We start from the raw sequence: 54,887 nt of genomic DNA on the forward strand, positions 1-54,887 counted from the left end.
GACGGCCATATCGTGCTGTCGCGTAAGCTGGCAGAACGAGGGCATTACCCAGCCATCGACGTACAGGCCAGCATCAGCCGGATCCTGAGCAACGTAACCGGGCGCGAACATCAGCAAGCCAATAACCGTTTGCGCCGGCTGATGGCGGCTCACAAGCAGGTGGAAATGCTATTGCGCTTGGGCGAATATCAACCGGGCAACGACCCGGTCACAGACTGCGCAGTGGCCTTGCATGAACCTATCAATGCATTCTTGCGCCAAGATCTAAGGGAACCCGTGCCGCTGGAAGACACCCTGTACGCCCTGATGCAACTCACCGAGCAGCTACCGGAGTAAGGCCATGGACGATGATGCGCTGCAGGAAGATCCGGACCGCGTTGCCTTGGAGAACGTCATTCACGTGCTGACCCCGCTGCGTCAACACCGCCAGGCCCGTGCCGAGCGCGCCCAGCGCCAGGCACAGCAAAACCTTGAAGCCGGCCAGGAGCAACTAACGCAGGCCAAAGACGTGCTGACTGACGAAACCGCACGTAAAGGCGTGCAGCGCCAGGCCATGGCTACAGAGCACTTGAACCAGGCCATGACCCTCAAGGACATGGACCGTTGGCAACACAAGGAACGTAAGCTGCTCGACCACCTGTCACGGTTGCGCCAAGGCATCGAACAACAGCGACGCGCCGTAGTTGCACAGCAGCAGGCCGTGCTCGATGCACAACGCAGTGCCAAAGCTGCCCAGCGTGCCACTGAAAAACTGGCGTGCCTGGCGGAGGCCATCGCTGATGAAAGCTGAACAACGCCCGCCTTCACCGCCTCGCCCTGTGGCCAGCCCGGCGCCTGCACCCGAACCTGCCAAGCCAGGCTTGGCCACGGCACCGCGCCGCAGCGAAAGCGAACGCCTGCGAGGCAATGGGCTTAGCCGAGAGGCAGAGGCTGTACCCAGCGGTGACAGCCATTTTTTCTCACAGTTGATCCTGCCTGCGGACGCCCGCAGCGGTGATGAAGGCATGGGTGGTAACCGGAGTATCGCCTGGGCCGCCCCCGCAGAAGAAACGTCAGGGGAATGGATAGGCACACTGGCCCAACACCTGAGCAAGGCCCCACCGGAGGGGCTGGAGATCACGGTGCTGATGCCGAACCTCGGTAACGTTAACGTACGGGCTACCCCACAGCCAGGGCAATGGCGCATCGAGCTGGGCTTTGCCCGCCGGGACGTGGCGCGGCGCCTGCGCCCACGCGAACGGCAATGTGAGGCGGCGTTTGCCGACGCGTTGGGCAAACCTGTGGAACTGGCAATGTACGACGAGGCTACCCTGTGACGCCCTTGAAGCTACGCTCGGTGAATACCCATGTGGCTCGCGCGACCCAAGCACTGGGCGCAGGTGCCCGCTTACCGTTTCGAATAAGCGACTGGGCCGGGGCGCTCAGGCTGCACCCGTTGGCAAACGTACCTTCCACACGTGGGCTGTGGTTGAATAGCGCAATAGGCCCAGTGTGGCTAAGCGACGCCGACGCCGTGCTGAGCTTGTTGAGCGAACACCCGGTGGTGGTTCAAGGGCCGGCCCAACCTTGGTATTGGCAGTTTGTGAGCCAGCACCTGGCCCCTTCTATCGCCCGAAGCCTGTCGCCACTGGAGCCCTTGACCACTGACGTACCCAAAGGGCCTTTGGTGCATTGCCGGGTGGAGGTACAGGCAGGCGAACAACAGGTGCATGCCTATTTGAGCATGCCCCCGCAAAGCCTGCTGCAATGGCTTCAGGTACCCGGTTGGCAACGCTTGCAACGCCCTCTCGACGAGGGATTTGAAGTGACTTTTTCCGTGCCACTGGGCTACACCGAACTCAGCGCCCAGCAGTTGGCCTCGCTGCGCCCCGGCGATGTACTGCTGCCCCAGCAGTGCCTATTCGACACGCAGGGCCGTGGCAGCCTGGAGATAGCAGGCCAGCAATGGGCCGGTGAAGCTGCTGCCCAGGGTAGCCAGCTCCTTTTTATTCTGAGCCATGAGGAATCCCTTGCATCATGAATGCCTACGACGAAGACGCTGCTGTTGAACAAGAGGGGTATGACGCACCGTCCTATGCCGAAGACATCACAGATGAAGGCACGCAGCACGAAGAAGGTTATGACGAAGGCAGCTACGACGAAGAAGGCTACGATGAAGGCCTGTCACCCCGGTATGCCGACGAGCCGGCAGCGACTGCCAACCCAGACGTATTAGACGACCTGCCGTTGGCGCTGACCCTGCGCTGCGGCCAACTGACCCTGACCTTGGGGCAGTTGCGCGAACTGGCCAGCGGTAGCGTGCTGGAGATAAACGGCGTAGCGCCCGGCCAAGCGACCCTGTGTTACGGCGAGCGCATTGTGGCCGAGGGTGAACTGGTGGACGTGGACGGCCGCCTTGGCTTGCAGATTACCCGGATGGCGTCGCAACCATGATCATGGACGGGGTGAACCCGGTACTGCTGGCACTGTTTCTGGGTGCGCTGTCGCTGATTCCGTTTTTGCTGATCGTGTGTACGGCGTTCCTGAAAATTTCCATGACCTTGCTGATCACACGCAATGCTATCGGTGTGCAGCAGGTGCCGCCTAATATGGCCATCTACGGTATTGCCTTGGCAGCGACGCTGTTCGTAATGGCGCCTGTGGCCCATGACATCAGCGAGCGGGTCAAGGCACGCCCGCTGGACATGTCTTCCACTGAAAAGCTGCAAGCCAGCGCAGCAGGTGTAATCGGGCCACTGCAAGGCTTCATGACGCGCAACACCGACCCTGACGTGTCGGCCCATCTGCTGGACAATACCCAACGCATGTGGCCCAAGGCATTGGCCGACCAGGCCAGCAAAGACGACCTGCTGCTGGCCATTCCGGCGTTCGTACTGTCAGAGTTGCAAGCCGGTTTCCAGATCGGCTTCCTCATTTACATCCCCTTCATCGTGATCGACTTGATCGTGTCCAATCTGCTGCTGGCCCTGGGGATGCAGATGGTGTCACCTATGACCATTTCACTGCCGCTCAAGCTGCTGCTGTTCGTGCTGGTCAACGGCTGGACGCGCCTGCTCGACAGCCTGTTCTATTCCTATATGTGAGGCGGTATGGAAGCGTTGGCGCTGTTCAAGCAGGGCATGGTGCTGGTGGTAATACTCACCGCTCCGCCCTTGTTGGTTGCGGTATTGGTGGGGGTCGCCACGTCATTGATACAGGCCTTGATGCAGATCCAGGACCAGACCCTGCCCTTCGGTATCAAGCTGGCCGCAGTGGGTCTTACTCTGGCCATGACGGGGCGTTGGGTAGGCGTTGAATTGATCCAGTTCATCAACATGGCCTTTGACCTGATCGCCCGTACCGGCGGAGCTCATTAGGTGGCAGTGTCCTCAGTGCCGCTGCCGCTGGATGCCCAGTACCTGTTTGACCTGATGCTGGGTACCGGGCTCTCCATGGCGCGGCTGCTGCCGTGCATGATGCTGGTACCGGCCTTTTGCTTCAAATACCTGAAAGGCCCATTGCGCTACGCGGTGGTGATCGTAGTGGCGATGATTCCAGCACCCGCGATCGGCCAGGCCCTAAGCAGTCAGGAAAACCTGATTGCCATCGCCGGGCTGCTGCTCAAGGAAGGCGTGCTGGGAATACTTTTAGGCATGCTGCTGTACGCGCCCTTCTGGATGTTCGCATCGGTGGGGGCGCTGCTGGACAGCCAGCGCGGTGCACTGAGCGGTGGGCAGCTGAACCCTGCACTCGGGCCGGACGCTACGCCGCTGGGTGAGCTGTTCCAGGAAACCCTGATCATGCTGGTGATTCTGTCGGGGGGGCTGACCTTGATTCTCCAGGTGATCTGGGACAGCTACCTGGTGTGGCCTCCCACGGCCTGGCTGCCCGCCATGACCATCGAGGGCCTGGACCTGTTCCTGGAACAGCTGAACCAGACCTTGCAGCACATGATGCTGTACGCCGCACCTTTCATAGGCCTGTTGCTGCTGATTGAAGCGTCGCTAGCGATCATTGGCCTGTACGCCCAGCAACTGAACGTTTCGATCCTGGCCATGCCGGCCAAGAGCATGGCAGGGCTGGCGTTTCTTATCGTTTACTTGCCCACGTTGCTAGCGTTGGGCAATGAGCGCATTACGCGGCTGGTGGATGTCAAAGCCCTCCTGCTTCACCTTGTACAGGTGCCCTGAGCCATGGCTGAAAAAACAGAAAAAGCCACGCCCAAGCAGCTACGCGATGCGCGTGAGAAAGGCCAGGTTGCCCAGAGCCAGGACCTGAGCAAACTGCTGGTGTTGCTGGTGGTGAGTGAAATCACCTTGGGGCTGGCTGATGACAGCGTAAGTCGCCTTCAGGGCCTGCTGTCGGTAGCACTGGCGGCGACCGGCCAGCCTTTTGCGAGTGTGGTAGGCCAAGTGGCCATGGACGGTGCAACATTGCTGGGCGGGTTCATTCTGTGCAGCGTGGGCGTGGCGGTACTGATGCGCCTGGTGGGCAGTTGGGTGCAGATCGGGTTCCTGTTCGCGCCCAAGGCGCTGAAGTTCGACCTGAAGAAGATAGACCCGTTTTCCCATGCCAAGCAGATGTTCTCGGGCCAGAACGTCACCAACCTGCTGTTGAGCATACTCAAAGCCTCATTGATTTCCATCACGCTGTATACCGTGGTAAAGCCGGAACTCAACGTGCTGGTCCTGCTGGCCAACTCCGACCTCACCACGTACTGGCATGCCCTGCTGGAGCTGTTCCGCCATGTGTTGCGTACCACCTTGGGCCTGTTGCTGGTGCTGGCAGGGCTGGATGTGGCCTTGCAAAAGTACTTCCATGCCAAGAAGCTGCGCATGAGTCATGAAGACATCAAGAACGAGTACAAGCAGTCCGAAGGCGACCCTCATGTCAAAGGCCATCGCAAGCAACTGGCCCACGAGCTGCTGAACCAGGCTCCCGGCTCTGCGCCCCCGCCAAAGCCTGTGGAAGAGGCCGACATGGTGGTGGTCAACCCTACCCACTACGCCGTTGCCTTGTTCTACCGGCCCGGTGAAACGCCGCTGCCGCGCATTCACTGCAAAGGCGAAGACAATGACGCCTTGGACCTGATTGCACGGGCCAAGGCGGCAAAGGTGCCGGTGGTACAGAGTATCTGGCTGGCGCGTACGCTCTACAAAGTCGCCGAAGGGCGGTACATTCCCCGGCCTACCTTGCAGGCAGTGGCGCAGATCTATCAGGTCATCCGGCAGCTGGACGAAGTGACCGACGAGGTTATTCAAATCGAAAACTGAGCCTGTGCAGCCCCTTCAACTCTCAAGCTAGACCTGCCACCCCCAATGAACTTGGCAGCCTGCGGCTGCAAATCACGGGATTTGGAAACCGGTCAGGATAGCCCGAGAATTGGAGCCAATACCTTATCCACACAGGCTTACCAAAGGCGTCAAAAGCCAAGGCAAAGCTTAGGGAACCCTACGGGCATCGATCGCCACTCAAGAGCATTGCTTCCGCCCCCGGATAAATGCATTGAAAATCCATAGCTCTGCTCAAATCCCTGTTACCACGCCCGCCGCCCAGGCCGCCCCCTCTGCGCCTGCCCACGCGGTGGCCAATGCGCCAACCCCCGCCCACACCTCCGCGCCCGTGATGCCAAACAAGCTGTTGCTGGGCGACCGCCCGATACGAGTAGGCAGCATCGATCCGCCACCGGGCGACGACGGTGTCTGGATAAAACGTACACTCGCCATAGCGCTGGAACCTACCGGCGATTCGGCCCGAATCGACACGCCGCCCGAGTACAAAGGCATCACCTGCAAAGGCGACCAATGGCACGGATACCCCGCCAACCGCCTGCCCGATAAGCCAGACGCGCCGTTGAACCCTTCGTATATGCGTGTGTTGGTGAGTGCCAGTGGCCACTTGAAATTCATCGCGGAACGCCAAGCCGAAAAGGGGTTCAACGAGCATAAGCAGGAGGCCCTCGTCTCTTTGATTCACGCGCCGACGTTAACGAACCTGCCGAATAAAGCGCTGGCCACTATCGTTGGATACGCTGCACCCAACACACTTAAAGACGTCAAACCGGACGAATCGGCAGAATCGGACAGATCGGCCTATGTGCCACGTCCGTTGATTACCCTGCGGGGGGTCAACAAACGGTTCCAACAGGCCGCCGTGGGAACGATGTCAACGAAGCAAAATTTCAACCTAGGCGCCGGGCATATACTGAGTGGACTAGCGGGCGTCAGCCAAAAACACATCGAAGCGCTGTCGGCCCGTGATCCTATACAACAGCGGCTCGTGTACTTTAACTTCGTCAAATTGATGGGGTATGGGCTATCTCACGCCGATATCGTGGATGCGTCGGGCCTCGATGAAGCCGCGCTAAAAGCGCTTCTCGAACATGGTGAAAGGCTCAGAGACTTAGGCTTCGCAGGCGCTGACACCGTAACGCTGGCCGCCAAGCCTGAACGCTTGGCGTTTTTTGCCCGCCATGCTGAGGTGCTGAAACCTCTAAAACTCACAGTTCGAGTGCTCGATCGAATCGCTGGCGCGCCCAACTCGCCTCAAGCGGCCGAGGCGATGAAAAAAGGTGAGGATGCCTTGGCGGCCTCTGGCTTCGGGAATTCAATGGCCAAACACATCCTGAACCGACCCACGGATTTTGGACGGGGCCCAAAGACCCAACCGATAAAAGACCTGATCAAGGACGTTCTGCAAAACCTGTCGGTATCGGATCCCGCCCATCGAGACGCTGCCATCGATATCATAGTGCCGGCGCTTTATGGCCGCACGATCGATCTTGAACCCTCGCATATTGCAGACTCCATTGGTTTTAATCCAGCAGTGCGCAATTTGGTCAAAGACTACGCTGAGCAATTGGCAGGGATGCGTTCAACTCCGAAATCACATACGCCCCGGTTCAGCTGGCAGGAACTGTGACCTCGTTGAATGAATCGACGGCACCGGCCGCCGCTACGGCGTTTATTGAACGTCCGACATGAACGATCAGGCGAGGAAAGCCTTGATAGGCGTGTTCCTCCAGAAATTGGCGGTTGCCGACCCTGTGCGCCGAAATACGGCCATCACCGCCATGTTATCGGCGCTAGTACAGCGGATGGGCGAGCTAAACGGCATCAACGCGCGAGGCTTTTCCGGTTACCTTTGGTGTACAGGAATCTTTGAAATTCCCCTCCATCAAGGCGTTACCAAGCGGGTATCCAGCCCAAACCGCTCCTGGCTCACCAACCGATATTTGCCCTCAGCCAGCTCGCAGCTGACCAACAGGTTCCACGAATGGCGGGTTACGGCAGAAGGAAGCAATACGAACGGGTGTTTGGCCAACAGCTCATCGGCAAACGCCTGTTGGTTAGGAGAAGCAGCAGCGCTGGTCAGCCATACGGGGTTGGGGACTTCTTCAGGCTGAATAACCCTAATAAGGCGCTGGTCCAGCACTTCAAAACAGGTCAGCACATGAGGTACGGCATCAAGCGTATCGAAGCCTGCATGCACGGCCACTTCAAGAATAGCGGTGGAAGGGTCTGCCGAGGCATACACGACTGCACGGCCTGGCGGGTTCCAGCGCCCACCCATTTTCTGGGCACCGATACCGCTATCCCAAGAAGCTTTATACAGCTGGCGGTCAAGCCTCCATGCGTGCCACGAAGGCGCCCAAGGCAACGGCGTCATTGATAGATCCCGAGGGCTACACGCTCCAGGTAGTCCTCGACCGTCTGAAAGCCAATCGGGTTGTCGATGACGTCTAAAGGCACATCGCCATCCAGGTACTTGCAGGGGCGTCCCAGCCATTCCTCGGCAAGCTTCTGAGTGCCGAACACATTGATGGCGTGTTCGAGGACCTTGGCATATTGGTACGCCACGGCACTCTGCTGGGCATTGAGCTGCGTCGGTTGTTTGCTGCTGCCCTGGCGCTGAAGTGTCCTGACAGACCTTCCGACGATACGGCTGAGGACCTTTTGAGTGGAATACAGCAGCGACATTGAAAGCATGTCCTGCACGTCTTTAAGGGCAAAGCCTTTAATGGTCATTCTGTAGACCATGACACTGCTTAGCTGACCGATGTCAGCTTGAAGCAAGTATTCAGTAGGCCTGCGAGCGGTATGCATTGTTTGAGCGGCATGCACGTCGGCAGCAGTCATATTGCACCCCACTAAACGACATTTGTCGCGATTTTAGCGCCAAATGTCGCAAACCACAACGCCTAGTGTTTACTGCCTTAGCTGCCATATCTGAATCGTCTCAATACCCCCTCCTTTATATATTTCAACTGTGCCACTTGCTTCTGTAGGCTTTTCCACGCCATCACAAGCGCACAGTTTTCCACCGTCATGACTTTCTAATAACAAGAGTGACCACCATGCCCTTCCATACCCGCCTTACCCCGTTGGCCATCACTGTGGCGCTGTTCGGCAGCCACTGCGCCTATGCAGCCAATACGGCTGGCGTACCTTGTGCCACGACCGAACAGTGCGCTGCACAGGCCGCGAAGATCGGAGCCACGGTTGAAAAGCCTAAGCTGGCAGGTGATCCGGCCAACTCACAGTTCGCCTGGCTTAACCGCATCAACCAGGCGTCGATTGTGATGCTCACCGAGGAAGGCATCGTGACCCCGGAACTGGGCCGAAAGATTGCCGGGGGCGTGCGCTATGCCATCGACCAAGGCAACCGGCCCGACGGCAAGCGCCCCACTGATGTGCTGCAATTGGAGCAGATCATGACGGAAAAAATTGGCCCTGAAGCGTCGTTGATCCACTCCGGCCGTAGCCGCCAGGACATGCTGGCCACGTACCGATTGGCCACGCTGCGCACCGACGTGCTGGCCATGGCCGATGCGCTGAACAGCACCCGCCAACGCCTCCTGGCACTGGCCGACAAGCACATCGATACCCTGGTGCCTGCCTATACCAACGGCGTACAGGCCATGCCCATCAGTTACGCGCATTATCTGTTGGCTTTCGAAGCCGCCTTTGAGCGTGATGGGCAACGCATTCACGAGCTGTACCAGCGCCTGAACCTCAGCCCCATGGGCACGGCGGTACTGGCCAATTCAGCCTACCCCTTGAACCGGGAGCGCCTGGCCGAGCTATTGGGCTTTGACGGCGTACGGGAAAACTCCCTGGATGCCAGCCAGGTCTCCACCTATGACGTCCCTATCGAGGCGGTGAATATTGCGTCCAACGCCGCCATCCGTGTGGGTGCAATGGTGGGCGACATTCATACGCAATATCACCAGATCCGCCCGTGGTTGCTGCTGGACGAAGAAAAAACCTACACCAGCAGTGCCATGCCTCAGAAGCGCAACCCTGGGCTGTTGATGCGTGCCCGTGAAGCGTCTTCGGATGTGGCAGGCTTGGCCCAGGCAGTCACCCTGCGTGCGCACAACGTGACCACCGGCATGACCGACTACAAGTTTGCGTTCGACAGCTTGGGCGTGTTCGACGCCACCCGGGAGATGTTTAGTGCCACCAATGCCGTACTGGATGCGCTGCAGGTCAACCCACAGCGTGCCCTGGAAGAACTGGAAAACGAATGGACCACCTCCATGGAATTGGCTGATACGTTGGAACGTCTGCACAAGGTGCCCTTCCGCATCGGCCACAGTTTTGCCTCGCTGATTGTGGAGGAGGCGCGCGCCAACGGCCTTACGCCCAAGACCTTCCCCTACGACCATGCCCAGAAGCTTTACGCCCAAGCCGCTGAGCATTACAAATGGTCGCCCGCTACATTGCCGCTGGACGAAGCCACCTTCCGTGCTGCACTGTCGCCACGGGCGATGGTCAACACACGCAAAGGCACGGGTGGTCCTCAACCTGAGGAGGTCAAGCGTATGCTTGCCGAAGCCCATCAGGCCCTTGAGGTGGGACCGTCAGTGGCTTAAAACAAAGCGGGACAACCTGGCCAACGCCCAAGGCAGCCTCGACAAGGCCTTCGGCAGCCTATTGCCCACTACGCCTTGAAAAGCTTTTTTAAGCGTTCACTACCCTACAGGCCATAGCACGATGGAACTGCGACACCTGCGCTACTTTTTAATGGTTGCCGAAGAGCGGCACTTCACCCGGGCTGCTATGCGCCTGAATATACAGCAGCCCCCACTGAGCCAGCAGATCAAGGTATTGGAGCAGGAGTTGGGCTTTGCACTTTTCATTCGCCGCCCCAGGGGGGTGGACCTGACACCGGGCGGGCAAGTGTTCCTTGCCGAAGCCCGGGACATTCTCAACCGGGTTCAGGATGCCAGCCGCCATGCCGCCCTGGCGGCTGCAGGCTACGCCGGCAGCCTTAACGTCGGGTTTACCACCTCTGCGGCGGCCCACCCGGCCATACCGACACTGCTTCGTGCGTTTCGCGCGCGATACCCCGGGGTTAGCCTTAACCTGAGCGAAGGCAACGCCCGGGAGCTGACCTATGAACTGGCTGAGCAACGGTTGGACGTCGGGTTCCTCCGTGCGCCAGTGGCTCACCCGGAAAACCTCATTTTCTCCCCCCTCCTCGAAGAGGATATGTTGCTTGTGCTGCCCGTAGGGCATCGGCTGTTGAACCAGGACAGTGAAACGCACGGGATCAGCCTGGCACAGTTGACAGACGAACCGTTCATTCTGGTTCGCACCCACGGCGCACCTGGCCTCTACGGCAACCTGATTCAGGCGTGCGAGCATGCTGGCTTCACTCCGCGCGTTTCGTTCGAAGTTGAACGCATGTTGACCAACATTAATCTGGTCGCGGCTGGCGCAGGGGTGTCCGTGGTGCCTGCGTCCATGCGAGGTTTCCACAGTGCCAGCGTTGTCTATTGCCCTATACGGGACGCCACACCCCGAATGATTGCCCCTATTACGCTGGTCTATGCCCGCGATGCTGACATCCCGGCACTGGCGCATTTTGTAGAGATGGCCTTGGCAGAAGCCGAGGGAAACGTGTGACTCGCGTGGCATTTCAAAAGTACTGCTGAAAATGCCATGCCGCGCTGAGGCCAGCATTTTTTTCACATCAGCCCTATTGAAAAGGGCGGTTTTTCTCCCGCCAGCGCCCTGCTTACCTCCTTGGTAAGAGCGCTGGTGCTGTGTGTCGACAGGAGCGTCAGATTCAGCTTTGAACCGGATCTGCCCTGGCTCACCCAGTTACCAGGCAACCTTATCGCGCCTACCACGACTACATGCGGCGCCCTATATGGAAATCTCATCAGCCCCGTCTATATAAATCTCACAACTATCAAAACTGATATGTTCAAAAACCATATTAAAACTCCAGCCCTCCGATTTTTGTGCGAACCTGAAACCACCTTCCACTTCTAAAATCTCAAATTTTGAGTATGACGCCCCAGAAATATTACTTACTGAAAATTCTTTTATTCTCGAACTAGAAAGTATTACGGCTATAGTATTATAGTTCTCCCCCCACCTGCCCCATTTTTTCACTTCCATTGCAGGCTGCTGCCTAGTGTGCAGAGCGACAGTGGTATTGCCAAAAGGATCGAATTTAACTTGTCCAACCATTAGCACTTCAGCTAGGCCTTGCGGGAAAAGCTTAACAAGAAATTCTTTATGAAAAACAATATCAAGCAGATTCATTTAAATCTCCAGTTAAAATTGTAGTGGCCACGGGTACCGGTGATATTGACTGTGGCAGGCTTACAATTCAACCTCACATTGAAACGAGGACCTGCCCCTTTCAAAGGAGAAGCTTTGATTAACCAATACTATATTATAATAAGCTCTAAACCCGAAGCCCTGCAATACTACGAGCTAATCAGCCCCATCCATGTACACCATGCATTTATCGAAAACTAAGTCTTCAAAAGTAAAATCAATCGCCCACTCACCTGACATTTGTTTTAATCTAAAACCCCCTTCAACTTTCTGAACATCCAATGCTGCGTAGGATGCCTTATAAATATTTTTTACCAATAGATCTTTCACCGTACCGCTACCGAAAACTATGGCCACGGTATTGAAGGTTTCTCCCCACTTCCCCCATTTTTTTATTTCTATCTCAGGCTGCTGCCTAGTATGCACAGTAATCTTAGTGTCACTGAAGGGGGTAATCCCTATTTGCCCAACCAACACATCCCCTGATAATCCTTTAAGAAAAACCTAATTCTTTATGGGAAATAACATCAAATAAATTCATTTATTTTTCAAGTTAGAGCGTAGTGGACATGAATGCCGGCGACGCTATTCGCACTGGGTTTACCGATAAACCTGACAATCAGGCTCATCCAGATAAACACTGCAACTGTCAAACATTAAATATCCACAGACCAAGTCAAAACTCCAGTCATCTGCGCGCTGCGTAAGTCTAAAACCATTCTCCACTTGCTGAACATCTACGCTTGCATATAGGGCACCAGAGATATTTTTTACTGAAAACTCTTTCACTCTGGCGCTTGAAATTTTTACAACTATTACATTGTATACCTCACCCCATTTCCCCCATTTTTTTACTTCAATCGCAGGCTGCTGCCTAGTGTGCAGCGACACAGTGCTATTACCTAGAAAATCAAAACTCACTTGCCCTATCATCAAATTTTTATCCAGGCCTTCTGGAAAAAGGTTAACAAGAAAATGTTTACAGTCAAGAATATCAAGTAAATTCATTTTTCCCCTACTGAGATTGTAGTACCCATAGCTGCCGCTCACATTTCCTTTGGCGGACTTACCATTTGGCCTGATGTTGAGATGGATTTTACTATCTCTCTAAATCCTTTGAAAAAATTCAATCACTCACAAATGTCATCATCCCCGTCTATATAAACCCTACAGCTATCAAAACTGATATAGTCAAAAACCATATGAAAACTCCAACCATCCGATTGCTGTGCGAACCTGAAACCACCTTCCACCTCCAAAAGCTCAACTTTCGAGTATAATGCCCCAGAAATATTACTTACTGAAAGTTCTTTTATTCTCGAACTTGAAAGTATTACGACTATAGTATTATAGTTCTCCCCCCACCTGCCCCATTTTGTCACTTCCATCGCAGGCTGCTGCCTAGTGTGCAGAGCGACAGTGGTATTGCCAAAAGGATCGAATTTAACTTGCCCAACCATTAGCACTTCAGCCAGACCTTGCGGAAAAAGCTTGACTAGAAATTCTTTGCGCAAAACAACATCAAGCAAATTCATTTAAACCTCCAATTAAAATTATAGTGACCATGAGTACCTTCGACATTGCCTGTTGTAAGCTTATCAATTGGCCTCACATTGAAATGCGGATCTGCGCCTCTCAAAAGCACAGCTTTCGAGTGACCAATACTATGTTCTTGGATGATTATTATTTCGCCATTTTTATTAGTAAAGTGATAATTACGAGTTTCCACTACGGCACCTTTTGAATTTTTTACCACATTACCGTAACCATCTTCTAGCTTTATTCTTTCAACCGTAGGGCTTTGCGTGTTAGGTATACCAGCATCACGCTTCGCCTGTTTAAAAGCGTCTCTTCTACTCACGGCCTCATAACTTGTTTTTTTGTTAGGCCCACAAGTCGACAGCCCCAGCGGATCCACCCACCCCACCGGACTCGGCGCATACTGGTACAGGTTCTCCCCACCCAACAACCCAATCGGGTCCTGTGTGGTAAACCGCCCCACCTCCGGATCGTAGTACCGGAACGTATTGTAGTGCAGCCCGGTCTCGTCGTCGAAGTACTGGCCCTGGAAGCGCAGGTTCTGCTCCACCTCGTTCACGACCATCGCGTCGATAGCGCCCCAGGCTCGGTACTTGGCCTGCCATACGATCCGCCCTTCGGCGTCAGTCATCTCCAGCGGGGTGCCGATCTGGTCGGTGTGGAAGTAGTACACCCGGTTTTCGGTATCTCCTTCGCCCGTGTCGACACGGGCCAGCGGTGCATAACTGTCCGGGTCGTACAGGTACAGCCTGCTGTGCCCCGGCCCCTCCTCCCGCAGTAGCCTCAGGCCTTGCCAGAGGAAGTGTTTTTGTTCGGTGTTGCCGTCCTTTTCGACACTCTTGGCCACCCGGCGGCCAAGGCTGTCGTAGCGGTAGGTGCCAACGCTTTCCAGTTTGCCTTGCACATACGTTTGTACTTCAACGAGCCGGTTTTCACAGTCGTAAGCGAGCGTCTGCAGCCGGCTGTGACCACTGGTTTTTTCGATCAGGTTGCCCCAGGGATCGTAGCCGAATTCCTCGCTGTCCACGAGCCGGCCAGTGCCGCTGCTGTGCAGCCGGCCGTTGGGTTCGTACGTGTAGCTGATCTCGCCGCGCAACTAGTCTAAGGTGCCAAGCGCCGGACCTTGTCGAGGCGTAACTCACGATGTAGTCGCTGACGCCTTGTCGATGGGTGGACAGGCCAAGGCGGTTGCGCTGCAGTCATACGATGTTGATCATGCCGACCTAAGCAATGTCACAGAATAGTCACATGATTCAGTACTAGCCTTAAGCATCGCATGAATAATGCTCACCCCTCAATCTCATATAACTTCGATAGAAATCCGTCAAAGCTTTTGTTGATCAAGTATATGTTGTCAGTGCGTACATCTTCCCCTTCATCAGATTCACCCTCATGATCCCAATAGTATACCCCGTCAAAAGCCCCCCCATTTCCTAGCAATATCAAATTTCCTCCAGGATCACGCGCAATAGGGATCATTCCCTCAGGAAATCGTCCGCTGTAGAAGTTGAGACACCCCTCAATTGTATTCAAATCCCGTCCGCAAAGCTCTAAAAAACGATCAACGTTCGATCCATTTTTTTCATCATCAAAACTAAAGCCGTCGGGCTCAGGATATCCACCCTGATAACTTTTCAAAAACTCGCGATAATCATTTGGTATTTTTATTCTTAGCTTATACTCTAAATTCTCAATGGCGCTCGCAGAGACCCCATCTTTCGAATTTTTTATGATCGCCATCACTATTTCCCCATAGCTATTCCGCCCGTATGTTTTACGGCCGCATGTATATCTGAAGGTATAAGCTGCATGAATCCTGACTCCTGATTATGGTGCCAAGTATAATCTGAAGGCCTTGGATTCAACCTATTGTAGCCTACAGCTTTATCCGCTCTTGCAAAATCTATAGCCCGTGTTCGACCAAGCTCAATCCTCACATTTTTAATCGAGTATCTAGAAAAGTCAGGGAACCCAGCATGGTTGAATGGAACACTGTGTGGGTACTTATTCCTTATAGAGACCGGTAAATTTTGAAGCGGATACGTTTTCCCAGCATATCTCCCATTGATCGGAAGCCTGTCATTTACCGGCTTAACCATCTTCGAAGAAAGTTCACAACTCCAACCCAGCGGATCCACCCACCCCACCGGGCTCGGCGCATACTGGTACAGGTTCTCCCCACCCAACAACCCAATCGGGTCTTGTGTGGTAAACCGCCCCACCTCCGGATCGTAGTACCGGAACGTATTGTAGTGCAGCCCCGTCTCGTCGTCGAAGTACTGGCCCTGGAAGCGCAGGTTCTGCTCCACCTCGTTCACGACCATGGCATCGATAGCGCCCCAAGCCCGGTACTTGGCCTGCCACACGATCTGCCCTTCGGCGTCGGTCATTTCCAACGGGGTGCCGATCTGGTCGGTGTGGAAGTAGTACACCCGGTTTTCGGTATCACCTTCGGCCGTGTCGACACGGGCTAATGGTGCATAGCTGTCCGGCTCGTACAGGTACAGCCTGCTGTGCCCCGGCCCCTCCTCCCGCAGTAACCTCAGGCCTTGCCAGAGGAAGTGTTTGTGTTCGGTGTGACCGTCCTTTTCGACACGTTTGGCCACCCGGCGACCAAGGCTGTCGTAGCGGTAGGTGCCGATACTTTCCAGTTTGCCTTGCACATAGGTCTGTACTTCAACGAGTCGGTTTTCACAGTCGTAGGCGAGCGTCTGCAGCCGGCTGTGGCCACTGGTTTTCTCGATCAGGTTGCCCCAGGGGTCGTAGGTGTAGGTCTGGTCTCGCCAGGTGCTGAGGCGGTTGTCGCGTACGTGATCGAACTGGCGGGTATTGAAGTTCAGGCGGTTGGCGGCGGGGTCGTAGCGGAATTCTTCGCTGTCCACGAGCCGGCCAGTGCCGCTGCTGTGCAGCCGGCCGTTGGCTTCGTAGGTGTAGCTGATCTCCCCGCGCAGCTTGTCCACGGTGCGGCTGAGTTCACCGGCCGGGTCGTAGTGGTAGCGCCGGTGGATGGGGTTGTAGGCGTGCTCCACGTAAAGAAAAGGCTGGACCGCAGGCGTGTGGATCTTTGACAGCTTTTCGCTGGGCAGGGTTGTGGCGTACTGCCAGGCCTTGCGGCCTCTGGCGTCGTAGCCGAAACAGCTGGTGAGCCGGCCCTGGGTGCGATGGATCTCCCGGTGCAGGTCGTCGCGCTCCAGGTCGCTGATGACCTGACCGTCGAGGTTGAGCTGGTGCAGGTGCCCGCTGCCGTAGTACAGGTGGTTCAGGTGCTGGCCGGTCGGCAAGGTAAGCGTAATGAGGTTATCGAGGGGGTCGTATTCGTAGCTCAGTTCACCCTGCGGGGTGGTTTCCTTTATGAGTCGGCCGAGGACGTCATAGGCAAACGTCAGCTTCTCCGGGGCGATGCCGCGCTTCTTGCCGGTAAAGGTGACATGGCGCTCGATGGAGAGCAGCCGGTCGCCTTTGTCGTAGTCGTACGTCTGCCGCCCATCTTCGTTCACCTTAGCCAGCAAGCGGCCAATGGTGTCGCGCTCAAATACTGTGATCCGCTCCGGCCGTTCGCCCCGCTCCCCAAAGCCGATCTCTTCCACTTGGGTCAGATGCCCGCCTGCGTTGTAGGCAAAGCGCCGGGTGAGCTGGTCGATGCGCTGTTCTTCGATCAGGCGGTCGGCCGCATCGTAGGCAAAGCGGTAAGTGGCGTTGTTCTCGTTGCTCAGGCCTATCAGCCGCTGCACCTTGTCGTAGGCGTAGCTGACGGTGTGGCCGCTGGCGTCTTGTCGACGAGTAGGCAGGCCGCGGCTGTTGCGTTGCAGGCGCGTGGTCTGGCCTTTGCCGTCGGTGTGGGTCAACACCTGGCCCAAGGCGTTGTAAGTGAAATGCTCTCGAGTGCCATCCGGGTGCTGCAGGCTCAGTACCTCGCCCTCGGGCTTGCGCTCAAGGGTGGTGGTCTGGCCCAGCGCGTCGGTGACGGCCACCAAGTGGTGGCGGTCGTCGTAGCGGTAGTGGGTGCTTTTGCCCGAGCAGTCCTGGAAGCGTTCCACCTGGGCCAGGGTGTTCCACCACAGGTATTTGCGCTTGAGGGTGGGGTCGATGATGGTGTGGGGTACGCCGTCGTCGCCGTTGAGGTACTCGGTCATCTGCCCCAGGGCGTCGGTCTCGTCCAGCAGGTTGCCCAGGGCGTCGTAGTGGGCCTTGACGGTGCTGCCGTCGGGATAGTCCACCTGGGTCACCAGCGTGGTGAGGTGGTGGTAGCGGTAGCGGGTGGTGCGGCCCAGGGGGTCGGTTTCGCTGACCAGACGGGCGAATTCGTCGTACACGAAGGTGAGCCGGTTGCCGTCTGGCAGGGCCAGGCCGGTCATGTTGCCGCTGTCGTCCAGGTCGATGGCGTAGCGGTCGCCGTTGTAGTCTTGGCTGGCGATCACCCGGTGCTCGCGGTTGTACTGCACCTGCAGTTCGCGGCCCAGCACGTCGGTGACCCAGGTGGTGCGCGCGTCCAGGTCGTAGCGAAACTGGAAATGCTCCCCATCGCTGGTGCGGTGTTCCACCACGCGGGGCTGGTCGCCCAGGGTGTCCCAGCGGTACTCGCAGGCCAGGCCCAGGGCGTTGCTTTGGCGGGTCATCAGGCCATCGGTGTAGCTGAACTGGCGCACCGAATCGCCGTTGCGGTTGATCACCTCGGCCAGTTGGCCCTGGCTGTCGTAGCGGTAGCGCACCAGGGTTTCCACCGCCTGGTTGTTGACGATGCGCTTGACCGTGCTCAGCCGCCCGTTGAATTCGTCGTAGTGCAGGTGCACGCGCAGGCCGCCGGTGCTGCAGATGTCGGTCAGCGTGCCGTCCGGGGTGCGGGTGAAATGCAGGAAATGGCCCAGGGCGTTTTCGATGCGGTCCAGGGGTACGCGGGTGTTGTTGGCGGGCACTTCGCCGAAGTAGAAGAACACGTTGTCCAGGGTCTGCAGCAGGTAGTGGCCGCCCTGGGTGCACACCAGGTACACCTGCTCGTGGGGGTTGTAGATACGCTGGCCGGGGGCGATGTCCATGAACGGCACCGTGCGGCCCTGGTTGTCGGTGAGGTACACGAACTCGCCATAACGGCGCAGGGTCTGCTCCCACGGCAATATCCAGCCTTTGCCCAGCACGCTGTTCACGTCCAGGTTGCTGGCATAGAAGCGGGTCCATTCCAGGGGCATGAAGCCTGGCAGGCTGAAGTCCACTTCGTCAGGGATCAGCTTGCGCCCGGTGGTGGTGTCGACAGGGTGGCCAATAAGGCCCCCTACGGCACGGCGGATCACGGGCTCGGCCACGTAGCGGCTGGCCATCTCGCCGCCGATAAAGCCGGCGGTGAACTTGAGGGCGCACGGCAGCATGGCTTTCATGCCCGCCTGGGTACCCATCTTGAGCACGTTGACGATACCGCCCGCGGCGCCAGCGATGGCCATCAGCACGCCAACGGTGTCGCGCAGCCAGGAAGGCACCTCGTCGCTGACGGGCAGGTAGCGGTACTGCCCGCCACCGATAAAGACGTTGCCCGAGCCGGTATTGATGACGGCGCCGCAGGCGAGCTTGTCGCCCTTGCGTGCCGCAGGCAGGCCATTGATAAAGACGTTGGTGGAGCCTTCGGCCACCTTGATCGGGCCGGGATGCTTCTCGCAGGCGCCAATGCTCTGGTCCACGTAGGCGGCCTTGCGCCCATTGATAAACACGTTGGGTGAGCCGGTGATCAAGGTGCCGGAGGGCGAGAGAAACCCACTGCCGATGGTTTCACCCAAGGAAGTGATCAGGCTTCCCCCTATTCCGGCAGCGAGCCCGGCCAGCAGCGCGGCGCCAAACCCGCAGGTGAAGGTAGTCACCGCCACGGCCGCTACCAGCCCAATACCAATGACAGCGCCCAACACAAAGCCGCCCATTGCGCCGGAGTGGGCGATCTCGTCGCCAAACCGTGCTGCCTCGAACATGGGCGTTACTCCTGTTCGAGGGTGGCGGGGGTCGCTGGCAGGCGAGGCTGGAAGCTGGCCAGCAGGTCTGCCCACCCTTGGGTCTGTTCAGGGCTGAAATCAGCCGCAGAGGTGGTCGAGAACACCAGAGCGCGTGTCGGCTCGATCAGAAACGCGGCCTGGCGCTGATAGTAGGGCCGTCCTTCGCCCATGTAGTACGCATCGATCTGCACGCCCTCCATGGGCGCCTCGGTCGAAAGAAACACGGCTTTGCGGCCAAGGGCGGTATAGCCGCGCAGCTTGGAGGCCATCAGCTTGACCTGCCGGTCCACATAGGCCTGCAGCGTTTCGGCCGGCAACAACGTGTCCCTGGACACCGTAATGCTCAAGGGCGCCGGCAGCACTGAACCCAGCACGAACATGTTGACGGTACGGTCCTGAAAACCTTCTGGCAGCGTGATATTGCCTTCTTGCAATGCGTATTCCATGTAACAGGAACTCCTTGTATCGAAAATCAGCCAGCGGCCAAGTCGGCCACCAGGCTATCGAAGTGTGTCAACCAGCCGCTAAGCTCGGATTGGGTAGGGTCGATCTGGCAGGACACTTCCAGCCATTGCAGGGCGTCACTGCCTGCCTGGGGCACCAGTGCCCCCACCAGCCGTGCGTGCTGCGCCTTGCCCTGCGCGTTGATATGAACATCCACTGCCTGGGCATCACATCCCAGAAGCGTACAGCCCTGCTGACGGATCACCCGCAGGCCCGGCGCTTGCGCACTGAAGGCCTGCAGGGCGCGTTCGAAGAGCACACCGAGCGCGTCACCTTCCCGCACCGGGCTACGTTTGATCGCCACCGTGAGCGGTTCGCCCTTGTAGTCCACCGTGGCCTGGACGGCGAGCAGGCGGGCGCGTGCCGGGAAACTCACCTGCAGGCCCCCAAAGCTGAAACAGCTGGGTGCCTCCTGCAGCGGTGTAACGGCCTGGGGCTCCGGCTCGGGTGCCGCTTCCACCACCGGGGCTTGAAGCGCGGCAAGGCGGGCCGCTTCTTCGTCGGCAATACGTTTGGCGGCAATGCGGTCGTACAGGCTTGGTCTGGCCATGGGCTGTTGTCTCACTGGTTGATATCGACCCGGTCGCCTTGTACGAAGGTGTTTTCGCCCAGCACGCTGATCGACTTTCCTTTCAAATAAGCCAGGCGGCTTCCCAGGAGAACTTTGCTGGGCATAGCCCGCTGCACTAACGGCCTCGAAACAACGAGTAAGTCAGCGGTTCAACCCTGCAGGGGAAGGGGTTCACTTTTAAAGCAGGTTGGCGCGCAAGGAAACACGCTTCCATAACAGGCTGTCAACCCAACTAGCGAACATGGCGGGGGGCTTAACGTGATCGGCAGGATGCGCTTTTGAAGGGAATAATACCCATTAAAGCCAACGATCACCGGGCGTTTGCGCGAAGCATGGAGGTTCACGCTTGGCACTCGGCGCGCAAAGTTTTTTTACAATTAAACAGATTTTCTAGTACAAAACAGTAAGTGCAAAAACATTTAAAAGGGGTTAAAGCTGGGTTATAAAAGCAAACATCAAGGCCAGGCAGAGCGCTCATTTAGAGCGTTCGATCTTAAAATATTTCGTAATAAAGCTTCTATTCCAAGAGGCTTCTAAAAACTCTCTTAAGGTGCTACGCCCAGCATTTACTTAATTAAACAAATGCTCAAGCCCTGCCAGGGCCAACTGGGCGCTGCGGATGTCGTCCAATGGCACGGCAGGGCTTACGCCCTGGGGCAGGCCGCGCCAGATGACGAAAGCCTGGCGGGCGTCGAAGAACAGGAAGTAGTCATTGAAACGCTCGGCTTCACGAAAGCGCCTGGCCAGCGCCGTGCGCAGTTGCTGTGCGCTAAGCACCTGGCCGGTAACCTGCAAAGCCAGGCCCCAACGGCGATGCTCACGGCAACTGACAAAACACACGCCTTTGGCGATGGGCCAGGTGGCCGCCCGCTCAGCGAGCAGGTGTTCGTAAAAGGCGCCTTTTTCCGCCACCTGGATCATAGGGCATCAATCCTTCAACGGGACCACAGTGAAATCTACCTGTGGGTCTCGGTCATTAAGGCCCTGACGCATATCTTCGGGCCACCACACCACCAACTGCCGGTCAGTGGAGTCTGGCCGCTTGCATGCGTAACCGGAGCAGCCTTCACGGCTGGCACAACCAGCGAGTACGGCCAGTGCAACGAGGGTAATCAGTACACGACCGGGCTTCATGGTGCGGTTCTCCGAAGCAGCGAGGTACGGCCCTGAGCTGCATTTTTCAAGGATTGTTTAGGCTGGCGCAGTGCGATGTAGATCTCGCTCTCCTCACCCGGCTGCAGCCACGCATGGGGCCAGGCACCCACGCCCATGGCCCAGCGCCCACCACAGCGGCTTTCATCGATGCGCAGCGGTTTGCCAGTATCGTTTTTCGCCACCACCACCGCCACACCCCAGTCTTTGCGTGCAAACCACTGGGAGCGCTGAGCATCGAGCACTAGGCCGTTGCCTGGGTCACACAGTGTTTGCGGTTCGAATGGCAGTGCCGTCGACGCACTGAAGCCCGGTGGGGATACACCATCGAGCAGTTGGCTGAACGCCTTTTCAATCTCGCCTCGGGTAGGCTTCACGAACCCATCGCGGCGCGTGTCGATACGGTCCATCTGCGCATCCACATCATGAGGGTTGCCGTTGTCCACATAGCGCGATGGGTCCACCTGGTCACCGATCAAGCGTGGGGTGAGGATGAACAAACGCTCACGCTGGCTGAACTCGCGGCTGCGGGACTGGAACAGCAGTTTACCCAGGTAGGGGATATCGCCCAGCAGGGGTATCTTGTTGATACGGTCGTTGGCCTCCAGGCCATGGAACCCACCGATCACCAGCGAGCCATGCTCGGCGATGACAGCCTGGGTGCTCACATTCCCTCGGCGCACGGCTGGCTGCTCGTCGTTGATCTGGGACACATCGATTTGGCCGTCTTCAATGTCGACAATCAGTTGCACCTGCGATTTGTCGGCATGGGACAGCGCCCGCGGGATCACCTGCAGGCTCGTACCTGCAGTGATCGGTTCGATGTTGGCCACCCGCTCACCCAATGCGGTCAGGTATTCGGTACGGCTAAAGTCGATCACCGCCGGCTGGTTTTCCAGGGTAAGAATGGACGGGTTACCAATGATCGAGGCCGAGCCATTACCTTCCAAGGCGCGCAGGTCGGCCGCGAACTTGCCCGCATCCTGAATGAACAGGGTGGAACTGGTGCCAGCATCCAGCAAGCTGGCCCCGCCGCTTATGCGCCCGGCGTTGAAGTTCCAGCGGCTGGACAACTGCGCCAGTTCGTTGCGGTCGATGTCCAGAATCACTGCATCGATCTCTACCACATTACGGGGCACGTCCAGTTGCTTGACCACGGCCTCGTACATGGCACGACGCTTGGGCAGGTCATAGATCAGCACGGCGTTATTGCGCACGTCAGCACTAACACGGATACGGGGCCGTGCCGTGCTTTTTTCATTCCGCCCCTTGCGCCCGCTGCCACCGCCCAGTACCTGGTCAATCCCTTGCTCTAGCACGCCCATGTCGGTGTCACCGCCACCTAGCCCACCGAAGTTAAGGCCCAGTGGCGTATTGGCCATGCCGCTGGCTGTTCCGCTGGAGCGCTGGGCAAGGCTGATGCCATTGAGGGATTCGCCTCGCGAACGGCTTTCGAGCAGCTCTTGCAGAATGCTGGCCACGCCGGCTACGTTCAGGGTCTGGTCACGGTAGTGGATGGTACGGTCTGCCGCGTTGGCATACTTGAGGGGCAGTACCATGATGTCCTGTTTTTCGGCCTTCTCAGGAGCTTCTACCTGGCGGCTGTAGTCACGGACAAAATCCACGTATTTGGCAGGCCCGCGTACCAGTACCAGCCCTTCGTCAGGCAATACACCCCAGCCGAACCGAGTGTCCAGCAGGCCAACGTCGGTGAGCGCCTGTTGCAGGTCATCGACCGCATCCGACGACACTTCAATGCGTGCAGTGGTCTGGTCCGAAGTGGGGCTGATGTACAGCGTTTCGTTGTAGACGAACCACTGGAAATGATGCTCCTGGCCCAGCCGGTCCAGGAAGGCCTGTGGGCTGGCAGCGCGGATGCGCCCGTCGACCACGGCGTCCATGGTAGGCATGTCCAGGCCCATGCCAAATTCTTTGGCAAAATCTGCCAAGGTGGTATTCAACGTCGTCTGCCGCGCATCGTAGGCATACGCGGTTTGCTTCCAACTGTCGGGCACGGCCGCCCAGGCTTGCTGGCCAAGCAACAGCACACAACAGGTCAGCCACATTACAGCCTTTTGCATTTCACGCTCCCAACAGCGATGCATCGAAGGTAGGCACGACCGAGGCGCGCCCCGGCCATGGTGTTGCTGGCCAAGAGTTTACTGGATTCCGTCGATGATTGACTTGGTAATGCCGTGCTTGGCGCGAAGCGATTCATTGAGAATGGTGTTGGCCATCTGCGTTTTGCGGGAGGCATCGTTGAAGGCAAGCATGTCTTCGAATTCACCGCTGTCGCTGGCGGTCATCTCGGCGTCGTCCATTTCGGACTGGGCGTTGGAATAAGCATGGTCAAGGCGGTTCTGCAGTGATTTCAGGCTTAGCATGGCGAGGGCCTCATGGTGAGTTCAGCCCTGTGTGGGGCTGAACCCCTCGGCGGTTCCCTGCGATGCCGCCCCAGTGCTGGCGCAGGCTATGCCGTCGCCGCCAATAGCCCGGCCCGCAGCTGGGCCCATTGAATATCGAAAGCCCCAGTAGCATGGCTAAGGGTAAGCACATCGTCTGCCAAGCGGCTGTTGGCTTGCACCTGCCACACTGATGCAAAACGGCTATCGGCCAACCATTGCGTGACGGCCGGCAGCAGGTCTGGGTGGCACTGTAAGGTGGCCCTCACCTCCAGCGGCTGGCTAGCCGCCAGGCTTCGTAACAGCGCACGGGTACGCTCAGCCAGGCCTGCTTCATCCAGCAGGCGAGCCATGGCAGTGCTTAGTAGCTGTTCGGCGGCAGCCAGTGCCTCGTCCTGGAAGTTCTGGCGTTCGGCTTCCAGGCCTTGCAGGAATGCACCAGCCTGCTCCCAGAACTCGGCCACGGCTTGGCTGACCTGTTCATGGGCCTGCTCTTGGGCATGAAGCTGTATCTGCTCGGCCTGCGCCAAGGCCTGGGCCAGCACGTCCTCAGCGCGACGCGCGTCCTCGATATGTTCACGCTTGAGTATGGGCTCAGCTAGGGAAGATACACCCAATGACAGTGAACGCTTGACCAGCATGGCAATCTCCGTAATAGGCAGGCTAGCGTGTTTCAACCCGCCACAACACAGCAGGCCACAAGGTATTGAGCCGTGCAGTGGCTAAGGCAGTGAACGCCGTTTGGTCAGTGGCGGCCAGCGTGTCCGGCCGAGGCCAAGCCAGCCGTAACCTGGCCCAGCACTGTGGGCCCAGCCAGCCACCCAGTAAAGTAGGTGCTTCGGTTTTTTCGCTTTCCAGCCATAAGCCGGGGCGCAGGGCCTTCGCCAGGCTTCGGCACCAAGCCAGGTGGGGCTGTGCAGGAAGGTCCTCTACCTCCGTTGGAGGCGGACCATTGCAGATGTACGTGACGAGGGACAGTGCCAGCTGTTGCTGGGCAGCTGTCATCGACAGCCACTGCAACACCTGCGGCACAGGCGGTGGCGGTTGTGGCGGGTAGACACCGGCAAAGGCCAGAAAGGCCTGTGGGCGGTGACCGGCCCAAGCCTCGCAGGCGGGCAATGGCACACCCGCTTGCTCGGCAAAGCTTTGCTTCCAGCTGGTATGGGCATCGTTCCACGGTGTGCACCACCACCTTACCCATTGTGCCTCGGAGACCGCCAAGGGCACTGCCTGGGGTGCGGCGGCAGGCTCCGTACCTTGGTCCGCATTCAGGGAAGTATCCAGCGCGATGTCGGCCGCCGCGTCACTCATACTCGGCTCGGCAAGTTGGTACCGCCACCACGGCGCGACACCCTTCCGAACAATGCCGCGCGCCAGTCAGCACGTACCACCAGCATCAACAGCACGATCAAGGCCAGCACACCGACCGGTGCCAGCCATACCATGCGGCTCCAGAACCCTACCTGCTTACTGTCCACCAGAAACGGCCCGAAGCTGACCAGTTGCTGGCTGTCCTGGAACTCCGCCGCTGGCACGAATACCAAAGAAAATTTGCGGGAATCCGGCCCAGTGCCGGACGCCATCCCCGGAATACTGCTAGCGACCATTTGTTGGATGCGGCCCCGTACGCTGTCCGGGTCCAATGCCGCCGTGTGCTTGATAAACACGGCTGCCGAGGCTGGCTGCACGGGTTCCCCAGGCGCCACTCGCTCGGGCAGCACCACGTGTACACGGGCCACTACCACACCATCGATCTGAGACAGGGTGGCCTCCAGCTCCTGGGACAAGGCATAGATGTAGCGAGCCCGCTCTTCCAGCGGGGTAGAAATTACCCCTTCCTTCTTAAAGATCTCGCCCAGGCTGCTGCGGGCACGCCGGGGCAGCCCGGCCGCATCGAGCACACGTACCGCCCGGTTGATCTCGGCACTGTCCACGGCCACCACGATGCCGGTCTTGGCAGAATGCTTGTCTGCTTCAATGTGCTGTTCAGCCAGCGAAGCGATCACATCGTTGGCGTCTTGCTCGGACAACCCGCTGAACAGTTCGGTCTGCTGGCCGCACCCGGTCAGCAGCAGGCACAGCGTTAGCAGTGCAGTGGGCCATTTCACAGGTTCGTACCTATTGCAGGTTGGTGAGCTTGTCGAGCGTCTGGCCGACTTTGTTGACCACTTTGGTGGTCACGGCCGTTTGCAGCGAATAGTTCGACAGGGCCCGGCTCATCTCAGTGATGTCAGTGGGGTCTTCCCCCACGGCTGCGGCCTTCATGCTGCGCATGGCCTGCTGGGAGAGCTTGTCAGTGGCCTGTACACGGCCCGACAAGGCCCCGGCCATCAACGCCGGGAGCGGCCCTGCCCCTGCGCTTGCCACCTGAGCGGCGCCCATGGCGGCTGAAAAGAAGTCGACGTCCGCCGAGGAAGGCTCATGCACCAAACCCTGCTCAAGGTCATGATCGGCCTTGGTCGCGGTGTGTTTGCTTACAGATGTAATGGTCATGCATGGCCTCCGGAGGGCGGTGTCGAATGCAACGGGCAGACGTAGATCAGCGGATAGGGCTAGGGCTGGTCTGCGAATCGCTGCTTTGTACTAGGGTTTTGAGCAGTTCCTGCACAGTTTGGGCGCTGGTGCTGTCCAGGTTGTGCTGTTGGCGAGGGGTTAGCTGTTGCGACGGCCCGTCGGTCTGTCCTTTGGCACCCTGATCCAGTAATTTCAGAAGCGCGGCCTCTAGTTTCTCGGCCGAGATGCCACCCTGTGGCACTCCGCCGATCGGCGTGCTACCCCCGCCACCGAAGCCGCCTGATCCACCGCTACCGCCCAGGCCACCTTGTGCGTTACCAACGGAACCTGCGTCAAGCTGGCTGCTAAGCATGTCCAGGGCACTTTGTACCTGGCCGGTTTCGTCGGCGTTCAGGAGGTTGTCTTGCTCGCCGCCACCCTTGGACAGTTCGGTTTTCCAAGAGCCTGAATCCGGTGGAGGGAACTTTGCAGGGTTCTGATCCATGAACTCGCCGATTTTACTCAGCATGGCCTGGTCTTTTTCGGAGAAATTGCTGTTCCCCTTGCCATCAGGCTTAAGCATGCCACCGAGCATGGACTTGACCAGCGCCTTTAGCAGCTGGGTCATCAGGTCTTCTTCACCACCATTTGCGCCACCCACACCTGCGCTACCACCCATACCACCCGCGCCGCCGGTCCCACTTGTCCCCTGCGCTTTAGGTTGAGCCTGGTCCGAACCGAAATTCTCGCCCAGCTTCTCCTTGATCAAGCTTTGCAACGCCTTCTCTACTTGAGCTTGACCACTACCAAAAAGACCTTCGTTAGGCATTTTGGAGGCAACCATCTTGCCGAGAGGAGAACTTTCATCAAGCTTGCCATCCATTGTCATTAGCTGACTGGCAAGCTCTCTGATCGCTTTTTGAAGAGAGCTCAGTTGTTGGCCGCCGCCCTCGGACGGCTGAACGCGCGCACCTTGAATGGGAAATGTGTTGGAAACCTGCATGTTGCCTCCTTAACCCGCAATGAGGCCCTGCGGTACGGGCAGGGCCGAACCCACGCTTAGAAGCTGATGCCTTTGGCGTTCTGAGCGGTAGCACTGATTTTCTTGTTGGTGGAGTCTTCCTTGCCCGACTGGATGGCGTTGAGCACGTCCTGGGTCTGCTTGCGGCGGGTTTCTTCACCCTGCAGGCCGATCAATGCGGCGCCGTTGGCGTCGGACTTGGCACTCTCAGCGCGCTGGGCTTCCAGCGACTTGGTGGTGCCGGTGCTGTCGATGATGGCTTGCTGATCGTTGATACCAGCTTTGGTCTGGTTGATGCCTTGCGCGAATTGGCCACCAGCATTGGTTACGTCGCCTACGAAACCAGTGACGCCAGTACCAGGGTTATTTACGGAGCCGACCATGGGGTGTACCTCAGTAGTGTGATGAATACCCGCAACATTGCGTGGTGCCGATAGGTGGCGCTGGCTTCCCGTTTGGTTCCATTACCGTTCGTCGGTACTCGTAATGTTGTTGTCCTGCCTCGCAGGGTGGTGGAAATGCGTGGGAACCGTCCGCAGCCCGGCGGCCACTCAGCAGCTCACTTACATTTTCACAGGCAGGTGCCGCTATGCGCGTAACTCAAACCACGCCCGGGCTGGGCGATATCGGCAATCAGGGAGGCGCAGGCGAGGCCATGCCTGCCTTGAACCCCGCCCTGAAGGCGCCGCTAGGCGGCATGGGCAATGGCGGAAATGGTGGCAATATCCAGTTTGGTACCGCTTTCACTGTATCGCCCCTTAAAGGCGCGACGGCGGGCATCCAGAACCCGCCGATAACGGCAGGCGCCAACGACGACACTTTACAATCGCTATTCAAGCAGTTTGCTGACCTCTTCCTGGGCAAGCCGCAGCCAGGCTCAAATAGCAACGGTACAACGCCCACATCAGGTAATGCGCCGCCTGCGCCTGCGGCAGGCTGCAAGCCAACTACGCCGGCGGCGGGCACAACACCTGCTGCGCCAGCCCAGGGCGCCAGCGAAACACAGGGTGCAGCGAAGCCTGACAACGGTACCGCCATACCAAAGGCAACCCCTGCACCGCTTCTTGATAACTCGAAATACTCCTCCCCCGAAGAGTTGAAGAAATACGACGCGCTGGTGGCGCACTTGCCTCCCAACGAGCGGGAGCAGGCGGCTAAGGAGCTGAACCGGCCAGTAGCGGCGGCCAAGATGATGGCGGCCGGAGGCGAAGATGGCAAAAAGGCTAGGGAGTTCATTGAGGCCAACCCTACGCTGAAAACCGCCCTCGACACCAGCAAGCATGGGGGTAAACCAGACGGCAACATTTCGAAGAACGACGTGTCCTCGTTCATCAAGAACATGGACAAAGCGACCAAGGCAGCCAGCAAAGACATCGAGGAGTATCAGAAAAAGAACCCTGGTGCTGACCCTCAGTCCCTGGCCATGGTGCAATCGGCAGCCATGCTGCGCGCTACCGAGCCCTTGGCTAAAGCTGCGGCGCTGAATGCAGATGGCAAGGTTGATAAATACATCACCGGCGACGCGCTTAACAACCTGCAAAAGGGCAACGATAACCCAGGCCTGTCCTCCCTTCTAAAGCAAACGGCCAAAACCTTCGCCGAGCCTGGCTTCCTGCACATGCTCGACCAGGGTGGTTTCGAAGGCGAAGGGCTAGCCCTTCACAACGCCGACAAGAAGATCAGCACCAAGAACATCGACGAGTGGATCAAGAAGCAGGCGCCCAAGACCGGTGGCGAGTTCGCTTCGATGATGAGCGACGCGGCGACACGCAACGCCGTGGCAAAGGTGGACATCAGCAACCTCAACGAGGATGTTTTTAACAACCCGGGCAAGTACAGCGGTGAGCAGAAAGCCGCTGTCATGGTCAAGCTCCAGGAAACCCAGGAGCAGGTTGAAGGTGGTAGCAAGCTGCGCAAGGTGGGCAAAACCTCCGAAGCCTTGCAGCAGAAGATTGCCCAGCTGCAGATGGACCCGGACGTTAAAACGTTTATGGATAAGGCTGTACCCCAACAGCAGAACGCCATGCTTAACAGCGATCCAGCCCTGAAAGCGTCAGTGGTGAAGCGAAACGCTGACCTGATCAGTGGTAAAGCGCTGCAGGATGATATGGCGACCGCAGAAAAGCAGGCCGAGGAAGCCAACAAGGGTAAAAAACCAGAAGACCGCACCCCAGTCGATTACAGCAAAGCATTGGGCGGCCTGAATGCCGAGCTTCAGATGCAGGGTGAGCTCTCCGGCAACAAGACCCCCATGACCGCCGCCCAGGTGCTGGATAAGCGCCCGGACCTCAAGGCCAAGATCAACCAGTCGTACCAGGAAAGCTTTGTACAGGGCAAAGCGGTTGAAGGCGCCCTGAAAAAAGACCAGAAGTCTGATGCCAAGGACGTGCTAGGCCACGTGGACAGCCAGAAAATGGCCTATGACGAAGCACTGGGCACCAGTGTGACCGCGGCGGCACAGAGCGGTTATGCCGAAGCCACCATGAAGGCCCTGACCACCACCGGCAAAGGCGCCAGCGTGCTCAAGGAACTGAAAGACGCCGGCACCCTGCCCAAGGATGCCGACACCCGCAAAATGACCGGCGCCCAGATGTATGGGCAACTGCGTGACAGTGTGGAGAAACAGACCTCCGCAGCAGGCCTGAGTACTACCGGCAAGCTGGCAGCGGCCGGCGGCGGCGCCTTCAGCGTGGCCAGCTTGTTGACCATCAACCAGAAGCTCAAGGATGGCGACACCAGTGGTGCGATCAAAGGCATATACGATGGGGCCAGAGGTGCTGGAGAACTGGGCAAGCTAGGCTACAACGCGGCCGCTCAAGCCTTGGGCAAGGACGCCTCTGCGGGCCTGGGCCGTATCGCTGGTGCAGCGGCCGGCCGTATCGCCGGTATGGTTGCCGGTGAAGCAGCAGGCCTGGCAGCAGCGAGTGCCATTGGTGCGGCTGCCGGGCCTATAGGCTGGGCCATTGACGCCATCATGGCTATTGGCTTTGGTATCAAGGCCATTGTGGACGCGGTGAACAAGCACAAGCGGCAGGAAACGTTCGACCACAACGTGGACCCTACCTTGAAGCAGTTCGGTATTCCAAAGGCCCATTGAAACCCTACTCGCCCGCCTGATAGTCAGGCGGGCACGGGGTTACACATCCAGCTCTTTCATGCGGTGGTACAGGGTGCGCCGGGGGATTTCCAACTCCCGAAGCACCGCCTCAATGCAGTGATTATTGCGCTTGAGTGACTCCTGAATCAGGGTTCGCTCGATGAGCCGCAGCTGTGATTTAAGGCCAGTGGCGCCATTGTCCGGTTCTTCCTCGCCTAGCAAGGGGAGGTTGAGTACAAACCGCTTGGCAGCCGATTTCAGTTCACGGATGTTGCCCGGCCAGTCATGGTTGAGCAGCACCTGAGCCATCAGCGGGTCGATCGCTTGAGCCACCTGCTGTTGCTCAACCGCCGCCTGCTCGGCAAAGCGCTTGAACAAGGGCAATATACGTTCGCGTTGTTCACGTAGAGGCAAGAGCTTGAAGGTGAGCACATTGAGGCGAAAATACAGGTCTCGCCGGAACATGCCCTGCTCCACCAGCTCGTCTAGTGAGCGCTGAGCCGAAGCGATCACACAAATGTCCAGTGGCACCGGCGTTGTAGAGCCAAGGCGTTCCAGCATACGGGTTTCCAGCACGCGCAACAGCTTGGGCTGCAACGTGAGGGGCATGCTGTCTAGTTCGTCAAGGTAGAGGGTGCCGCCTTGGGCCGCTTCGATATAGCCCATTCGTGACCGGTCCGCGCCTGTGTAGGCGCCGCTGACCACACCGAACAGTTCGCTCTCGCACAGGGATTCAGGAATGGCCGCGCAGTTCATGGCCACGAAAGGGCCGGTGCGGCCAGACAGGAAGTGAATGCGTTGAGCCAAGGTGTCCTTGCCGCAACCGGTTTCACCGGCCACCAGCAAATCAACACCCAGGTCCGACAGGCTCTTGGCTATGGCATCCAGGTTGCCCAGGTGATGGCCGAGCGCCAAGTGATCGTCTACTGCGTCGTACTCGCCCATGCTTGATCTCGATGCGGAACGGCCGGCCCCCTGCCTGGCCCATTCGCAGTAATTGAATCGGTTACACGCCCAATGCCTTCATGCGTTGGTAAAGGGTGCGTTTGGGGATGTCCAGCTCCTCAATGACCGAATCCAGGCTGTGTTTATGACGCTTGAGCGCATCCTGGATCAATAGGCGCTCCACTACGCGTAGCTGTGATTTCAGCCCCGCCGTACCTGGCTCGGACAACGGTGCGGGCAAATCACCCCCTAGCAGCCCGAAGCCCAACACAAAGCGCTTGGCTGCGGATTTTACTTCTCGGATATTGCCAGGCCATGAATGGCTGAGCAGCACCTGAGTAAGGTGGTTGTCCAACCGTGGTACGGAACGGCCCAGCTCAGCCGCTGTTGCCTGGGTGAACTGGTCGAACAATGGCAGAATCCGTTCCCGCTGCGCACGCAGGGCGGGCAACCTGATGGTTAGCAGGTTGAGCCTGAATAGCAGGTCGCGGCGAAAATGCCCTTGTTCCACCAGTACATCCAACGAACGCTGGCTTGAAGCAATGACGCGCAACTCGACCGGCACAAAGGTCGTTGACCCCAGGCGTTCGATTCCACGTGCCTCCAGTACCCTTAGCAGCTTGGCCTGCAAAGCCAGCGGCATGCTGTCTATTTCGTCCAGGTAAAGGGTGCCGCCGTGGGAGGCTTCTATATAGCCCTCACGCGCCCGGCATGCGCCCGTGAAGGCACCGCTGGTAACGCCAAACAGCTGGCTCTCAGCAAGCGCTTCTGGGATAGCCGCACAGTTTATGCCTACGAAGGCACCCGTACGCCCAGACGCATCATGAACCTGCCGCGCAAGTGTGTCTTTTCCAGTACCTGTATCGCCATAAAGCAGAATATCCATATCCAGATGACTGGAATTCAATACAGATGGGTCTACTTCTTGGGGTTTGTTTTGCGGGCGGGCAATATGACTAGGCAAATCGATTTCACCATTCATTGACTTCCCTCACCGAAGGCTGTCGGCAGTGTATAACCCACTTGGCGAGACCGTCAACAATATCAAGCGTGATGAAAATCACGGTGCTGTTACGAAAAGCTGACAGCGCTTTTTAAACGTCGGATTCAAACGACCATTTAACTATTCGCGAAAAATAGGCCTGTCGGCACGGTAGGGAGGGGATAGCCTAATCTCAGCAAAAACAACGCTTTACCCTTTCAGCTTGCGGGCTCTGCCGTTTTTTCGTCAAAAATCGATCCTGGTCTCTAGCGCTGAAATCAAACTGAAACAGAACGGTTGAAACCTTCTTTTAAGTGGATGACTTGACCAACTATAAATTATAAAGCTCAGAAAATATAAATGGGCAAAACTGTATGTTTGCAACGAACTTAAACGAACTAAAAAAGAGCCTTTCAATATTGCAGACCACTACATACTCACATCAAATTTCCAACTCATCCCACTTATCTTTAGTTATAGGGAACTTGTAAGACACCTCATTGGGTGTCTCCTGCATCCCCTTGTTTTCATGGGCAATCCCTCAGCGATCGCCGTGACCGGCTGCGCTTCGGGCAATGGGAAATCCACATAGGAAAGCAAATTATGGCAAAGGGCTATACGGTGGATCCGACTTGTCACCTACCGTGCCCGAGGACAATGCTGCATGCGCGCTACCATGGTTCGTCGTAATACCCCGCCATAACGTTTGTAAATGTAGGCCTATGGATACAATTTGTATAAATTTGCACAAACTGTGACATATCGTTTATGCGCAACTAGATAGCCAGCTAAGGTACTCCAGCTACTACTACACCTGTCGAAGCCTGCACCCGTTCCGGCTCAGCAGCACCCTCCGGGCTCGATCCACTCAGGTACGCCAGCAGCGGCCCCCTGCCTGTGACGGGCACTAGCACATGGCCAGGGCCGCCTGCCGTATTGCTGCTCGAATAGGCGGGATTAAGCATGCGCAGGTCGTTTTCGGATATGCCGCATGCGGTGGAGAGCTGTTTGAACCCCACAGGGTAAGGTAGCGCAACGGAAGCAAGGTAAGGCTGATCTGCCACAGGATGAAGCCGAAGGCGGTGTTCGCTGGGGTTGCTGATCAACTTGGACAAGGCCAGAAGGCGCGGCACGTAGTCCTTGGTCTCACGTGGCAGCTCCAGGTGCCAGTAGTCCACTGGCAAGCCTTTGCGGCGGTTGGCTTCCCTGGCACGGGTCACAGTCCCCTCGCCGGCGTTGTAGGCTGCCAAAGCCAACAGCCAATCGCCTTCGAACAACGTATGCAGCCGCTCCAGGTAATCCATGGCTGCCTGGGTAGAGGCTAATACGTCACGCCGGCCGTCGTAGCCAGGTGTACGGCGCAGCCCGTAGTCGGTCGCCGTAGCCGGCATGAACTGCCACAGCCCTACTGCCATCTGGGGTGACACCGCCATGGGGTTGTAGGCGCTTTCGATCATGGGCAACAAGGCGAGCTCCGACGGCAGGCCACGCTGTTGCAGGCTCTGCATGATCAGGTGCACATAAGGTGTGGCTCGCCGGCTGGCCTGTGTGACAAACCCGGGGTTGCCCATGAGCCACGCCATTTGGCTAGATACACGCGGGTTAGGGCCAACCTGGCTCCACCAGCTTGTGCCGCGCCCTACCCGCTCCCAGATCGTCTGGCCAGGAATGGAAGGTATGTCTGCGAGGAGCCTGGCAGGAATCGCTTGGTTTGAGGTAGGGCGAATCACCACCTGGGGCGAGCGTGGGCTGGCCAGTTCGACAGGGCCAGGGGCCTGGCAACCCGCGCACAGCGCTATTCCAAGCAATACCCCTATACGCTCCGAACGCAAGGGGCTCAATACACTAGCAAGGTGTGAGGTAAACATGGGGCAGTTCTCTGAAGGCACGCGCACCTGAGTGGCGCGTTCAGCCGGCCAGTTCCTATCCTTTGCCCATGCGCACCATACAAGCGATAAGGCACCCGCCTTTTTCATCGCCCCCTGGAACCGATCGCGCCTTTAACACCACACAGGGGTGAAGCCCGGGAGGCTTCTCAAGCGTAGCGCTGCCGTCTAGATTGCCTTGAGCAAACACGAGCAACAGGCTCGCCTGGCCCGTATACAGCGCACGTTATCGCCGGTAAGCCCTACCAAAATGCCGTTCCAGGTGGGCCTGCACCAGTTCCAGCAGGATCGACAGCACCCAATAGATCACCGCGGCCGTGGTGAGCATTTCAAGGTAGCGATAGCTGGAACGACCATAGGACTGGGCCAGGAACATCACTTCCCACACTCCCATTACGGAGATGAGTGAGGAGTCCTTGAGCATCGAGATGAACTGGTTGGCAGTGGGCGGAATGATCGCGCGCATGGCCTGTGGCAGCACAATACGCAGGAAAATCTGCCAAGGGCGCATACCCATCGCCAAGGCTGCCTCACGTTGACCACTGGCAACGCCCACAATACCTGCGCGGAAAATTTCGCTCAGGTATGCGCCATAGTTGAGTGACAGCGCAATAATGCCCGCGCTGATAGCACCGGGCACCAGGCCCACCTGTGGCAGCCCAAGGTAGATCAGCAGGATCTGGATCAATAAGGGTGTGCCGCGGAAGAATGACGTATAGAAGCTGGCCACGCCCACCAGCACCGCACTGCGGGACAACCGCGCCAGCGCAGCGGCGAAGCCGAACAGGGCCGACACCACCATCGAGCACAGGCACAGGAACAACGTCAGCGCCGCCCCCTGCAGAAAACCGTTCGGGGCCAGCTTCAGGCCAACCAGAGTGGGCAGCTTGTCCAGGATGATCGAAAACTTAAGGTCGAAGCTGAGGAAGAACCCTATAAATAGAAGAAACAAGACCAGCCAGGTCAGGTAAAGCCGGGTGCGAAAGCCGAAAAAGCGTTCGCCCGCAGGCTCGCCAGGCGAATGGGAGGGCGGAGGTAGCACACTCATTTGCTGATATCAGCCCCGATCCACTTTTGCGAGAGTTTGGTTAACGTGCCGTCCGCCTTCAACTCGGCGAACACCTGGCGCACCTTGGCCTCCCATTCAGGGTCCCCCTTTTCAACCGCTACCGCGTTGGGTTCCTCATACAGCGGCGCACCTGCCAATTTGAAACGCTTGTCCTGGGCGAGCCGCGGTTGAGCCGTCACCAGATTGGTAAGGATGGCATCCAGGCGTACCCCTGCACCCAGGCCCAGGTCCTGGAAGGCGACGTTATCGGTATCGTAGGGAACGGCCTGTACGAAATCGAAGGGGTATGTGAGAGGCTTGTCTTCGGCGCCCTCTATCACCAGGTTCTTGTTCAGGTAGCTTTCATAGCTTGAAGCGCTGGTTAGGCCGACTTTGAGCCCGTTCAAGTCCTTAGCCGCGTGGATGCGGTCATCCTTGGCATTGACCACGATCACGGCAGGCGACGCATAGTACTCCACCGGAAAATCGAATACCTCAGCACGCGCTTTGCTTGGGGTCATCGAGCAGATGCACACATCATAACGCCCGCTCCAGCGGCCAGCCGCGATCACGTCCCAGGAGGGTGTTTCCAGGCGCAGCTTTGCGCCCAGCTTTTCTGCTACGGCTTTGGCCACGTCAACGTCAAACCCATCCAGCTGGTTTTGATCGTTGAGAAAAGAGAACGGCGGGTAGCTTTCCATCAGCACATTGACCAGTTCCTTATGCGCCTCTACACGTTCCAGTGTGGCACCGGCATGGGCCTGCGCCCCTAATGTGAACAGCGCGAGACCTGCAAACAGCGAGCGAGAAAACCCCATGGACATACCCAAAAAGTTGATAAGAATAGACGCCGGGTATTTAATAGTTATAAGCATGCCTACCATAGTGAATTTTATTCATAAGCATAGTTAGAGACGTTATATGAGACAGCGACCTGTAATGATTCTGGACGGTGGGATGGGGCGTGAGCTGCAGCGCAGCGGTGCTCCGTTCCGCCAGCCTGAATGGTCCGCCCTGGCCCTTACCGAAGCGCCTGATGCGGTAGTCAATGTGCATAAGGCGTTCATCGCAGCAGGCGCCCAGCTGATTACCAGCAACAGCTACTCCGTAGTGCCGTTCCACATTGGTGAAGAGCGCTTTGCGCGTGAAGGCCAGCATTTGGCAGACACGGCTGGGCGCTTGGCACGCCAGGCCGCGGCTGCCAGCGAGCACCCTGTGCAGGTGGCCGGTTCGCTGCCGCCGCTGTTTGGTTCGTATCGGCCCGACCTGTTCCAGCCCGAGCGCGTAACCGAGTTGCTCACGCCTCTGCTGCAGGGCCTGGGCCCGCACGTTGACCTGTGGCTAGCAGAAACCCAGAGCGCCATTGCCGAGGTGCAGGCCATGCGTGCACAGCTACCGGCCGATGGCAAACCGTTGTGGGTGTCCTTCACCTTGCAGGACGACGAGGTGGACGCCCTTCCCCGCCTACGCTCAGGCGAACCGGTGGCAGAGGCGGTAAAGGCAGTCGCACAATTAGGCGTAGCCGCTGTGCTGTTCAACTGTAGCCAGCCTGAGGTCATCGGCGCTGCAGTGGACGTGGCCCGTTCAGTGATTGAAACGTTGAAGGCTGATATCGCTATCGGCGCTTATGCCAATGCCTTCCCGCCGCAACCGAAAGAAGCTACAGCCAATGACGGCCTGGACGAACTGCGCGAGGACCTGGACCCGCCAGGCTACTTGAAATGGACAACGGATTGGCGACAGCGGGGTGCCAGCCTGATTGGCGGGTGCTGTGGAATAGGGCCGGAGCATATTGCTGAGCTTAAGCGATGGGTGGAGTAGCATCCCTCTCTGTATAGCGCTCATTTTCGCCTAACAGGCGTCACGGTTGGTACACCACCACACAGCAAAGACATCAGCTGTCGTTGTACTCAGGCGGGGATCAATCCCGCCTCGCGATAGCTCGAAACCAGTTCATCGAACAGGCTGATGTCCTGGCGAGTGCGTGCGATCAGTTGAGCCCCCGCCACGGCAGTGTAGATCGCATAAGCACGGCGCTTTCGGTTCTCACCAGAGCCCCAGTTGAGGTCGGCCAATATGCCGACAAGCCACTCCACATTTATGTCTGCAAACGCTCTCACCTCCTTGGTTACCTGGTCAGGAAGGTCTTCGAACTCTGCTGCCATAAAACTCGAAAGACAAAGTCGGTTTTGATTCTCCAGCGATGTCCGGAAAATCGAGGGGTATAGCCGCAGGCTGTCTTCAGGGGACGCATGAGCCACCCGCAGCTCGCTGAGTACCTGCGCTGTCTCCTGCCAATACCTTTGAGCAACAGCTGCGCCAAGATCCGCTTTACTGGGAAAATGGTAGTAAATGCTGGCGTTCTTTATGCCTATCTCTTCGGCAATAGTGCGGAAATTGATTCCGCCGTAGCCGTGCAGTTGTGCTGCCGCCTTGGCGACTAGCAGAATCTGCTCACGAGCATTCTGGCTCACTGTGTACCTCCTATCTTGACATGGGCACTGCAGCCCTATTCTATGTCCAAAAAGCTTACCTACCAAGTGATAGGTAGGGGTTTACAGCCTAATAGCGCAAGCGCAATCTCTGCTTACCTACCAACTGACAGACAGGCAGAACACTATGACCGCTGCATATACCCTCACCGAGCAATCTTCGACTAACAAGATGAAGATCTATGACTGGTTCGATGGCCCCTATCCTGCCCGTGTTCGTATCGCTCTGGCCGAGAAAGGCCTGCTGCCAAAGGTTGAATTCGTCTCGGTGAACCTCTGGACTGGCGAGCACAAAGAGCCTGAGTTTCTGGCGATCAACTATTCCGGCACCCTGCCTGTACTAGAACTGCAAGACGGCACCCGTATCGCTGAATGCACCGCGATTACTCAGTACTTGGACAGCCTGGAAGGCAACTCCACACTGACGGGAGAAACGCCGCTTGAGAAAGGCCTGATCCACATGATGACCAAGCGGGCAGAAATCGAATTCATGGACGCGGTGAGCGTATATTTTCACCACGCCACTCCCGGCCTTGGGCCGAAGGTCGAGCTTTATCAAAACGCCGAATGGGGCGCGAAGATGGGAGAGAAGGCAACGCGCGGCATGCGTTACTTTGACAACCTGCTTCGTCAGCAGCCCTTCGTTGCCGGCAGTAAATTTTCAATGGCGGATATCGCCGTTATCGGGGGAATGATTTTCGCAGCCTTGGTGAAACTGCCGGTCCCCGATGAGTGCGATGCCTTGCGCGCGTGGTACGCAAACATGCAGCAACGCCCGAGCTACAAAACCTGGCGCGCGCTGGTCGAACAAGGTGCACCTGAAAAATAACGAACGTTAGTCGTTACTACGGCCCAGCCTGTAGCGGATATTTGCGTCAGTGCTTGGCCACGTTGAAATCAAGGCACAACATCGCAGTGCCGGAAGGCGGTCTACGCACGAATGCCTTGAGCCGAGCCTTATGCGCATATGATCGATCACGCTTGCGCCATACCACCGGCACATGAGGGATTGAATGTATGGCTAGCGAGCGCCAGAAACCAGAAAGCCCCGCATTGCGGGGCTCTCAGGGCGCATAATGGCGGAGAGATAGGGATTTGAACCCTAGGTACTGTTGCCAGTACAACGGATTTCGAATCCGTTTTCACCCCAAATATATATTGAGCAATAATCCTGAAAGCCTTTCAGCACAGGGCTTTCAGCAAAGCATAACGCCACTGCACTCCACACAATACGGGGGAGTGATTCCCCCAAAATTCCCCCAGGCTTTCGAGCTGCTCCGTTTTCATCAATACCTGCCCGCTCATCCCCTCAATATCGACCTTAGCTACTCTCTACACTACTGTATGCATATACACATAAAGAGTTAGCCCTCATGCACGACGAAGACCTGAACCCGGAACAATGGCTTGGGCTACCTACTCCGGAAGAAATGTGGCGCCAGCAGGCGCAGCTCTGCGCCGAAGAGTGCAACATGCTCCAAGAGTCACTGACGGAGCAGCGCAAGCGCATTGCGGCGCTGGTAACGATGTTCGTCGAGGCGGATAAGGAAAGGGTTCGACTTCGCACAGAGCTGGCCAAGGCGATCAAGGATGCCTCGCAAGCTCACATAGATAACTCCGAGAGCTGGAAGAAATGGCATAGCGAGTCCATGGCCAGGGCTACTGACCAAGCTTTCTTCTTCGATGTCATCACACGGCTTGGAGGAGACCCTTATGCGATTGTTGCTAACAGCTACCACAGTCATCTATTAGCAACAGCGCCCGCTGGCAAAACAGCTCCCTCGGCCAGCTAGACCTTGCGGTTGCCGAACTGACTGACCTTCACCTTCGAGTCCTGCGCAATGCCCGTGGCCAGGTACAGCCCCATGCGGCAGGTGATGGACGTTTCGGTCGCGTCGTAGGTGTAGCGCTGGGTTTCCAAGGCGCCCTTCCAGTTCGCTGGCATGGTGAAGGGTTCCTGATATTTGTCCATGGACCGGTAATAGATGGTCGTCGCGGTACCGGCCACCGGCTTCACGATGATCAGCTCGGCCTCCCAGCCCAGGATGCCCCGGCTGTTACCCACAATCTCCGGCGCCGACACCATCTCGATCACGTCGTTGGCAGACAGGTTAGACAGAGCCACGCTTGCCGTAGGCTGGAGGTAGATGTATCCCCCCGCCCCTGCCATGGTGCCCGCCAGTTCGATGCACTGGGCCTCGCCATAAGCGGCCTGCTCTTTGTACCACCTGGTGGTGATCCCGCTCAGGCCTGAGCCGGACGCCTTGTAGGAATCCGCCAGCACCGACCCGGCCACCGAGTTGACCGAAGCAGCCAGGGCGCCACCGGTACCCGTCATCAGCGGGTTTGCATTCAGGCACCCGAATGGGCGGATGGCTGAATACAGGTCGCCAGAGTCCGTGGGCAGCGGCACCCCGAAGAATTCGAAGTTGGCGTTGATGATGGGCGCCAGGCGGCCTGCAATGAAGTCGGCGCCCAGGATATTAGGGTGCAGGCCCTCTACCGTCATGTCTTGGGTAAATCCATCCCAGATGTTCACCACCGGTACGAACTGGCTTACATAGCCCAGCACCCAGTCTTTGTAATCCTTGGCTTCCTGCAGCGCGGTACCGGTCAGCGCCTTGTCGCCGAACCGTGGCGTGCCCGTGCCCACGATCAGATATTTGCCAGGCGTACCCAGGAAGCTCATCACGATCTTCATCACGTTGGCTTTGGTGTCTGCCAGGTTCATGCCTGTAGTGGTGCTGTCGTTGGTCCGCGAGAGCAGCGCCCAGAGGTCGGCTGTGGTTGAAGTAAGCGAGGCCTGCAGCCGGGCCATCATCTGCCCGGTGTTGTCCCCCACTTTACCCTGATTGTCCCGGTAGTCCGGGAATAGGCCGGTCTTGGCAGCCGTGGCGCCAGCGTATCCGTAGTTCTCGGTACCGAAGGCCGTGGCCGCGATGGTGTGGCAGTTGCCGCTGAAGCTGTCGCCCAGCAGCCCCAGCCCTCGGCGGATTCTGATGCGCAGTGTCTGTGGGATGGCGAGTAGGCTCATGCGTACACCTCAAGGGCCGCGCCACCGGTCGGCACAAAACGCATAGTTGCCGGGGGAATGTCCAGCGCATAGGCGCCGTCTTTCCACAGGGTATCAGTCGTAACCCAAGTGCTTGCGCCCATCCTCATCTGAATGGCCACCGAGCCGCCGTTGGCTTGGACACCCAGGGTGATGCGCATCGCGCGGCTGTATGTTTCTTCTTTGGTGGTGGTCTGCATCGTTATCCCCGTTGTTTTTTGGTCAGGCTGTCATACGCTCGCTCGCACGCCAGGCCAGCTATTCGGGCTCCGTCATACGCTGCTGCCAGCTCTCCCGCTCTTTTGTCAGCCCGCTGGAACAGGTCGGAGAGCACCATGGCGGCGCGGCTGGCTGCCTCGCTTCGGCGGGCAATGCTGGGATCGCTGCTGGTGCAACTTGCTCGGGCAGCAAAGCTACTGGCTGTGTTGCGCACCCGCTGGCCAGCGTCATCAGCGCCAGCCACATCAGCGGCAAGGGCCGCAGTCGCTTGTCTTGCATCGGAACCCACCTGGTTAGCGTCGGCCTGGCGCCGCTGCTCTTCTGTACGTGCATTGCCTTCGGCGGAAGCGCGGGCCTTTGCCTGAAGGGACTGTTGGTCTGAGGCCTTGGCCTGCCAGCGCAGGTCGGCGGTTGTCTCCCCGTGCCTGTATGCGCCGTATAGCGCGCCGCCGATGGCCAGCACCGTGAGCAAGATCGCAGCTGCATAGCCGATCAGCTTCAACTGAAAGGGCGTCACGCCAGCACCTTCAACGCCCGGTCATACAAGGCACGACGCTCGGCCAAGCCGTTCAAGCCGCCATTGACCTTGCGGGTAACGCCTTCAAAGTCGCCAGTATCGGCCAGCTCATTGATCCGGCGAACGGACCAGTACCAGCCAGCCGACATCGCGGCCCATTGTGGCTGCTCCAGCAGTTCAGGCTTATCTAGCAGGCGTTGGTCGCCGAACAAGGCCTTGCTGCAGGCCAGGTAGTTGTCGTGCCCGGTGACCTGAATCAGACCCCTGCCCCGGTATTTCTGGCCGTCGCCATCGGCCTCGGGCGTGTTGCCCAGGCGCCTGGACAGCGGGCCGGTGTCGTATTTGGCCAGGTAGCTATCGCTGCCCAGCTCCTTGCCGTAGCGCAACTGGCCAGACTCGTGCCCAATCTGGGCCAGGAAGGCGCTGACGCGCTGCGGGGTATTGATACCGTAGTAAGCGATGGTGGAATTGATCGGACCCGCGTAGGCGGCCGCCCGCGCGCCTGCCAGCGGCATGATCCGCCGCAGCTGCTCTTCAGTGATCTGCATGTTTTCTCCGGGCAAAAAAATACCCGCTCATGGCGGGTGGTGTTTTCAGCAGGTGGGGTTAGGCGGCTACAAGCTCGAGCGCGGGCAGCTCAGCCAAAAATTCATCCTGGCTCGGCACTGTGCGGGTGCCCGCCTCTACCGCCGCCAGTTGTTCGTAGGCGTAGTCCCACACCTTCGAACGCCAGGCGCGAAAGGCCTGCCCATCTTTCTGGAAGCGCGCTACGGCTGGTTCGTCTGCATAGCTCACGGCGGTCATGATGTTGTCGTAGCCCCGCCCCTTTGCCGCCTTGTCCAGGTGCTTCTGGACCTCGATTTCGAACATGCCTTGCAGCGCTGCCTGTGCCTCTGCCTTTTTCGCATCGGCAGTAATGAGCAGCGAGATATCGATGTTGCCCATGGGTTACTCCGGAAGTGTGATTCTGCCGTCGGCATTGGCCTTGATATCAGCAGGGAAGGCAACCGCCTCGCTTGGCTCGACCCCGTGGGGCAGCACAAGAGGGACGATCAATGTTCCGCCTGTACGCACTACGTCGCCTGCAATGAAAGAGGATTGGATGGCGACAGCCGGTAGGGTTGCACCTTCTGGCACCAACGTGAAGTCGTAGTCCTCGCCATTGATAGTCAGCACATCGCCTTTTTTGCTGATGGCCAGCGTATCGTCGCGGCGTTGAGGAGATAATTTAATGATCATCAGAACCACCGGCCTATTGCAGTGATGTAAACGTAGGGCGAGAGCGTTTGCGAGCTATTGCGGTTGACGACCGAATACTTACACGACGTTGTGGTAACGCCCGATTCAAAGTTCCCAGTGAGGTCGTAGGGATACGAACCCGAAAAATTCAGATGGCACCGCACTTCCGAAGCAAAAGCCGCAGGGAAAGTAATTATTCCGCTGTTGTAGATTGAACCAGCTGCGATGCTCAATGGCCCGGCCAAAATGGTGCAGATCATGGTGCCGTCAGCGAACTTTGTATACCGCCCGTTCGAATTGGAACCCGTCTCGATTATCGCGCCTGTGGGAACCCCAGAGCTTTGACTTACGGTGCCAAGGACGGGGGCTACTGCAGCTGAGCCTAGGCCGAGTGCAGTACGTTGGGCAGCTACAGTTTTTGCGGCTAGAAGGGTGCGAGCCTGAGCTGTGAAATCTGCAGAAGCCATAGCATCGGCCGCTGTGAAATAAGCAATTTTGTCAGCAGCTCCCGTAAGTGCTGCGAGAGCGTTGATGGACGGAGCGGCGGCTAGGGTCCCGAATTTGTTGACCAATGCCCGCAGTGCGTCGGCTGAATCCTTCACATACCCCTGCATGGGCGCCAGCGCATAGGCCCCGGCGTTTACCGTTGCTCCTTGGTAAGCGGGCAGAATGGACAGGACGGTATCGCTTGCTACGTTGGCCAACTCATAGAATCGGCCGTCCGGACCCAGGAAGGCATCACCCACACGGGCGTTAGCGGCAAAGCCGGTGTTGGTGCCGGTCACCGTAGTTGAATTTTGGGTGCACGAAACCGTGCCTGATCGAAGCCAGGGCATTCGAATGCTCCGAGTGAATTAAACGACTAGTTTGGCAAACAAGACAGGTCGGTGACCTTGATCGACCCATGCGGTAAAACCGTTGGCCCACATGCATGTTTGGTTATTGGTGTAATCCATTGAAACAGCACATGTAGATCCCGAGTTGTTGTCTTGGATTCCCAGTGAGAAAACATTGATCATAAAATACTCACCCGCCGCTAACGCTCTCCCACAGACCCATTTGTAATAGGCGCCAATTGTTAGCTGCACCCTGCCTACATAAGTCCATGTTGATAGGACTGTTGAAACCAGAACGGCGTAGGCGCCAGTGTCATAGGCCAGGCTTCCATCAGGACCGAACAAGCGCATGCCGAATGTAGCGTCCCCCCTGGAGGCGAAGGCTGCCACAAACCAATCTCCTGCTGGCCTATAGTTCAGGTTGCTTGCACTTATTTGAAATCCTGTCCAGTTACCTGCCGATCCTGTAAGGATCATGGTTCGGTAGGGTTCATTGCTATTAGCAGTCGATGGCCTGATAAAAACCATCGGAGGCTCTTGAGTCTTTATTGAGACTGGGAATGTGACTGTGGCTGTATAGCTACCTGCGCCGTACGTACCTTTTCCCAGAAGACATAGACGCGGTGAATCAGAGTCTATCTGTACATAGCTATTGTCGTTTACAGCCCTTAATCCGAATCCCATCAGGCATACCTAATTGCCATTGCACGTACAATGGCCCTACATGTGGACACAACCTTTTCAGCCGAAGGATTTCTGGCCGCGATCACAGCCTGCCCTGCGGATACGGTGACGTATGGGTAGGCCTTTGCATTGCCGGGACTGTCAGCAGAGGGAATGTCCTCAGCCCTGGTTGGAAGCAGCACAAGTGAGCACGTGGCGGGGTCAAACCCAGGAATCGAAAGCGTGTAGCTCGTGGGGTTCGAGGGAATGGAGTTTGAAAAATCCAACACCCACTGCCCTATGACTTGGTATGTGAAGGTGGTGGTGTCCAAGGACAGCGCGCCGTTCTCATTCCAGGTTCTTAGGCCATAGCTCATGCCGTCAAATCTCCCAGCTGCACCCGCAGTACGTTGTTGGCATCGAACACTTTCACAGCTCTGCTTGTAATCGTGAGCCGCCCTTGGCCAGCAACTGAGCCGTTGAACTCAATGGTTCCGTCCCTCACTCCAATGCGCCAACCAGTTGAGCCAGCGACATAGTTCGTGGACTGGATGTAATCCCCGATCTTAGCACTGGTGATCGTGCCGTCGCCGATGAAGGCCTGGTTGATGAAGACCTGTCCGTTCTGTACCACGAACGGCGTGTAGGTTGTGCCGCCGGCCAGTGTGGAAACCATCGCAAAGCTATCAGCCGCGATCAGGAAACGGCTTTGCAGGCCCGCCCCGCTGTTCTCGATACCTAGGCCGATGCCCGCTGCCACATACTGGCCGTTGGCGTTCAGCTGCATCTTCACCGACCACATGGTCGAAAGCTTCCCGTCGGTGTTGGCCTGCGCCTTGCTGACGGTTTGCACTGCCGCCGTATTATCGCCCACGGCCACCTGAAGCTGTGATATCTGCTGAGCTGTAGCGCTCTGGTTGGTGGCGACCACGGTTTGAACGTTGGTGATCTTGGCGTCGTTTGACGCCACCCCGGCCTGCAGCACCTCAGTAGTTTGAACCAGGGCTTCGTCCTTGTTGGCCCGAGCGACTACCTCCTTTGCATAGGTGGCCTGTGCGGCTGCCATGCTCAGCGCGTCGGCCAGGTCTCCTTCCCCATTATCATCACGAAAAGCGGCGCGCAGGGTCTGCGTGCTCTTGGTCTCGGCCTGCACATCGGTAATGGCCGCGCTGTTCTGGGCTACCTGCTGAGCGAGACCCGCAGCGGTTTCCAGTGACTGACCTACATCCGTCCAGTACGCGCCATTGGGTGGCGGTGTGTTCACAGGCACCGCGTCGGCCGCCTGATAGATACGGCCGTCCTGCACAACCATGTCGCCTACGGCGTAGGGCTGATCGGGCTGGTAGGCCTTCAAGCCATCCAGGGCGGCCACCTGACCCTTCAGGTTGCCGATCTCGCCTATCTCCTCCTGTAGTTCCTTGCTCAGTTCGGTCTTGCCGATTTTGCCGCCAAACGCCGCCAGGTAAGCCGACACATCGTTCGAGGTAGCGGCCGGCACCTTCAGGAAATCACTCGCCCCATAAGCGTTGCGTGAGCGGATGAAGTAGTAATAGTTAGTGTAGAACGCCAGCCCGGTGTGGGTGAAGCTCAGGCCCTGGCCCAAGTACTGCGCTTTATCAGCGCTGGCCTTGGGGTCCATAGTGAAGAAGTATTCGTAGGTGCCGCCGTTAAGGCCATGCAGCGGGTTGCTGGGCACCAGCACAATACTGTCGATGGAGGACTGGACCGTGCACGCTTCCGGTACCGGTGGGCCGTCGATGTTCACAGTGATAGTGGCTTCGCCAGAGCGCGCCATGGGGCCAATGGCAGCAACGCTCATGGTGTAGTTGCCGGCGCCGAGGCTGTTGATGTTGCACTGGGTGCCGCTCGCCGGAACGGTGTGCGACTGCACGGCTACACCTGCCTGGCGAACGGTAACCGCGTACTCCGTCACAATGCCCGTCGGTGCCGTCCAGGACAATAGACCCTGCACCACCTCGGCATTGTCTGCTGGCGTCCATGCCAGCCCAGTGGGCGAGCCTAAGCCACCAGACGGCAAGGTGATGAAGCCCAGCGGGTTGTAGGGTTCCCCGACAGCATCGCCAAAAATGGCCTGCTCGTACTGTGATACCGAGACCGTGCAGCCTTCCTTGGCCCCCATTGACCAGTTCGTCACGATGAACTCGCCCAGGATATTCAGCGAGGGGAGATTGACCCGCACCACCCTACCCGGCCGGCAGTTGTAGCCCGCGAAGTTCATTGGGATGCTGATAGCCCCGCCTGCCCGCCGGCGCCGCAATTCGATGTTGGCCAGGCGCTGGGACTGGTAGGGATCAGTCACGTAGCTGTAGCTGAGAGTTTCTGCCGCCTCGCCCCCGTCCTCGGTCACCCACTGGGTGACGACCACCTCGGGATAGTCGGTTTCCGCCCAGGCCTGTGAGGGGTCAATGAAAGTGCCGCGCACGGTATTGATGGCTGAATCATTGGTCGTCTCGGTACCGCCAGTGATGGTGCCGATCACCATGTCCTCGGTGATCTCGAAGTCATACGGGCCGTAATAGGCGCCAGCATGCAACATCCATCGCCCACCCACCCGGGTAAGCTTGCCAGCGCATGACGCCTCCAGCTTTTGAATGACCTGGGTGCGCTGCTCGTCTGCCCCTATAACGCAGGCCGTGGTGTAGCGTTGGCTTACCGAGTTGTCCGCATTGGTCAATGTCTCGTCGCAGACGTTGGCTGCGCTGGCGAAGGTCGAAAAGACGATCTCATCATCCGGAATCCCACAGCGGTTGCGTAGGTACCAGAGGATATGAAGAGCGGTGTTCTGGGTGTAACCGGTTGTGCCCGAGCGGGGGTCGTAGATGTCGTCTCGGCCGCGCACCACAAATCGAACGTCCGGGATACCCGATGGAAACTTCTCCGCGTTGTACTGCAGCGACAGCCGCACGAACGACAGGCCACGGCCTATCTGCTCGTCTTTCCAGTTCGGGCAGTTGGCCTTGAGAAACGCATTGACCTTCGTTGGATTTAGTACCAGCTCATAGCTGGCATAGGTGCCGAAGGTGCTGATGGATTCCTCGCCAAGGAAAATATCCTCAAGCTTGCTCACCGGGCCTTCGCTCAGCACGTAGACCAGGTGAACCCACTCGCCGTTGGCTACCCCGCCACTCTGCTCCTGCGCCCACACCAGCACGCCACCCGTACTCACACGCCCCAGGATGAATCGAGCCGGCGCCTTCGACGACCGCACGGTTTGCGCCGATGGCTCGCTGGCTTTGAGGGACGATGTGTTGCTCAGCGCTTCCTGCTGGGAAGCCGCATAGAACGCCAGCCCTGCACCAATGACTGCCCCAATTGGCCCGCCTTGGGCGAAGCCTATGGCAGCACCCACAGCAATCTGGGCAATTTTCTTTACACCGCTGCTCACTACTCGACCCTCCACACAGCCAGGGGCGTGCAGTGCACGCGGCCTACGCCCTCATCCGTTGCGCACCAGAACTCACCAGCCCAGAACACGGCAACCGCCCGCCCGGTGGGCGCGTCGTAAAGCGCGATATCGCCCCGCTGGATAAAGGCCGGGGGCACCCTTGAAAAGCAGGCGTCCCAGGCAGCCTCAAGGCTTCCGTGCCTTCTCTTCAAGGCACGCTTGGCGCCAACCTCAGTACTGTATGTGCCCCGGTAAAGCGCAGCCGGGTCAGTGCCACACACGGCGATCGCGCAGTCAGCGGCAAACAGGCAGCAGTCAAATTCGCCCCATGAAAAAGGCCGCTCTAAGGCGGCCTGGATGACATCGTGCAAGCGGGTGGTCCAATCTCGATTTCGCATCGGGGTCACTATTCGTAGGTGAAGGCGGGTGCGTCCTTGGTAGAACCCCAGTACAGCGGCCATTCCGACATCTGGGCAACGGCGTAGAAGAAGCGGTCCCCACCATGGCGTGCCCGATGGTTCTCGTCCGTCCAGCGCTCGGTGCCCGTGCGGTTCCACTCGGCCATTCGGTCGATGACCGGCACGGTGATGCTGTTACCGTCCGCTGCGTTTCCGGCGAACGAGAACTGCGCCGCATCCATACGGCCAGAAAACAGGATGTCCGAGGCGTAGTTACCGGCCTCATCAAACACCACGAACAGCACCTTGCCCGAGCGCCCCCGGCAGCCACGGATGTTGGTTTCCTTGATGATGTAGGCGTCAAGGCCTGTCAGCTTCAAGTCGATGGACATGGGCGAGCCTGAGTTATCGCTTTCCTGGGTCTGGCCAATCTCCCCGAAGGTGCCCACGCCGTCGTAGGTGATGCCGTCAATAACGAGTTGCCCGGTGCCCGTGTGGGCGAACACCATGCCATCGGCGAAATCGAGCTGGCAGGCGTGAACCACCATGAAGCGGCCGGTGGCCAGAATATCGACTACGGCCTGGCTGAATGGAAATGCTGCTGGCATCAGAAAGCCTCCCGAAATTGCAGGGTGCAGTTAGAGACCACAGGCTGAATCACCACCTGGTGGGAATCGTCGACGCGGCGCATTTCCGAGTAGGGGTTGCGGTACTCCACGGGGGTGCCCACGGTCAGGGTGCGGCGAATCCGCTTGTTCAGACTCACGGTCACTTGCCCCTGGGCATTGGCCTTAGCATCCTGCACAACCTCGAACATCTCACCAGCGACGGTGATGTAGTCGCCTATGGCAAAGGCCTTGATCCCAGCCTTCAGGCCACCGATGACCATAGCCGTTGCCTGGGCAATGCCGGACACAACTACCGGTGCACCGATGTCGTCGTCACGCGTCCGCGTAAGCGCGGGGATATTCACGGTTCCGAACATGCCTTGGAGGCGCCCGAGCAGCCCCGTCAGCTGTCGCTCATCCTCATCAAACAGCACACCGAAGGTCAGGGTGCAGACCCAGTAGGCACCGGGGTAACCTACTATCTGCTGAGCATTGGAAAGGGTCGAAGTAAACGCCCGGTTGTTGTAGGTCATGCCCCACGACGTCTCGGTCGGCTCTAGTGCTTCAGGCCACTCAAGCGCCATGTGTGCTCCTAACGCCGGTCATCGGCGATTGATCATTTGTGATGCAGCTCCATTGCGCTTTAGATCGCTCAACATCATCTGGTAACCCGCCTGCGCGCCATCCTGGGCCGCCTGCTTTACCTCGGCCCTGGACGCTGCATCGGTATTGCCGCTGAAGTGAAAATGCTGCGTGACGCCCGAAAGCGTGCTGGCGCTGTTCGAACTGGAGCCGTCACCGCTGTCCCCCACCATCCGCACACCCAATGAGCCGTCCGCCGCACGGGTCAGCGGCATGATTGCTTCCGGCCCTGCCTCGGCGAAGATCCCCGCCCCCTTGGCAAAGGCGAAGGTCTGGGGCGAGTTGTAGACGCCGTTGGAAAAGTTCGAAAGGCTCGGAGAGTCGTACACCCCGCCCTTGGCATTCATGACCGGCGCCAGCGGTGTGCTGGAACCCGTCATCACGCCTTGGCCAAGTGTGGAGGCGCCCCCGGTCAAAAACCCGAACGCAGAGCTGAGCAGGCCTACCGCCGCCTGGCGTATCTGGATACGGATCAGGTCCTCAATGATCGAATCGGCCATGTCCTTGAACGACAGCTTGCCGGTCTTCACATAGTTGAGTATCCCGTCCTCCATGCTGCTGAACGCATCGGTGAACATCGAACGCGTTTGCCCAGCAACGTCGGCGGCTTGGTCGGCATAGTTCTGCCAGGCACTGGTAGCTCCGTTGGCCCAATCGCTCTGCGCCTGGTCGACCTTTTGCCAACCTTCGGTCATGACCTGTACCTGCTTGGCGCCGTATTGCTCGGTCAGGGCGATCTGCTGCTCCAAGGCCTCTTGTTGCTTCTTGGTCGTAGCAGTGGCCAACTCGGTACGCAGTGACAGTATCTTGTCGTTGGTCTGCCGCTCCAATTCCAGCCGCGCCTGGGTGCGCTCGGCTTCCTTATCACCCATGCCCACGGCTGAGGCCATGGCGTTGTATGAGTCGCGCGCGTTGTTGAGTTGCTTTTCAAGGTCGGCCTGGTACTGCATGGCCTGCGACATACCCGAGGCCGAAGAAACCGCGCTGTCGTACTGCTGCTTAAGGAAGCTCAGGCCCTTGGTGTACTCATCCAGCGGAATCTTGCCGTTGAGGAACAGCAGGTCGAGTTCTTCGGTCTTCGTCTTGAGTTCATCCGCTGCAGCGCCTGCCGGATCGAACGATTTTTTCAAGGCATCGAAGGACGTTTGCGCCGTCTTGATGCGCTGCTCTAATGCACTGTTGGCAGCCTTGCGGGCTTTTTCTGAAGCTGATTCTTCCTTGGTGGAAGCCTTGTCAGCCTCCTTGCGGGCATCGATAGCTTTGGCCTGGTCGCGTATCTTGGTGGCCAGTTCACTTTCGGATTTGATCTTGTTTTCAACGATGAAACGGTCAGCCTGCTCCAGCGCTGTTTTGTCCTGCAAGGTATGTAGCTGCTTCTCCTGCTCTTTGAGGAAAGCTTGGCCCTTGTTCCTAGCCGCTGAATCATCATCTGTTGCTTTCGGCTTTTGCGGCTCTGCCATTTCCTTGTTCAGGGCCGCCTGAGTCTTGGTCAGCTTGGCGGCGGCCTGCTCGGCCGTGCTGTACGCCCCCGCACTTTCGCGGATAGATCGCAGGTTGTCTTCAGGGATGTTGAAGCGCTTGGCCAGGTCATCCACCACGGTGGACAGCTGCTGCCCCGAGGTGCGGGCGGCGTCGAACTCAGCGCCTACCCTGGTTCCTACGGTCGTACCGAGGTTTTGCCGGATCGTCTTTTGAAAATCCTTGTACGCCTCATCCGCTGCCGTAACGGCCCCTTCCTGCTCGCGAGAAATCTTGACCAGCTCTGCACCCTGCTGGTCCTGGGTGAGCTTTCGAAACTCTTCGCGGATCTCTTTTAGCGGCCGCTTCAATGCATCCAGGCTGCTGGCCACTGCAACGGTATTGTCGCGCATGGTCAGGAACGCGATACCTGCACCAACCGCCAGCGCTGCTATCCCAGCGGGGCCACCTAGCAGCGACAACAACCCGCTGGAAACGCCCTTCAACGATGCCTGGGCCACGGCTACCTGCGCGGTAGCAGCACGCTCCGCCATCCGGGCCTCTGCCAACTGGATGGACATCTGCGTCTGTACTGCGGTACCACGGGCTGCGATAGCCTCCTTTTCTGCCCGAATGACTGCGGACTGAGCCGCAATCTGGTTGGCGGTGGCCACCTGCACCGCACTGGCGGCCTGGGCTATATTGGCCGAGCGCGATTCCACACTGGCCGCAGTGCTCGCCGCCAGGTTGGAGATGTAGCCTACGAAAGCGGCAGCGACCTTGCCGCCAAGGATCGCCACCAGGATGTTCAAGTTATCAGCAAGGAAACCGATGCCGGCGCCCAGCCCATCCATGACGCCGTTCTTCGACATGGAACTGAGCCGCTGGGTGACACTTTCGATACCCGGCAGCATGCCTGAGACAAGTTGGCGGGTTGCGCCAGCAAAGGAAGCCTCAAGCGACTTGATGGACTGATTGACCTCAACCAACCGCCCTATCTGAATGCTCGACAGTACGTTGCCTGCGGCTTCTGCCTTATCGCCCCAATCCTTGAAACCTTTGCCGTTGTCGCGCAGCAGCGGGATCAGCGCTGTAGCCTCATCGGCCATGGCTTCCATGTAAGTGGTCATCTGCTGCTGGTTCAAACCCGCTTTTTCCAGCGAGTTGTAATACAGCTGCAGAGCCTGTGGCCCTGATAGGTTGGCAAAACTCTGGGCGGTGACGCCGACCTTTGGAGCGATTTCCTTGAAGAAGTCGGACATTTCCCCGCCGCCGCGAGCGATGAACTCGCCAGCCCGGTCGGTCGTATCCTTGAAGATATCGGCCAGCTTGTCCTGCTCGACGCCCACCGTCCTAGCGCCGGCGGCCATCCGCTGGAACTCTGTCGTCGAGGTATTCGACAGCGTCGAGAGATTGCGGATTTCCTGGGCATACTCGGCGGTCTTGGTGGTGATTGCCACCAGACCCGCCACGGCGGCCGTAGCAGCCAGCCCCATACCGGTGAATGCCGAGCTGATCGAGCGCTGCAGCACGCCTGCATTGGCGCCGGTGCGGTCGAATGCCTTGTCCACATCGCCCAGGCTGCTATCGATCTGGCCTGATGCTTTCGCTACCGCGCTTTCACCACGGGCAATCTCTTGGCGCAACTGCGCGGTGGTCGCTTCGATGCGAACGAGCATCCCCTGGACATCAGAGTCAGCCATGGGCGTCTCCAGCTAGAAGTAAACGAAACAGCTACTCACGCCGCGCCGTCAGGGCCAGACGCAGTTTCTCGGCCACGGTCGAAGGTTTTGGCTTCTCGGGCGTGGACTTGCTGCCAAAGGGATGAGTCATGCGCGCCCATTCGATCCGGGCGTCCATGGCGATAAACAATTCGGGGAGAGGCGTGCGCCAGGCCACGTCCGGCGGCCATCCAAGCCAGCCTGTGGCCACCGCAAACAGCCGGTCTACATAGCTACCGTCTTCGACGGCGCTTACGCCTTCCCCGCTTGGACGTTTCCCGAGTTTTCACCGCGTGGGTTGTACAGCGCGCCGAGGTAACCGGTGAGCTGGGTGGCAAGCCCGGCCACACCTTCCTGCCAGACTTTTTCCGGCAGGTCTTGTGCCTGTTTAGCCTCCAGGCCGGCGCCGGCGGCAATGATCAGTGCCACGCCGTCCACGCTCAGAACGCGCAAGGACTCGGCAGCCCCGCGCAAGCCGCCGAAGTGCGCTTCGATCTTGCGCACGGCTCCCAGGGTAATGGTGAGGTCGTACGATTCGTCACCCACTTTGATCGAGGTGGCGCCATGTAGGGTTTTGCTCATGGATCAGTACCTTGGAAATGGGACACTAGGCCCCGTGGAATCAGGTGGCCGGGCCGGCGTTGATCTCGATGATGTCGGAGTTGATGCCGATGGTGACGTTGCGACGTACCACGTTGTCAGCAGCGCCAGGCGCCACGGTGTTGTTCATCACCTTGCCGCGCATGTAGAAGGTCGTCGGCAGTACTGCTGGGGTAGCCGTGGAATCACCATCGTTGAGGGTGATCTTGATGTTGTAGTCGCCCTTGGTACGGTCCTTGTGCGCCACCTTGATGGCTTTCTGGCCAGCATCGCCATTGTCCAGGCCCACGGTCAGGGTCAGGTCGCCAGCGTCAGCGGTACCCTTGTACTTGCGTACTCGACCATCTTTGAGCGAGGTGAAGGTCACACTGCTGAAGGTGTCGCCAAATTCGCCCAGGTCTTCGATTTCGCCGACCTCGACATAGGTGTCCTGCTTGTAGGTGGCTTCTGTATCGGCACCGGTCTTGGTGCCCAGGGAAAAGCGGCAGCCTGCGGCGGTGTTGAGGTTGTTCGCCATGGATTGTTCTCCAAAAGGCAGATTGGATAGAGCCGCAAGCGGCGAGATGTAAATCAGTGGGTGGTGATGACGCGGACGGTAATCGACCCCATGTACGTGACGCCGTCGACATCGCGCTGCGCGTCGGCCCGCTCGACCCTAACGGACACCGCCTGGCCCTCTTCAAGGGGCAGGGGGCGCTCATCCAGGGCGGCGGTGACCTCGGCGTTCAGCTGCTTCACCTGCGCCTGCCCATGCGCATCGGACCAGACTGTCAGGTAGATCAGACGCTGCTGCCGTTTGCGACCTGAGATAGGGCTGATGTTGGTCGAGATTTCACGATCGATGGACACGTAGGGCTTGGCTGTGTCCATTGGTGCTCCGTCGTAGACGGGACAGGACACTTCGGCCTGCAAACGCTCTACGATCGCGATCTGCAGGGCTACAGAGGGATCAGCCATCAGTTACCCCCTGGCTCGCCTTGCGCAGCGTTCTGGACACCGCAGCCCGGATATCCATCAGCACCACCTCACGGTTCACATCGATTGCCGGACGCAGCCACGGATGCGCAGGCAATGCCGGGATGTCGGGGTACTTGCCGAAAAAGTGGGTACCGTCCGCTTTGTTCTTGGCTGAACGATTCTTGCCGCCAGCACGCTTGCTTCCGCTGTAGCCTTTGGTGCCGTACTCGAGGAAGCGCAGGTAGTAGAAGCGTCGGTAGTTCTTCTTGCCCCGTATGCCGATCTCAGCATCCAGGCCGCTCTTGGACACAAAGGCCGTGAGTGCCGCTGCGGCGGCGCCGGTATCACGCGGAACAGTGGCCTGCATGGTGGCCAGCACCTTGTTGGCCGCCTCCTGCATGGCGGGCCGTAGCTCGTTGTCCATGTTCTGGTGAATGTTGCGCAGGGTACGCCGTAGCTTGAAATCGCCTGAAAGCCGAGAGCGCCGGGCCATGCCCTACTCCTTGGCTTTGGCCGGCTTCTCTGCCTTGGCCAAGCTTGGGCTTTCCTGCATGTCTTCGACCAGGCCGCGGTCGATCAGGCCCTGGGCTGTGGTGGCGTCTACCACGAATTCATCACCAGCGGCGCGATCGCCGACAGCACCGGACAGATCGGCAAGTGCTCGAACTTTCATAAGGCTTCCTCAAGGGGTGGGATCGGTGGAACACAGCAGGCGAAGCATGGACCGCTCGTTGTCGGGCAGGGCCGCTGCAACCAGGTAGGTAGTGCCTTGGTAGACCAGACGACAGCCAGCTACTACATCCGCGCGGGGCCTGATGCGTATCTCAGCCGTCACCACGGCCTGCAGGCCTTCGGCAACACTTTCAACACGTCCGGTGGGCAGCGTGATCTCTGCCCATAACTTGCCCGCAT

At 58.2% G+C, this 54,887-nt stretch carries 59 protein-coding genes and 2 pseudogenes (2 of these 61 only partly in view); 16 read left to right on the forward strand and 45 right to left on the reverse strand.

What is annotated here, in order from left to right; translation table 11 throughout:
* From ACSAMW_RS08670 to ACSAMW_RS08715, 10 genes are all read left to right on the forward strand, one after another.
* A protein-coding gene (locus ACSAMW_RS08670; protein ID WP_500593563.1) for a FliI/YscN family ATPase crosses the window boundary here: on the forward strand, positions 1-336 show its 3' portion. Its footprint begins 1,011 nt before the window's first position; only the last 336 of its 1,347 coding nucleotides appear in the window; its start codon lies beyond the left edge, outside the window; its stop codon occupies positions 334-336.
* A gap of 4 nt (positions 337-340) precedes the next feature.
* On the forward strand, positions 341-790 hold the full coding sequence (sctO, locus tag ACSAMW_RS08675) for a type III secretion system stalk subunit SctO (RefSeq protein ID WP_500593564.1): 450 nt from the start codon (positions 341-343) through the stop codon (positions 788-790).
* Entirely contained in the window at positions 780-1,316 is a 537-nt protein-coding gene (locus tag ACSAMW_RS08680) for a type III secretion system HrpP C-terminal domain-containing protein (RefSeq protein ID WP_500593565.1), read from the forward strand. Before sctO ends, ACSAMW_RS08680 begins: the two co-directional genes overlap by 11 nt.
* On the forward strand, positions 1,313-2,020 hold the full coding sequence (locus tag ACSAMW_RS08685; protein ID WP_500593566.1) for a type III secretion protein: 708 nt from the start codon (positions 1,313-1,315) through the stop codon (positions 2,018-2,020). Before ACSAMW_RS08680 ends, ACSAMW_RS08685 begins: the two co-directional genes overlap by 4 nt.
* Positions 2,017-2,433 (forward strand): FliM/FliN family flagellar motor switch protein, encoded by a 417-nt coding sequence (locus tag ACSAMW_RS08690; RefSeq protein WP_500593567.1) that lies wholly within the window; start codon positions 2,017-2,019, stop codon positions 2,431-2,433. Before ACSAMW_RS08685 ends, ACSAMW_RS08690 begins: the two co-directional genes overlap by 4 nt.
* Positions 2,430-3,083, forward strand: coding sequence for a type III secretion system export apparatus subunit SctR (gene sctR / locus ACSAMW_RS08695; RefSeq protein ID WP_168084888.1), 654 nt, complete (start codon positions 2,430-2,432; stop codon positions 3,081-3,083). The genes ACSAMW_RS08690 and sctR overlap by 4 nt, the downstream gene beginning before the upstream one ends.
* A gap of 6 nt (positions 3,084-3,089) precedes the next feature.
* On the forward strand, positions 3,090-3,356 hold the full coding sequence (gene sctS / locus ACSAMW_RS08700) for a type III secretion system export apparatus subunit SctS (RefSeq protein WP_168084889.1): 267 nt from the start codon (positions 3,090-3,092) through the stop codon (positions 3,354-3,356).
* Positions 3,357-3,377: 21 nt separating this feature from the next.
* Positions 3,378-4,169: a type III secretion system export apparatus subunit SctT gene (gene sctT / locus ACSAMW_RS08705; protein WP_168084910.1), complete on the forward strand. Its 792-nt coding sequence runs from the start codon at positions 3,378-3,380 to the stop codon at positions 4,167-4,169.
* 3 nt (positions 4,170-4,172) lie between these two features.
* Entirely contained in the window at positions 4,173-5,252 is a 1,080-nt protein-coding gene (sctU, locus tag ACSAMW_RS08710; RefSeq protein WP_500593568.1) for a type III secretion system export apparatus subunit SctU, read from the forward strand.
* Between the two features lie 232 nt (positions 5,253-5,484).
* Entirely contained in the window at positions 5,485-6,900 is a 1,416-nt protein-coding gene (locus ACSAMW_RS08715) for a hypothetical protein (RefSeq protein ID WP_500593569.1), read from the forward strand.
* 255 nt (positions 6,901-7,155) lie between these two features.
* On the opposite strand, the gene ACSAMW_RS08720 is transcribed toward ACSAMW_RS08715, so the two are convergent.
* Together ACSAMW_RS08720 and ACSAMW_RS08725 are read right to left on the reverse strand one after the other, a co-directional pair.
* Positions 7,156-7,647 carry an RES family NAD+ phosphorylase gene (locus tag ACSAMW_RS08720; RefSeq protein WP_500593570.1) on the reverse strand — a complete coding sequence of 164 codons (492 nt, stop codon included), beginning with the start codon at positions 7,645-7,647 and terminating at the stop codon, positions 7,156-7,158.
* The gene (locus tag ACSAMW_RS08725) at positions 7,644-8,117 is read right to left on the reverse strand and encodes an Xre family toxin-antitoxin system antitoxin (protein ID WP_500593571.1); all 474 of its coding nucleotides are present in this window, start codon (positions 8,115-8,117) and stop codon (positions 7,644-7,646) included. Before ACSAMW_RS08725 ends, ACSAMW_RS08720 begins: the two co-directional genes overlap by 4 nt.
* 218 nt (positions 8,118-8,335) lie before the next feature.
* Here ACSAMW_RS08725 and ACSAMW_RS08730 point away from each other — a divergent pair.
* Both ACSAMW_RS08730 and ACSAMW_RS08735 read left to right on the forward strand, forming a co-directional pair.
* Positions 8,336-9,935 (forward strand): annotated as a pseudogene (locus ACSAMW_RS08730) (argininosuccinate lyase).
* A gap of 42 nt (positions 9,936-9,977) precedes the next feature.
* Positions 9,978-10,892, forward strand: a complete 915-nt coding sequence (locus ACSAMW_RS08735; RefSeq protein WP_500593572.1) for a LysR family transcriptional regulator — start codon at positions 9,978-9,980, stop codon at positions 10,890-10,892.
* Between the two features lie 243 nt (positions 10,893-11,135).
* Here the strand turns inward: ACSAMW_RS08735 and ACSAMW_RS08740 are convergent, their stop codons facing one another.
* The 19 genes and pseudogenes from ACSAMW_RS08740 to ACSAMW_RS08830 form a co-directional block, all read right to left on the reverse strand.
* Positions 11,136-11,540 (reverse strand): hypothetical protein, encoded by a 405-nt coding sequence (locus tag ACSAMW_RS08740; RefSeq protein WP_500593573.1) that lies wholly within the window; start codon positions 11,538-11,540, stop codon positions 11,136-11,138.
* 174 nt (positions 11,541-11,714) lie between these two features.
* The gene (locus ACSAMW_RS08745; protein WP_500593574.1) at positions 11,715-12,035 is read right to left on the reverse strand and encodes a hypothetical protein; all 321 of its coding nucleotides are present in this window, start codon (positions 12,033-12,035) and stop codon (positions 11,715-11,717) included.
* A 123-nt stretch (positions 12,036-12,158) separates the two neighbouring features.
* Positions 12,159-12,566, reverse strand: coding sequence for a hypothetical protein (locus ACSAMW_RS08750; RefSeq protein ID WP_500593575.1), 408 nt, complete (start codon positions 12,564-12,566; stop codon positions 12,159-12,161).
* Between the two features lie 122 nt (positions 12,567-12,688).
* Positions 12,689-13,093, reverse strand: a complete 405-nt coding sequence (locus tag ACSAMW_RS08755; RefSeq protein WP_500593576.1) for a hypothetical protein — start codon at positions 13,091-13,093, stop codon at positions 12,689-12,691.
* Positions 13,090-14,193: pseudogene (locus ACSAMW_RS08760) on the reverse strand (RHS repeat-associated core domain-containing protein); the annotation flags it as partial. The gene ACSAMW_RS08755 and the pseudogene ACSAMW_RS08760, both read right to left, overlap by 4 nt.
* 191 nt (positions 14,194-14,384) lie before the next feature.
* Positions 14,385-14,837, reverse strand: a complete 453-nt coding sequence (locus ACSAMW_RS08765; RefSeq protein ID WP_500593577.1) for an SMI1/KNR4 family protein — start codon at positions 14,835-14,837, stop codon at positions 14,385-14,387.
* Positions 14,838-14,839: 2 nt separating this feature from the next.
* Entirely contained in the window at positions 14,840-19,045 is a 4,206-nt protein-coding gene (locus tag ACSAMW_RS08770) for an RHS repeat-associated core domain-containing protein (RefSeq protein WP_500593578.1), read from the reverse strand.
* A gap of 5 nt (positions 19,046-19,050) precedes the next feature.
* Positions 19,051-19,512 (reverse strand): DcrB-related protein, encoded by a 462-nt coding sequence (locus ACSAMW_RS08775; RefSeq protein WP_500592986.1) that lies wholly within the window; start codon positions 19,510-19,512, stop codon positions 19,051-19,053.
* 26 nt (positions 19,513-19,538) lie between these two features.
* The gene (locus ACSAMW_RS08780) at positions 19,539-20,120 is read right to left on the reverse strand and encodes a DcrB-related protein (protein WP_500593579.1); all 582 of its coding nucleotides are present in this window, start codon (positions 20,118-20,120) and stop codon (positions 19,539-19,541) included.
* Positions 20,121-20,711: 591 nt separating this feature from the next.
* On the reverse strand, positions 20,712-21,062 hold the full coding sequence (locus ACSAMW_RS08785) for a type III secretion protein HrpV (protein WP_500593580.1): 351 nt from the start codon (positions 21,060-21,062) through the stop codon (positions 20,712-20,714).
* A gap of 6 nt (positions 21,063-21,068) precedes the next feature.
* Positions 21,069-21,275, reverse strand: coding sequence for an HrpT family type III secretion system protein (gene hrpT / locus ACSAMW_RS08790; protein ID WP_500593581.1), 207 nt, complete (start codon positions 21,273-21,275; stop codon positions 21,069-21,071).
* Positions 21,272-23,374: a type III secretion system outer membrane ring subunit SctC gene (gene sctC / locus ACSAMW_RS08795; protein ID WP_500593582.1), complete on the reverse strand. Its 2,103-nt coding sequence runs from the start codon at positions 23,372-23,374 to the stop codon at positions 21,272-21,274. Before sctC ends, hrpT begins: the two co-directional genes overlap by 4 nt.
* 78 nt (positions 23,375-23,452) lie before the next feature.
* Positions 23,453-23,677: a type III secretion protein gene (locus tag ACSAMW_RS08800; RefSeq protein ID WP_168085991.1), complete on the reverse strand. Its 225-nt coding sequence runs from the start codon at positions 23,675-23,677 to the stop codon at positions 23,453-23,455.
* A gap of 86 nt (positions 23,678-23,763) precedes the next feature.
* A complete protein-coding gene (gene sctL, locus ACSAMW_RS08805) occupies positions 23,764-24,336 on the reverse strand; it encodes a type III secretion system stator protein SctL (protein ID WP_500593583.1) in 573 nt (190 codons plus the stop codon).
* 22 nt (positions 24,337-24,358) lie between these two features.
* Positions 24,359-25,006, reverse strand: coding sequence for a type III secretion protein (locus ACSAMW_RS08810; protein ID WP_500593584.1), 648 nt, complete (start codon positions 25,004-25,006; stop codon positions 24,359-24,361).
* Positions 25,003-25,803, reverse strand: coding sequence for a type III secretion system inner membrane ring lipoprotein SctJ (gene sctJ / locus ACSAMW_RS08815; protein WP_500593585.1), 801 nt, complete (start codon positions 25,801-25,803; stop codon positions 25,003-25,005). Before sctJ ends, ACSAMW_RS08810 begins: the two co-directional genes overlap by 4 nt.
* Positions 25,804-25,813: 10 nt before the next feature.
* Positions 25,814-26,188: a type III secretion system inner rod subunit SctI gene (gene sctI / locus ACSAMW_RS08820; protein WP_500593586.1), complete on the reverse strand. Its 375-nt coding sequence runs from the start codon at positions 26,186-26,188 to the stop codon at positions 25,814-25,816.
* A gap of 46 nt (positions 26,189-26,234) precedes the next feature.
* Entirely contained in the window at positions 26,235-27,191 is a 957-nt protein-coding gene (locus ACSAMW_RS08825; RefSeq protein ID WP_500593587.1) for a hypothetical protein, read from the reverse strand.
* Between the two features lie 56 nt (positions 27,192-27,247).
* Entirely contained in the window at positions 27,248-27,592 is a 345-nt protein-coding gene (locus ACSAMW_RS08830; RefSeq protein ID WP_500593588.1) for a type III secretion system major pilin HrpA, read from the reverse strand.
* Between the two features lie 206 nt (positions 27,593-27,798).
* Here ACSAMW_RS08830 and ACSAMW_RS08835 point away from each other — a divergent pair, with 206 nt between their 5' ends.
* Positions 27,799-30,306, forward strand: coding sequence for a type III effector HrpK domain-containing protein (locus ACSAMW_RS08835; RefSeq protein ID WP_500593589.1), 2,508 nt, complete (start codon positions 27,799-27,801; stop codon positions 30,304-30,306).
* 39 nt (positions 30,307-30,345) lie between these two features.
* On the opposite strand, the gene ACSAMW_RS08840 is transcribed toward ACSAMW_RS08835, so the two are convergent.
* From ACSAMW_RS08840 to ACSAMW_RS08860, 5 genes are all read right to left on the reverse strand, one after another.
* Positions 30,346-31,251: a sigma 54-interacting transcriptional regulator gene (locus ACSAMW_RS08840; protein WP_500593590.1), complete on the reverse strand. Its 906-nt coding sequence runs from the start codon at positions 31,249-31,251 to the stop codon at positions 30,346-30,348.
* A gap of 61 nt (positions 31,252-31,312) precedes the next feature.
* Positions 31,313-32,158 (reverse strand): sigma 54-interacting transcriptional regulator, encoded by an 846-nt coding sequence (locus ACSAMW_RS08845; RefSeq protein ID WP_500594007.1) that lies wholly within the window; start codon positions 32,156-32,158, stop codon positions 31,313-31,315.
* A gap of 863 nt (positions 32,159-33,021) precedes the next feature.
* Positions 33,022-34,101: a transglycosylase SLT domain-containing protein gene (locus ACSAMW_RS08850; RefSeq protein WP_500593591.1), complete on the reverse strand. Its 1,080-nt coding sequence runs from the start codon at positions 34,099-34,101 to the stop codon at positions 33,022-33,024.
* Positions 34,102-34,345: 244 nt separating this feature from the next.
* Complete coding sequence (locus tag ACSAMW_RS08855; RefSeq protein WP_500593592.1) at positions 34,346-35,167, reverse strand: amino acid ABC transporter permease; 822 nt, start codon at positions 35,165-35,167, stop codon at positions 34,346-34,348.
* Complete coding sequence (locus ACSAMW_RS08860; RefSeq protein ID WP_500594008.1) at positions 35,164-35,985, reverse strand: ABC transporter substrate-binding protein; 822 nt, start codon at positions 35,983-35,985, stop codon at positions 35,164-35,166. The genes ACSAMW_RS08855 and ACSAMW_RS08860 overlap by 4 nt, the downstream gene beginning before the upstream one ends.
* Positions 35,986-36,088: 103 nt before the next feature.
* Between ACSAMW_RS08860 and ACSAMW_RS08865 the strand changes: the two genes are divergently transcribed.
* Complete coding sequence (locus tag ACSAMW_RS08865; protein WP_500593593.1) at positions 36,089-36,988, forward strand: homocysteine S-methyltransferase family protein; 900 nt, start codon at positions 36,089-36,091, stop codon at positions 36,986-36,988.
* A gap of 89 nt (positions 36,989-37,077) precedes the next feature.
* Here the strand turns inward: ACSAMW_RS08865 and ACSAMW_RS08870 are convergent, their stop codons facing one another.
* Complete coding sequence (locus ACSAMW_RS08870; protein ID WP_500593594.1) at positions 37,078-37,641, reverse strand: TetR/AcrR family transcriptional regulator; 564 nt, start codon at positions 37,639-37,641, stop codon at positions 37,078-37,080.
* A gap of 190 nt (positions 37,642-37,831) precedes the next feature.
* Between ACSAMW_RS08870 and ACSAMW_RS08875 the strand changes: the two genes are divergently transcribed.
* On the forward strand, positions 37,832-38,488 hold the full coding sequence (locus ACSAMW_RS08875; RefSeq protein ID WP_500594009.1) for a glutathione S-transferase: 657 nt from the start codon (positions 37,832-37,834) through the stop codon (positions 38,486-38,488).
* Between the two features lie 544 nt (positions 38,489-39,032).
* Positions 39,033-39,452 (forward strand): hypothetical protein, encoded by a 420-nt coding sequence (locus ACSAMW_RS08880; protein ID WP_500593595.1) that lies wholly within the window; start codon positions 39,033-39,035, stop codon positions 39,450-39,452.
* Here the strand turns inward: ACSAMW_RS08880 and ACSAMW_RS08885 are convergent.
* The 18 genes from ACSAMW_RS08885 to ACSAMW_RS08970 form a co-directional block, all read right to left on the reverse strand.
* A complete protein-coding gene (locus ACSAMW_RS08885) occupies positions 39,449-40,693 on the reverse strand; it encodes an SGNH/GDSL hydrolase family protein (RefSeq protein WP_500593596.1) in 1,245 nt (414 codons plus the stop codon). The genes ACSAMW_RS08880 and ACSAMW_RS08885 overlap by 4 nt on opposite strands.
* On the reverse strand, positions 40,690-40,911 hold the full coding sequence (locus ACSAMW_RS08890) for a hypothetical protein (protein WP_500593597.1): 222 nt from the start codon (positions 40,909-40,911) through the stop codon (positions 40,690-40,692). The genes ACSAMW_RS08885 and ACSAMW_RS08890 overlap by 4 nt, the downstream gene beginning before the upstream one ends.
* Before the next feature lie 2 nt (positions 40,912-40,913).
* Positions 40,914-41,447 (reverse strand): DUF2514 domain-containing protein, encoded by a 534-nt coding sequence (locus ACSAMW_RS08895; protein WP_500593598.1) that lies wholly within the window; start codon positions 41,445-41,447, stop codon positions 40,914-40,916.
* On the reverse strand, positions 41,444-41,995 hold the full coding sequence (locus ACSAMW_RS08900; protein ID WP_500593599.1) for a glycoside hydrolase family 19 protein: 552 nt from the start codon (positions 41,993-41,995) through the stop codon (positions 41,444-41,446). Before ACSAMW_RS08900 ends, ACSAMW_RS08895 begins: the two co-directional genes overlap by 4 nt.
* Positions 41,996-42,053: 58 nt before the next feature.
* Complete coding sequence (locus ACSAMW_RS08905; protein ID WP_500593600.1) at positions 42,054-42,392, reverse strand: hypothetical protein; 339 nt, start codon at positions 42,390-42,392, stop codon at positions 42,054-42,056.
* 3 nt (positions 42,393-42,395) lie between these two features.
* Positions 42,396-42,686: a hypothetical protein gene (locus ACSAMW_RS08910; protein ID WP_500593601.1), complete on the reverse strand. Its 291-nt coding sequence runs from the start codon at positions 42,684-42,686 to the stop codon at positions 42,396-42,398.
* Positions 42,686-43,522, reverse strand: coding sequence for a phage tail protein (locus ACSAMW_RS08915; RefSeq protein ID WP_500593602.1), 837 nt, complete (start codon positions 43,520-43,522; stop codon positions 42,686-42,688). The genes ACSAMW_RS08910 and ACSAMW_RS08915 overlap by 1 nt, the downstream gene beginning before the upstream one ends.
* A 1,036-nt stretch (positions 43,523-44,558) precedes the next feature.
* Complete coding sequence (locus ACSAMW_RS08920) at positions 44,559-47,591, reverse strand: phage tail tip fiber protein (protein WP_500593603.1); 3,033 nt, start codon at positions 47,589-47,591, stop codon at positions 44,559-44,561.
* A complete protein-coding gene (locus ACSAMW_RS08925) occupies positions 47,591-47,989 on the reverse strand; it encodes a DUF6950 family protein (RefSeq protein ID WP_500593604.1) in 399 nt (132 codons plus the stop codon). Before ACSAMW_RS08925 ends, ACSAMW_RS08920 begins: the two co-directional genes overlap by 1 nt.
* A gap of 8 nt (positions 47,990-47,997) precedes the next feature.
* Positions 47,998-48,597 carry a hypothetical protein gene (locus ACSAMW_RS08930; protein WP_500593605.1) on the reverse strand — a complete coding sequence of 200 codons (600 nt, stop codon included), beginning with the start codon at positions 48,595-48,597 and terminating at the stop codon, positions 47,998-48,000.
* The gene (locus ACSAMW_RS08935) at positions 48,597-49,181 is read right to left on the reverse strand and encodes a hypothetical protein (protein ID WP_500593606.1); all 585 of its coding nucleotides are present in this window, start codon (positions 49,179-49,181) and stop codon (positions 48,597-48,599) included. The genes ACSAMW_RS08930 and ACSAMW_RS08935 overlap by 1 nt, the downstream gene beginning before the upstream one ends.
* Positions 49,182-49,199: 18 nt before the next feature.
* The gene (locus tag ACSAMW_RS08940) at positions 49,200-52,400 is read right to left on the reverse strand and encodes a phage tail tape measure protein (protein WP_500593607.1); all 3,201 of its coding nucleotides are present in this window, start codon (positions 52,398-52,400) and stop codon (positions 49,200-49,202) included.
* A 270-nt stretch (positions 52,401-52,670) separates the two neighbouring features.
* Entirely contained in the window at positions 52,671-53,000 is a 330-nt protein-coding gene (locus tag ACSAMW_RS08945) for a hypothetical protein (protein WP_500593608.1), read from the reverse strand.
* A 40-nt stretch (positions 53,001-53,040) separates the two neighbouring features.
* The gene (locus tag ACSAMW_RS08950) at positions 53,041-53,535 is read right to left on the reverse strand and encodes a hypothetical protein (RefSeq protein WP_500593609.1); all 495 of its coding nucleotides are present in this window, start codon (positions 53,533-53,535) and stop codon (positions 53,041-53,043) included.
* 53 nt (positions 53,536-53,588) lie between these two features.
* Positions 53,589-53,975, reverse strand: coding sequence for a DUF3168 domain-containing protein (locus tag ACSAMW_RS08955; protein WP_500593610.1), 387 nt, complete (start codon positions 53,973-53,975; stop codon positions 53,589-53,591).
* Complete coding sequence (locus tag ACSAMW_RS08960) at positions 53,968-54,468, reverse strand: HK97-gp10 family putative phage morphogenesis protein (RefSeq protein ID WP_500593611.1); 501 nt, start codon at positions 54,466-54,468, stop codon at positions 53,968-53,970. The genes ACSAMW_RS08955 and ACSAMW_RS08960 overlap by 8 nt, the downstream gene beginning before the upstream one ends.
* Positions 54,469-54,471: 3 nt before the next feature.
* Positions 54,472-54,648: a hypothetical protein gene (locus ACSAMW_RS08965; RefSeq protein WP_500593612.1), complete on the reverse strand. Its 177-nt coding sequence runs from the start codon at positions 54,646-54,648 to the stop codon at positions 54,472-54,474.
* Between the two features lie 9 nt (positions 54,649-54,657).
* Positions 54,658-54,887, reverse strand: the 3' portion of a protein-coding gene (locus tag ACSAMW_RS08970) for a phage head closure protein (protein WP_500593613.1). Its footprint extends 91 nt past the window's final position; the window shows 230 of its 321 coding nt (coding positions 92-321); its start codon lies off the right edge, out of view; the stop codon is at positions 54,658-54,660.

The sequence above is a fragment of the Pseudomonas sp. AB39(2026) genome (assembly GCF_059831485.1).

What these genes read in the sequence shown, in the direction of transcription:
- ACSAMW_RS08775 (WP_500592986.1), bottom strand. Translation starts at nt 19,512, where the DNA reads ATGGAATACGCATTGCAAGAAGGCAATATCACGCTGCCAGAAGGTTTT.
- ACSAMW_RS08905 (WP_500593600.1), bottom strand. Translation starts at nt 42,392, where the DNA reads ATGGGCAACATCGATATCTCGCTGCTCATTACTGCCGATGCGAAAAAG.
- ACSAMW_RS08965 (WP_500593612.1), bottom strand. Translation starts at nt 54,648, where the DNA reads ATGAAAGTTCGAGCACTTGCCGATCTGTCCGGTGCTGTCGGCGATCGC.
- sctO (WP_500593564.1), top strand. Translation starts at nt 341, where the DNA reads ATGGACGATGATGCGCTGCAGGAAGATCCGGACCGCGTTGCCTTGGAG.
- sctR (WP_168084888.1), top strand. Translation starts at nt 2,430, where the DNA reads ATGATCATGGACGGGGTGAACCCGGTACTGCTGGCACTGTTTCTGGGT.
- ACSAMW_RS08810 (WP_500593584.1), bottom strand. Translation starts at nt 25,006, where the DNA reads ATGAGTGACGCGGCGGCCGACATCGCGCTGGATACTTCCCTGAATGCG.
- ACSAMW_RS08750 (WP_500593575.1), bottom strand. Translation starts at nt 12,566, where the DNA reads ATGAATTTACTTGATATTCTTGACTGTAAACATTTTCTTGTTAACCTT.
- ACSAMW_RS08930 (WP_500593605.1), bottom strand. Translation starts at nt 48,597, where the DNA reads ATGCCAGCAGCATTTCCATTCAGCCAGGCCGTAGTCGATATTCTGGCC.
- ACSAMW_RS08900 (WP_500593599.1), bottom strand. Translation starts at nt 41,995, where the DNA reads ATGCAGATCACTGAAGAGCAGCTGCGGCGGATCATGCCGCTGGCAGGC.
- ACSAMW_RS08940 (WP_500593607.1), bottom strand. Translation starts at nt 52,400, where the DNA reads ATGGCTGACTCTGATGTCCAGGGGATGCTCGTTCGCATCGAAGCGACC.
- ACSAMW_RS08740 (WP_500593573.1), bottom strand. Translation starts at nt 11,540, where the DNA reads ATGAATCTGCTTGATATTGTTTTTCATAAAGAATTTCTTGTTAAGCTT.
- ACSAMW_RS08680 (WP_500593565.1), top strand. Translation starts at nt 780, where the DNA reads ATGAAAGCTGAACAACGCCCGCCTTCACCGCCTCGCCCTGTGGCCAGC.
- ACSAMW_RS08935 (WP_500593606.1), bottom strand. Translation starts at nt 49,181, where the DNA reads ATGGCGCTTGAGTGGCCTGAAGCACTAGAGCCGACCGAGACGTCGTGG.
- ACSAMW_RS08875 (WP_500594009.1), top strand. Translation starts at nt 37,832, where the DNA reads ATGAAGATCTATGACTGGTTCGATGGCCCCTATCCTGCCCGTGTTCGT.
- ACSAMW_RS08835 (WP_500593589.1), top strand. Translation starts at nt 27,799, where the DNA reads ATGCGCGTAACTCAAACCACGCCCGGGCTGGGCGATATCGGCAATCAG.
- ACSAMW_RS08850 (WP_500593591.1), bottom strand. Translation starts at nt 34,101, where the DNA reads ATGTTTACCTCACACCTTGCTAGTGTATTGAGCCCCTTGCGTTCGGAG.
- ACSAMW_RS08955 (WP_500593610.1), bottom strand. Translation starts at nt 53,975, where the DNA reads ATGGCTGATCCCTCTGTAGCCCTGCAGATCGCGATCGTAGAGCGTTTG.
- ACSAMW_RS08945 (WP_500593608.1), bottom strand. Translation starts at nt 53,000, where the DNA reads ATGAGCAAAACCCTACATGGCGCCACCTCGATCAAAGTGGGTGACGAA.
- ACSAMW_RS08915 (WP_500593602.1), bottom strand. Translation starts at nt 43,522, where the DNA reads ATGCCCTGGCTTCGATCAGGCACGGTTTCGTGCACCCAAAATTCAACT.
- ACSAMW_RS08780 (WP_500593579.1), bottom strand. Translation starts at nt 20,120, where the DNA reads ATGGCCAGACCAAGCCTGTACGACCGCATTGCCGCCAAACGTATTGCC.
- ACSAMW_RS08840 (WP_500593590.1), bottom strand. Translation starts at nt 31,251, where the DNA reads ATGGGCGAGTACGACGCAGTAGACGATCACTTGGCGCTCGGCCATCAC.
- ACSAMW_RS08720 (WP_500593570.1), bottom strand. Translation starts at nt 7,647, where the DNA reads ATGACGCCGTTGCCTTGGGCGCCTTCGTGGCACGCATGGAGGCTTGAC.
- ACSAMW_RS08770 (WP_500593578.1), bottom strand. Translation starts at nt 19,045, where the DNA reads ATGTTCGAGGCAGCACGGTTTGGCGACGAGATCGCCCACTCCGGCGCA.
- ACSAMW_RS08830 (WP_500593588.1), bottom strand. Translation starts at nt 27,592, where the DNA reads ATGGTCGGCTCCGTAAATAACCCTGGTACTGGCGTCACTGGTTTCGTA.
- ACSAMW_RS08765 (WP_500593577.1), bottom strand. Translation starts at nt 14,837, where the DNA reads ATGGCGATCATAAAAAATTCGAAAGATGGGGTCTCTGCGAGCGCCATT.
- ACSAMW_RS08755 (WP_500593576.1), bottom strand. Translation starts at nt 13,093, where the DNA reads ATGAATTTGCTTGATGTTGTTTTGCGCAAAGAATTTCTAGTCAAGCTT.
- sctI (WP_500593586.1), bottom strand. Translation starts at nt 26,188, where the DNA reads ATGACCATTACATCTGTAAGCAAACACACCGCGACCAAGGCCGATCAT.
- sctL (WP_500593583.1), bottom strand. Translation starts at nt 24,336, where the DNA reads ATGCTGGTCAAGCGTTCACTGTCATTGGGTGTATCTTCCCTAGCTGAG.
- ACSAMW_RS08885 (WP_500593596.1), bottom strand. Translation starts at nt 40,693, where the DNA reads ATGAGCCTACTCGCCATCCCACAGACACTGCGCATCAGAATCCGCCGA.
- ACSAMW_RS08950 (WP_500593609.1), bottom strand. Translation starts at nt 53,535, where the DNA reads ATGGCGAACAACCTCAACACCGCCGCAGGCTGCCGCTTTTCCCTGGGC.
- sctC (WP_500593582.1), bottom strand. Translation starts at nt 23,374, where the DNA reads ATGCAAAAGGCTGTAATGTGGCTGACCTGTTGTGTGCTGTTGCTTGGC.
- ACSAMW_RS08855 (WP_500593592.1), bottom strand. Translation starts at nt 35,167, where the DNA reads ATGAGTGTGCTACCTCCGCCCTCCCATTCGCCTGGCGAGCCTGCGGGC.
- ACSAMW_RS08890 (WP_500593597.1), bottom strand. Translation starts at nt 40,911, where the DNA reads ATGCAGACCACCACCAAAGAAGAAACATACAGCCGCGCGATGCGCATC.
- ACSAMW_RS08690 (WP_500593567.1), top strand. Translation starts at nt 2,017, where the DNA reads ATGAATGCCTACGACGAAGACGCTGCTGTTGAACAAGAGGGGTATGAC.
- ACSAMW_RS08865 (WP_500593593.1), top strand. Translation starts at nt 36,089, where the DNA reads ATGAGACAGCGACCTGTAATGATTCTGGACGGTGGGATGGGGCGTGAG.
- ACSAMW_RS08735 (WP_500593572.1), top strand. Translation starts at nt 9,978, where the DNA reads ATGGAACTGCGACACCTGCGCTACTTTTTAATGGTTGCCGAAGAGCGG.
- hrpT (WP_500593581.1), bottom strand. Translation starts at nt 21,275, where the DNA reads ATGAAGCCCGGTCGTGTACTGATTACCCTCGTTGCACTGGCCGTACTC.
- ACSAMW_RS08825 (WP_500593587.1), bottom strand. Translation starts at nt 27,191, where the DNA reads ATGCAGGTTTCCAACACATTTCCCATTCAAGGTGCGCGCGTTCAGCCG.
- ACSAMW_RS08960 (WP_500593611.1), bottom strand. Translation starts at nt 54,468, where the DNA reads ATGGCCCGGCGCTCTCGGCTTTCAGGCGATTTCAAGCTACGGCGTACC.
- sctU (WP_500593568.1), top strand. Translation starts at nt 4,173, where the DNA reads ATGGCTGAAAAAACAGAAAAAGCCACGCCCAAGCAGCTACGCGATGCG.
- sctS (WP_168084889.1), top strand. Translation starts at nt 3,090, where the DNA reads ATGGAAGCGTTGGCGCTGTTCAAGCAGGGCATGGTGCTGGTGGTAATA.
- ACSAMW_RS08860 (WP_500594008.1), bottom strand. Translation starts at nt 35,985, where the DNA reads ATGGGGTTTTCTCGCTCGCTGTTTGCAGGTCTCGCGCTGTTCACATTA.
- ACSAMW_RS08800 (WP_168085991.1), bottom strand. Translation starts at nt 23,677, where the DNA reads ATGCTAAGCCTGAAATCACTGCAGAACCGCCTTGACCATGCTTATTCC.
- ACSAMW_RS08725 (WP_500593571.1), bottom strand. Translation starts at nt 8,117, where the DNA reads ATGACTGCTGCCGACGTGCATGCCGCTCAAACAATGCATACCGCTCGC.
- ACSAMW_RS08910 (WP_500593601.1), bottom strand. Translation starts at nt 42,686, where the DNA reads ATGATCATTAAATTATCTCCTCAACGCCGCGACGATACGCTGGCCATC.
- ACSAMW_RS08925 (WP_500593604.1), bottom strand. Translation starts at nt 47,989, where the DNA reads ATGCGAAATCGAGATTGGACCACCCGCTTGCACGATGTCATCCAGGCC.
- ACSAMW_RS08880 (WP_500593595.1), top strand. Translation starts at nt 39,033, where the DNA reads ATGCACGACGAAGACCTGAACCCGGAACAATGGCTTGGGCTACCTACT.
- ACSAMW_RS08785 (WP_500593580.1), bottom strand. Translation starts at nt 21,062, where the DNA reads ATGATCCAGGTGGCGGAAAAAGGCGCCTTTTACGAACACCTGCTCGCT.